This is a genomic window from Corallincola holothuriorum (assembly GCF_003336225.1).
In the GTDB taxonomy this organism is placed as follows: Bacteria; Pseudomonadota; Gammaproteobacteria; order Enterobacterales; family Neiellaceae; genus Corallincola; species Corallincola holothuriorum.
Genome location: NZ_QPID01000003.1, coordinates 346,030 through 403,078, shown reverse-complemented (window position 1 = coordinate 403,078; position 57,049 = coordinate 346,030). Strand labels below are relative to the sequence as shown.

Sequence of the window (57,049 nt, the reverse complement as noted above, 5' to 3'; positions counted from 1 at the left end):
CATCTAACTTCCGTTATCACCTTCTTGACGGCGCCTTGTCGTCAAGTGTTAACCATTGCCGCTCTCTCCGTAATTATCGGTATGTCATCCGTCGCCCACTCGGCCGATAGCTGTAAGCTGGTAAGAGATATCAATTTCAACAACCGTTCCGGTTCATTTAAATCGTACACGCAAGCAATGGCCACAGCAGATTTTGGTACGTTAGAAAAAAATGCTGCTGGCGATGTGCGAGGACTGGACCGCCCCGGAACCACATGGCGCGCCAGGAATGCCGTAGGTAACGGCGTACTGCGCACCAACTACCCTGCAAACATAGCAGGAGGCACCAACAGCGGCATCCTCTTTGATCAAAAATTCGCGGCTGCAGACGAAGCGGTCATGCAATACCGCATCAAGTTTGGTGAAAATTTCGAATGGGCTGCAGGGGGCAAACTTCCAGGACTGGCCGGTGGCACTGGGCGTATCCCAGTGGGATGCACGCAGAACCTAAATACCATTGAAAATGGCTTTTCGGCACGATTGATGTGGCGCAAACGAGGCGATTTAGTGGTGTATACCTATTTCCCTAATCGTTTAGAGCCAAGACAAGGCAACTGCGGTATCGACTACAAGTTTGCCGAAGTAGAAGACAACCGTTGGTACACCATTCGCCAATACATAAAACTGAATACACCCGGCCAGAAGAATGGCGTGCTTCGCATGGAAATTGACGGTGAAGTGGGCTTAGATATGCGCGATGTTGAATACCGCATCTCGGGCAAGAGCAGTGTCAAGATCAACGACTTCATCTTCCATACGTATCGGGGCGGCGGCGCAAACGACACACGCTTTCACTCCCCTAATAACGAATATATTTACATGGATGATTTCAAAGTATGGACTGGCTGCTCCAATCCTGACGCTGATATCCCCGATGAAACACCTGACAACCCGATTCCGGCAGAACCTGAGACATTCAGCTGTTTCGCAGCAGCAAAAGGGTTAGACGATGCTAAAGACAATTTTGCTAGCCAGTGCAGCAACTTCGCACGCAAAGACTGCGATCAGCTCTCTGCCAATGGTCAACAATGGTGGGTTTGCAGCAGCCAAACCATCGACGATGAGTTTGACCAGCCAATCGCAAATAGCGCTGGCGTAGTAGATATCGAAGCAGAACAGTACGCCCGGGCAATCGACAGCACCGCTGGCAACAAAGGAAATGCTTATCGCACCGGCAATGTCGATATTCAAGCCACCGAAGACTCAGGGGGCGGCTTTAACATCGGCTGGATGGCCGCGGGCGAGACCCTTAGCTATGACCTTCTGCTGACCAAAGCAAGAGATTACGTCCTTGAACTGCGCACCGCGTCGGCCAGAGACAGCGGCCTTATCTCTGTGCTGGTTGATGGCGAAACACGGTTGTCCAATGAAACCATCGACTACACCGGAGATTTCCAAGCCTATAAAACGCTAACTTTCAACATAGGTGAGCTATCCGCTGGGCGACATGACCTGACTATCGAGATACATAATGGGCCCTTTAATCTGAATTGGCTGCGTTTAACTCCAGCAACCGATGAAGCCCCTTCCGATCAACCTCCTGAAGAATCAAGTAACTGCCACCAATACACCGGCAGCGAACGCACTGAGCTCGATTTACGCAGCACCACCTGTGTTGATTTGCCTGCTAACTTGGCAGATAAAACCCTGCAGGTTTGGGATAGCGACACCCATAAACAGTGCAATTTCCGCGGCGCAGTAGAGTCACTTAATGGCAACGGCATGCACCAAATAGATAGCAACTACGAATCCACCACAGGGCTAAGCGGTACGCGCATTAACTTTAATGCCAGCAATGGCTGTGAGTTCGTAAAAATGCGCTTGTTCTGATCCTTCATCGACTAGCCACCCCGGCGCATACATCCATGCGCCGGTATGCACTGATTAATAAATTGAAAAAGGCAACGTTTACGCTGCCTTTAAGGGAGTCATTATGAAAATTGGCATCATACGCCCCATTCTTGCGCTCATTTTGGCGTCATCGGCTGGCTACGCTAGCGCCGAGGTAGAGTGCTCGATTGGTATCGTTAAAAACTGGAGCGGTGAACGCTTCATGCTCAAAGATATTGAAGTCACCAACACCGGCAATAGTAATAGCCTGTGGCATGTAAACATCGTCTTCGATAGCGACGTAGCACTGACCAGTGCATGGAGCGCTAAAGTTGAAGACACAGGCCAAGTCTTTACTGCGTCAGGTAATGATTTTAATCGGCAGCTTAGCCCAGGAGAAAGTACCGACTTTGGCATCAAAGGAGTCGGCAGCTTCAACCAGGTGAGTTGTCAGGTCGGAGAGGCGGTTATCCCAGACGAGCCCGACCTACCCGAGGGAAACCTTGTCTATAACGAAGATTTCGAGTCTTACTCGCTAGACGATGAATGGAAAAGTGTCGACGACACAAACATAGTTAAAGAGTGTGGCGATGGACGGGAGCAATGTTTACGCGTTAGCTATGCCCCAACCAGTCGCGGCTCTGACCGTCTGCAAACCAAGGTCGCGATCCCTGGTGGGGATCACTACAGCCTGGTCTATGACATCCTTTTTGAAGATGGTTTTGAATTTGTCCGCGGTGGCAAGCTACCCGGCTTGTCACCAACCGTGCATACCACCGGCTGCTCACCAGCGATCGCAAATGGCTGGAGTGTTCGCCCAATGTGGCGCCCAAACGGTTCAGCACAAGCCTACTACTACGGCCAAGAGCGTATTGAGCGCTGTGGCGACGGCGAGCGCAGTTTCGAAGGCGCATTTGTCACTGGCCGCTGGCAACAACTGGCTCTGGAAGTGAAGCTCAACTCCACCCCAGATGCCTATGACGGCAAAGTCGTACTGCGTGTTGATGGCGAAGTCGTTTCTAAAGCCGAAGGGATTAATCTGCGCGGCACAATTAACAGCGACACGCTGATTAATCAGTTCTTTTTCAGTACCTTTTATGGCGGTGCGGATTCGAGCTGGGCACCCAGTAAAACCACCTATATTCGTTACGACAATATTCATGTCATCGACCTTTCTCAAGACGCAGATCCATCGATCCCCTCTGAGCCGGACGAACCCACAGAACCAAATGAGCCAGAACAGCCAAATGAACCAAACGAGCCAGAACAGCCTGCCGAGCCCGGCGATGTCGTTGCTTACTACACCATGGATGATCTCGCTTCAGGGTTTCCAACCAAAAAAGAGTGGGTAACCGCATGGTCGCCAACCAAGTGGGTCAATGGCGCAACGGAGCAACGTCTGTTCGTCGATGAAAATGTGCATTACGGCCCAAGTGGTAAGTCTGTTCGTACGCTCTACCCTCAGGGCAAACGCACCTCCTCCGATAGTGGTGCCCAGTGGCACATGGATATCAACGGTGAGTACGAAGATATGTACTTATCCTATTGGGTGAAGTTTGATGACAATTTTGACTTCGTACTCGGTGGTAAACTGCCCGGCCTGTCAGGCTCGGTCTCCTTCACTGATCGTACCCATGAGTGGAAAGGTCGGCTGATGTGGCGTGAACAGGGTAAGGTCGAGTTTTACACCCATTTTGCCCACGATCGGGAGCGCTGGTGGTGGAATACTGAAGGGTTCCAGGCACAATTTATCCCCAACCAATGGCACCATGTGGAGATGCACTTCCGGATGAACAGCGCAGGCGAATATGACGGCTTGATGGAAGGTTGGTTTGATGGCAAAAAGGCCGCCTACTATGACGGCGTTAAGTTCCGTGACGCAGATGAGCCTAACAATAAGATCACTAAAGTCTTCTTCAGCACCTTTTTCGGTGGGAGTAGTGGCGACCGTTGGAATGCGACTAAAGATGAGTTTGCCTGGTTTGATGAATTCATCATCTCACCCAAGCGTATTGGCTACCCAGGTCCTTGGGTAGAGTAGTCAGCGACACCATAGAGCAATAATCAAGCCCGCGTATGCGGGCTTTTTACTTCTCGCGACGCAGCTAACGCGGCGCCCAGGAAAATGGCACCCGCTGAGAACGCCAGCCTTTTAGCAGCATAACGGCCAGCGTGACACCCCTCGCCGCCATAAACAGTAACATGGCGCTCCACAATGCATGATTGCCAGCCCCTTGCAACAACCACCAGGTAGGGAAAAACACGCCTAATGTTGAAAGCAGCATGCTGTTGCGCATCGCTTTACCCAGTGTCGCACCGATAAAGATACCGTCCAGCCAAAAGCACCAACAAGCAACGATAGGCAACACAATCAGATAGGGAAGATAGAGCAAGGCCGTTTCACGTACGGCGGTAATATCAGTCAGCCTGGCGATAATCTGCTCGCCTCCTAGCCAGAACACTAGGGCAAAGCCAAGCCCCAGCATCAAACTCCAAAAGCCGGAGATCCACAGCACCCAGATCGCACTTGCTCTACGCTGTTGTCCAAGTGCTCGGCCAAACAATGCTTCAGCGGCATAAGCAAATCCATCCAGTCCATAGGACGCCAACATCAGAAAATTAAGCAGCACCGCATTGCCAGCAATGATCTCATCGCCTAAGCGAGCCCCCTGCAAGGTGATAAACGCAAAACAGAGTTGCAACATCAGGGCACGAATAAAGATATCGCGATTCAGAGCCAGCAGGCCTTTGATCATTGGCCAGTCCATCACCCCCTGCCATGGCAACGGCACGGAGAGCCGCCTCAACTTCCGTTGAAACAGCCATAGTGCCAAAAGCAATCCGGCATAATCGGCAAGCACGCTGGCAGCTGCGGCTCCGGCAACACCCCATTGCAAGACTGGCACAAACAGAATATCAAATACGATGTTCACTAGGTTCGTCAGGAGCAGTACCCACATCGGAGCCTTCGCATCCTGCATACCAAGAAACCAACCCAGCAGTACGAGGTTCAATAGTGCTGCTGGCGCACTCCAGATACGAATATCGAAATAGACACCGGCATAATGGGTCACCTGTTCACTGCCACCAGCAACAGTTAACGCCAGCTGTTTAATCGGCAGCTGCAATATCAGCAGCGTAAAGGCCAGGGTCAGCGCCAATATTGCTGCTTGCCCCAAGCGTTGCAGAGAAAGTGAATAATCCTTTGCACCGTGTGCTTGTGCCACCAACCCGGTGGTGGACATACGCAGGAAGCCCAGTAGCCAAAAGAGTAACGAGATCAGCATTGCGCCCATAGCCACGCCACCAAGATAGTAACTGGCGTCCATATGACCTATGACAAAGGTATCAACAAGCCCCAGCAAAGGAACTGAGATATTCGACGCCACCATCGGCAGCGCCAAGGCCAACACCCGCCGATGTCCGGCCCGCAGCGCGAGGGGATGTACCATCAAGGTTAACCGTTAGGCAAAGCGACGATGACGGGGATCTCGTCAATTAATTGGGCAGTACTGACCGTTGGCACACTGCCAGGGGTAGACTCGGGTCGAAATCGAGCGCGCATCTGGCCATTAGGATCCAGTAGCACCATGCTGGCGCTATGATCGACGGTGTAACTGTCACTGTCTGTCGCATCCACCATGGCGTACACCAGTCCCATCCGCTGAGTCAGGGGGAACAACTCTTTATGCTCACCAGAAACACCGATAAATTCAGGATTAAAGTAGGTAACGTATTCAGCCAGCCGCTCAGCACTGTCGCGCTTGGGGTCAGCACTGATCATCACCATCTGTAACTCTGGGATCTGCTGCTTTAATTGCGGATATACCTGAGTCATCTTTGCCATGGTGGTTGGACAAATATCTGGGCAGAAGGTGTAGCCTAGAAACAGCAATGTCCAATGGCCTTTTAGTGAAGCATTAGTGAACATGCTCCCTTGCTGGTCTCGCAAGGTAAACGCTGGCAGGCTACGGGATGGCGAAAACAGATCCGCGGTAACCGCAACCTCTGGCACCTTGCTGATCTGCTGATAGCTGAACCAGCCCCCAATCGCCGCTGCCGCCAGCAGCACAACAACGCCAATCCGCATATACCAAGTCATGAGTTACGCCAATAAATAGTGATCTGTCAGTAGGATAATAAACAGTAACATCAGATGCACGATCGAAAACTTAAAAGTGGCCATGGCATCACCACTATTTGCTTTAAATTTCAAACGCCAAGCGTAATAGAGAAAGGCCCCATTCAATAAACTACTACCGAGCAAATACAGCTCATGGCTCATGCCCGTCAGATAGGGGAGCAAACAAACCAAGCCTAACAGCACGGTATAAAGCAAAATACAGGTTTTAGTAAATGCCACGCCGTGGGTGACTGGCAACATAGGCATGTTTACCTTGGCATAGTCATCTCGACGATGGATAGCTAGTGCCCAGAAATGTGGTGGTGTCCAAGTAAAAACTATCAGTACCAGCAACAGGCTGTGTGGATCAACATTGCCTGTCATCGCCGTCCAGCCAAGCAGCGGTGGCGCAGCTCCTGCCAGTCCACCAATGACAATATTCTGTGGTGTTGCACGTTTCAGGTAGAGAGTATAGATCAGCGCATAACCCACTAAGCTAAAGGCAGTAAGCCAGGCAGTCAGCATATTCACCCACAGCGCCAGTACAGCAAACCCCAATACAGAAATTAATGTAGCGAAGCTAAAACAGCGCATCGCGGTCAGCTGGCCGCGCACTAACGGTCGTCCCCGCGTGCGCATCATGCGCGCGTCAATTTCCCGATCCAGCAGGTGGTTATAGGCCGCCGCTCCAGACGACATCAAGCCAATACCAATCATCGCCGCCAGCAATAGTCCGGCAGGCGGTAAGCCATTTACCGCCAAACATGCGCCAACCAATGCCGTTAGAAGTAATAGCATCACCACTTTCGGCTTTGTCACCTGATAGTAATCACGCCAGCCCGCATCGCCCATCAAGGCGCTCAAAACGCCTCGACTACTCACCTGGGTCATGGTTTTACTCATTGTCTTTCTCCTATCAGGCCTTGCGTAGCAACGCGTAATTCGTAATAACCAATAAGCCAAGTAAGCACGCAGCGACCACATTGTGAGCCACGGCCACTGGCAGAGGTAAACTCAACACCACGTTACTGATCCCCAAGCCCACCTGGAGCAGCAACAGACCAACTAACGCCAGTGCCGTACGTCGAAAAAAACGGCTGCTAGCACAGTTAAACAAACGCCAGCTGAACCAAAGCAACATTCCGAGCACCACTATCGCCCAGAGACGATGCACCACATGGATAGTCATACGACCAGCATAATCCAACACGCCAAACTCGTAGTTCTCATGTCCCGGCTGCCACAACTGAAAAGCGCTAAAGTCTAATCGAGCGAGCCAGCCGTTTTCACAAAACGGCAGCTCAGTGCAAGCAAGCGCCGCGTAGTTTGTCGACGTCCAGCCACCGAGTACGATCTGCAGCACCAAGGCCAATAACACAGCGAGACTCAAACCGCTGAAGCGACGTAGTTCAGCATCTCCACCAGGTATACGCAGGGGTAACAAACGCACCACCAGCAGCAATAACAAACAGAAGGTCGCAAAGCCTCCCAGCAGATGAGCGAGCACCACCACAGGCATCAGGTTCATGGTTACCGTCCACATCCCTAATGCCGCCTGAAATATCACCAGCAATAGCAGTAAACTTGGCAAACCAACCGGCCCATCACGCTGTTTCCACGCCAGAATGGCCATGGCCAGCACCAATAAGCCCAACCCGCCGGCGACGTAACGATGGATCATCTCATTCCACGCTTTTTCCGGCTCCAGTGGGCGTTCCGGAAACGCTATTTGTAACTGTTCGGCCTGCTCTTGTGCCGGCACAGTCAAGTGACCGTAGCAACCGGGCCAATCCGGGCAACCCAAGCCCGCGTCAGTCAAGCGGGTATAGGCACCGAGCGAGATCACTACCAGCGCTAACAGGGTTGAGACGATCGCGAGGGCTTTCATTTATTAGCCTATCTTGGAGTTTTTCATCAGCTTACGCAGATCTTTCAGTAGCGCCTGACTCTGCAAGGTCAAGCTCTCGCCATCTTCATAGGGGTAGCGCAATACCAAATTGCCAAGCGGGTCCACCAGATAAAAGGCGTCGGAGAAGTAGCTTTTACCCATCGCGGTGACCTGCTCAAACTGCAGTGGTACGCCTACCGGCAGTTGCCAATTGCTGGGTTGGCCAGTACCCAAGGCGCGCAGCTGCGCCCGCTGCTGTTCCCGCCCCAACGCCAGCCATACATTTTGCAGCGTATCGATCGCTTGTTGGCAGTTTTCGCGGCAAGGGCGGTCAACAGTAAATACAACCAACCATGCCCCGGTTGCATCACCCCCGCCTTTTTCATCGATGGTTTCACCGCTGGCGATCAGCTCGCCTTTGTTCAGCACGGCACCTTGATACCAACCTTGATTGAGCACCAGATAGGCGATGGCCACCGGAAAAATAAACGCGGCAACGATGGCAATTAACGGCTTGCGATTTGGTTTTTTATCGACATTTTTAGTACTACGACTCATGGCTCTCTCTTGCTGTCTTTGTTACTCCGACGCTCAACATGATGGCGATAAACACTAACGCCATGCTGAACCATTGAAACGCGTAAGCCTGATGCTTTTCCACCGAGACCGTGGTAACCGGCCACTCTCGTGGATAGCCGATAGGTAACTGCTGATCCAACAGCAACAGGTCGCTACGCAATGGGTTGGTAAATAGTGGCTGCAGCGCAGCAATATCGAGGGTTTGCAGGCGCAACGGCCAATTTGGATGTTGCGCGATGGTTTGTTGACTCAACACCATGACCTGCTGTTGCAGCGATTTGATCCGACCTTGGATGCTCTGCTCACCGTGCAAACCAACAGCGGCCAGATCAAGCTCCGGTAACTCCGCCCGTTGCAACGACGCGGGGACAAAGCCAATATTCACCAACTGGATCTGCGAACTATGGGCTAGCTGGAGGGGCAGCACCACCTGATACCCTACCCGCTTCTGCCATATTTGATTGTCTAACAAGATTACCTGATCGAGGAGAAATCGCCCTGAGATCTTTACTGTCTGTCCGACCATGTCGGCGTCATTTGCAAAACTATCCAACGGGCGCGCTCCCGCCTCGACACTTTTCTCTGCGGTAGCAATGAGTGATTGTTTAAATTCGGCACGGGATAGCTGCCAAAAACCAAGTCGCAATAACAACGCGGCCAGCAAGATGGCGAGTAGCAGCACCCACCAGGATAACTGCAGTTGATACCCTCCGCCGGGCAGGTCAAACTGCATCATCTACCCATCTCCACGAAGGTCGCTCAGTCATGTTATTGCTCACCAAAGGCATCATCCTATTACTGCTTGGCATCATCCTGTTTAACCTGTTTAGCGGCCTATTCTCTATGTTGCGACAAAACAACGATAAACCCATGTCCCATTATCTCGGTCGGCGCGTACTTTACTCAGCCGTGGTGCTGGTGCTACTCCTACTGCTGATGGCAACAGGTATTCTTCCCCATAACCCTCGCCCCTATTAGGCGGCAAAAAGTCCCTGCGCTACAAAATGTAGACAAATACAAATAGGCAAAGCCAAACCACATCAACAAAGTGCCAATACCAAGCACCAGCTTGAAAACCAAAATGTTGCTTTGGCGTAAAGTGCCCCTTAAGAATGCGCAGCAACAAAATAAACAGAATTAAGGTGCCCAGCGTCACATGCATGCCATGGAAACCGGTAAGCAAGAAGAAGGTGTTGCCATAAACACCAGCATCCAATGTCAGCCCCATCTCTTGATAGGCATGGATATACTCTTCAACCTGTAAGAACAGAAAGCCGATCCCCAACAACACGGTTAACGCGAGCAGGCCAATCAATTGCTTACGTTTGTTCTGCTCCAAACCCACATGGGCAAAATGCAAAGTGACCGATGAGACCAGAAGGATAATGGTATTGTACAGGGGCAGACCGCCCCACCCCATCGCCTCGGTGGTTGTGCCGTCCGGTGTACTGACCAACGGCCAGTGAGCAACGAATTCCGGCCACAAGATGGCATTGGTCATGGCGTTATTGCTGTCACCGCCGAGCCATGGCACAGCAAAGATACGGGCATAAAACAGCGCACCGAAGAAGGCACAAAAGAACATCACTTCAGAAAAAATAAACCAGCTCATGCCTTGGCGAAACGAGCGATCCATTTGCGCACTGTACAGCCCCGACATCGACTCGTTAATGACATTACCAAACCAGCCAAACAACATGATCACCAGCAACAACAAGCCGCTAAAAAGGACCCATTGCCCCCAGCCGCCACCAGCTTCCATCTGTTGCACGCTGGTGCCAGCGCCCACGGCGATCAGACAAAGTGCTATCGCTCCAATGATCGGCCATGGACTTTGCTCTGGGACGTAGTAACTGGGTGTTTCTGTGTGCGTGGTTTCTGAAGCCATAGCTCCCCCCTGCTCAGCGGCTGGTCGATGCTGATGCACCGCCAGCTAGTGATTCGGTGATGTCAAATAAGGTATAGGACAGCGTGAGCGTTGTGACATCGTCGGGAATGTCGTTGTCGATAAAGAAACGCAGTGGCAATGCCTTCGTTTCTCCCGCTGCTAACGGCTGCTGGTTAAAGCAAAAACACTCTGTTTTATTAAGATAGGTGGCCAGTGTCCCTGGCGACACTGAGGGTACGGCCTGCCCCACCATCTGTGTTGATGTCAGGTTCTGCACCTCAAATTCAGCGATGTGCAGCTCACCCGGATGCACTGCCATACGGCGCACAACGGGTTCAAAACGCCAAGGCATACTTCCTTGAGTACGGGCAATAAACTCGATCGTTACTAAGCGACTGGTATCGACGATTGGCCCGTCATAGACGGCGACCTCACCCGAGGTACGGCCATTGAGTCCGGTCAAGTCGCAAAACACGTCATATAACGGCACCAAAGCGAAGGCGAAACCGAACATCCCCAGCACGGCAAATCCTAGACGCCAAAGCAGAGGTTTATGAGATACAGCCGCTTTCTGTTCGCTCATCATCGCTCCCGCGCCAGCTGCGCTACTTGATCTCAGGTGGCGTAGTAAAGGTGTGATAAGGCGCGGGCGATGGAATGGTCCACTCTAGCCCCTCCGCACCTTCCCAAACTTTCGCTGGTGCTTTTTCACCGCCTTTAACGCACTTAATCACCAGATAGAGAAATATCAGTTGCGACAGGCCAAAAGCGAAGCCACCAATTGATACGATCTGATTGATGTCAGCAAATTGCAGTGCGTAATCGGGAATGCGTCGCGGCATCCCGGCAAGGCCTAAGAAGTGCATTGGGAAAAACAGCACGTTGACAGAGATCAGCGAGCACCAAAAATGCGCTTTACCTAACCCTTCGTCATACATATGGCCGGTCCATTTCGGTAGCCAGTAGTACGCCGCCGCCATAATTGAGAACACGGCACCCGTTACCAGCACGTAGTGGAAATGCGCCACCACAAAGTAGGTGTCATGGTATTGAAAATCCACCGGCGTGATCGCCAGCATCAAACCGCTGAAGCCACCGATAGTAAATAGGATCACAAACGCGATAGAGAACAGCATCGGCACTTCAAAGGTCAACGCACCGCGCCACATGGTTGCCACCCAATTAAACACTTTCACCCCGGTTGGCACGGCGATCAACATCGTGCAATACATAAAGAACAGCTCGCCAAACAGCGGCATACCCGTGGTAAACATATGGTGGGCCCACACCAAAAAGCTCAAAACAGCGATCGAAGCAGTGGCATAAACCATGGAGGCATAACCAAATAATGGCTTGCGGCTAAAGGCAGGGATAATCGATGACACCACGCCAAAGGCGGGCAAGATCATGATGTAAACTTCGGGGTGACCGAAGAACCAGAAAATATGTTGGAACATGACCGGGTCACCACCGCCTGCGGCATCAAAAAAGCTGGTGCCAAAATACTTGTCTGTCAGCACCATGGTCACAGCACCTGCCAGCACCGGCATCACAGCAATTAATAGAAAAGCGGTGATCAGCCAGGTCCAAACAAACAGTGGCAGCTTCATCCAGGTCATCCCCGGCGCCCGCATATTCACAATAGTCACAATGACATTGATTGCCCCCATGATTGAGCTGATCCCCATGATGTGTACTGCAAACACAAACAGGGCGGTGCTCTCTGGGCTATAAGTGGTTGATAAAGGGGCGTAGAATGTCCAACCAAAATTGGGGCCGCCACCTTCAGTGAACAGCGAAAACAGCAGCATGCTGAACGCAAAGGGCAGGATCCAAAAGCTCCAGTTATTCATGCGGGGTAACGCCATATCTGGTGCGCCAATCATCATCGGGATGAGCCAATTAGCTAACCCGGTAAATGCCGGCATAACGGCACCAAATACCATGATCAGTCCATGTACTGTGGTCATCTGATTAAAGAAGTTGGGCTCCACCAACTGTAAACCGGGCTGGAACAGTTCCGCACGGATAACCATCGCCATGGCGCCGCCGATCAAAAACATGGCAAAACTGAACCATAGATAGAGGCTACCTATGTCTTTGTGGTTAGTGGTAAAGATCCAACGCTTCAGACCTGAGGGGGCGTGATGCGCGTGGTGTTCGTCATGCAGTGACTCAGCTACGCTGCTCATTTTTCAGCTCTCCTCTGGCTAGATTGCGCTTTTGATGCGGGCATCCACATCAGCGGGTTGAACGAGTTGACCGGTGTTGTTACCCCAAGCGTTACGCTCGTAGGTGATCACCGCGGCCAACTGTTTGAGTGTTAACTGTTTGGCAAAGGCCTGCATTGCCGTACCTTTTTTACCGTGGATAACAATGTCTATATGGGCACCGACATCACCGATGGTTAGAGGACTGCCCTTCAAGCCAGGAAATACACCAGCAAGACCTTCACCATTCGGTTGATGGCAAGCCGCACAAGAGGTCATATACACTTGCTCGCCTTCAGCCATTAACTCTTCCATGCTCATACTCATCGCCAGCAGTTTTTGCTCTTCCGCTTTCGCTTCGGCTTGGGTGGTTTTCAATGTGGCCAACCAAGTGTTGTATTCTGCTTCCGACTTGGCGACCACAACGATCGGCATAAAGCCATGGTCTTTCCCGCACAGTTCCGCGCACTGCCCTCGGTATGTGCCGGCTTCGTCAATTCTGGTCCACGCTTCATTAATGAAACCTGGATTAGCGTCTTTTTTCACCGCAAAAGCGGGCACCCACCAACTGTGAATAACGTCGTCGGAAGTCATTAAGAAACGCACTTTCTTACCGATAGGCAGGACTAGGGGGCGGTCCACCTCAAGTAGATAGTTTTCAGTTTTGGCGAGTTTGTTTTCGATCTCGGCACGGGGTGTCGCCAACAGGCTATAGAACTCAACGTCATCATCCAGATACTTGTAGTGCCACTTCCATTGCGAGCCCGTCACCAAAATGGTGACATCCGCTTCCGTGGTATCTTCCATATTGATCAACACTTGCGTTGCTGGCACCGCCATCCCAACCAAAATAAGCAGTGGTAGTGCAGTCCAAAGGATCTCGACCTTGGTACTTTCATGAAACTGCGCCGGTTTCACTCCCTTGGACTTGCGATGATGAATGATTGACCAAAACATCACACCGAAGACAAGCACGCCAATGACGCAGCAGATGTAGAAGATGGTCATGTGGAGCTGGTAGACGTCCTGACTAATGGCTGTCACACCCTGAGTCATATTTAGCGGCATCTCCTCGGCGGAGATAAATGACGGCAATAGGGCGCCAGCCCCCGCCGCGACGCGTGTGGCTATCCGTATCAAGAGGCTTCTCCTCGCACTTACAAAAAACACCTGTTCGACAGGCGCTTACCCCAAAACCCCAGTAGCCACTACAGACCGCATATTTAAATTTTTATAGGCGCGGTCGCAGCTATCAGGCCTTGATTAAGAATCGTTCACGATTAGCGATACGTCTAAAAATTAATCAAAAAACTTGAGCAAGTTAGCAAACTGCCCAACTGTTTGCGGGTTAAATCACATCCAAATGGTGATATTTAGCCTGACGAGTGATTAAGTCTGTGCAACTAGAGTTAGCAGCTAATGTGTTAGGAGGTTTTTCAAAGGTACAAAAAAAGCCGCCTTGCGGCGGCTTCGGAAAGTACATTGAAACTGTGGGGGATCAATGGACCAACACACTGGCGATCATCTCACTTGATGATGTTGCTGACGGCCATGCTCGTGCCGTCCGGCAATGATTATGTTGTCGATGAAACAACACACTATTCGTTTCATAACATGCTGCTTCGGCCGTTAGTGCCTGCCACTGCGCTTCGGAAAGTAGATCAGTCCAGCCGATAACCAAGCCACAAGTGGTAGAGCCTAAGCCTTGAGTCACGGCACACATCACACCTTGCTCATCTTTGGGGTGGACTTGCAACAGTCGCTCGGCGCACACACCATTTTCCACCAACCAACGCGTCACCTGCTTATCAGGGGCAGCCACCAATACAACCCATTTATTGGCTTGTTGACTACGTTTGATTGTCTCTAACAGTGCTGATTGCTGGCCTTCAACCGGCACAATCTGCGCTCGCGATTGCCACTTATTTTGCGGGCGGCGGTTGCCCGTTAGCTTTGGCTGCGGTGCAGCTACCAATGAGCCAGTCATTTGGCGAGTATGCAAATTCATTGTCTCAAATGGGTTCATAACCACTCTCCATTACGAATGATACCAACAGCCAACCCTTCAATGGCCAGGTTCTCTACACCCAGATCGACTTTAATCGGGCTGTAGGCTTCATTTTCAGCATGCAACAGCACATCTTTGCCATTTTTTTCAAAACGCTTAACTGTCACCTCATCATCACCCACCCGAGCGACTACCACCTGCCCATTCTGCGCCGTCGCAGTCTTGTGCACTGCCAGCAGGTCGCCTTCGAGGATCCCAATATCCTTCATACTGTCACCGTGTACTCGCAGTAAGAAGTCTGCAGATGGCCGAAACATGGCTGGATCGACTTTGTAATGCGCCTCAACATGTTCTTGCGCCAAGATAGGCGTACCGGCAGCCACTTGACCAATCAGAGGTAAGCCATCATCGTTTGCAGCCGCTTCATCATCCGCCTGTGGGATCACGCGAATACCCCGTGATGTTCCCGCCAAGATCTCTATTAAACCTTTTTTGGCCAGTGCTTTGAGGTGCTCTTCCGCGGCATTAGCAGACTTAAATCCCAATCGGCGTGCAATTTCCGCACGAGTTGGCGGCATGCCTGTCGCTTCAATATTGTCTTTAATCAACGCAAGAATTTCAGCTTGCCGTGGTGTTAATGGGCGCATAAAGATACCTGTGATTGCATACAGTATACTGTGAGTATATACAGGTATTTATTCATGACAAGTATCACTGCTGTTTTTTTGATCACTGTTTTATGTGACATTAATAACTTGATTCGCTTTGAATTTTGCAGAAATAGTGGATCTGCGGCAGACTCAAGGACATTACGTAGGGCTTTTCAAGGTGAAAGTGACGTGCATGAGCTGAACATCAGGCGAACTGATGACGGTACTGGCTGGCTGTTAGAGTTGACAGGTGACTGGGTATTACGCCGTGGCGATCATCGGGTTGACGATCTACTACAAGCCCTAAAATCAAAAGTCACTCCAGATGAAACGCTCATATTCGTCGACGCCGACATTGGCCGCTGGAACAGTGCGCTGGTGGTGCTTATTCGCCGTGTAAGTGAATATGCAAAAGCGCATCGACTGCATGTAGATGTCAGCCGCCTACCTCAAGGCGCACAGCAGCTTCTGGCGCTGGCAGAGTCACAATCTAATGCGGCCAATAGACCAAACCAAACAACTTACCAGCCGACCTTTGCTGAGCGCATAGGTAACTCGGTCTTGGCGAGCTGGGAAAATATCTTAGTCAGTTTCAGTTTCATCGGCGCGCTGATCAGCGCCGTTGGCAAACTCTGCGTCGGCAAAGCCGAGATACGTGCCAAGGACGTGTACGACTGTATGCATGACGCTGGTCCCGCTGCCTTTGGCATTGTCGCCTTAATCAGCATCCTGATCGGCATGATCTTAGCCTTCGTTGGCGCCGTGCAGTTACAACAGTTCGGCGCATCTATCTTCGTCGCCTCTCTTGTTGCGCTGGGTATGGCACGTGAAATGGGCGCGATGATGACAGCGATTATTATGGCGGGCCGCACAGGCGCGAGTTACGCCGCGCAGTTGGGCAGCATGCAGGTGAATGAAGAGATCGACGCACTCACAACCATGGGTCTTAGACCCATCGAATTTTTGGTGCTCCCCCGCTTTATCGCGCTGTTAATCATGCTGCCGTTGCTTACCGTTTTTTCCATGGCGCTAGGTATTCTTGGTGGCGCGCTAGTATCTCAGTTAATGCTCGATATCTCATTCACCCAATTTGTGGAACAGATGACCACCACGGTGCCGTTACGCCACTTCGCTATTGGCTTACTTAAAAGTGTGCTATTCGCACTGGTAATCGCTGTTGCAGGCTGTATGAATGGCATTAATTGCGGACGTAATGCAATGGCCGTCGGGCAAGCAACTACCCGCTCTGTGGTATCGGCCATCGTGTTTATTATTGTGGTGGACGCCATCGTCACCATTACAACAACATTGATCGGTATATGAAGCAAAAGCATATTGAAATACGCGATCTCACCATGGCCTACGGCGATCGCCTGATCCAACAAGATCTCAACTTCACCATTGAAGGTGGCGATATATTTATCATCATGGGGGGGAGCGGCTGCGGCAAAAGCACACTCATGAAACATATGATCGGTCTACTAACCCCAGCCAAAGGTGAAGTCTTATTCAATGACCAGGCGATGTGGAGTTGTAATGAGCAGCAACGCCAAGCGATGACCCAAAAATTTGGGGTAACCTATCAATCTGGGGCATTGATCAGTTCAATGACCTTAGAAGAGAACATCGCATTACCATTAGAGACCTATACCAACCTCACCCACAAAGATATTCGCGATCTTATTTCACTAAAGTTAACTCTGGTTGGCTTAGAGGGATATGAAAAATACTATCCTTCAGAGATCAGCGGAGGGATGGCAAAGCGCGCAGCACTGGCTCGCGCCATTGCATTAGACCCAGAGGTGCTATTTTTTGATGAGCCTTCAGCCGGACTCGACCCGATCAGTGCCCGCCTGCTGGATGATTTAATCTTACAGTTACGAGACAGTTTAGGCGCAACCGTCGTAATGGTGACCCATGAGCTGGCCAGCATTTTTGCCATCGGCACCAACTCAGTGTTTCTCGATCCAGAAACCAAAACGATGATTGCTCAAGGGGATCCCAATGAACTACTGGCAAATTGCGATGACCGTCGAGTACAAATGTTTCTGCGCCGGGGCGATTTAAAGGAGAGCAACTAAGATGGGACACAATGCGACAGCAGCACGCATAGGGATATTTGTAATTTTTGCCGCCACACTGATGGTCATCGGCATCATCATGTTCAGCTCCGACCAATTTTTCTCAAAACATGACCGCTATGTCACGGTATTCCGCGGCTCTGTACAAGGGCTGGCTAAAGGCTCACCGGTCTCATTTCAAGGGGTGAAAATCGGCGAGGTAGTTGATGTTCGTATCCATTATTCAGCCAAGAACAGTGAGTTGTTGGTACCAGTCGTGATGGATGTCAGTGCCGAGCTGTTGGATAACTTCTTTGAAGGTGTAGCACCTAAAGATATGGAGCGCGCCAATCGCGGCATCCGTGCCAAACTGGTCACCCAAAGTATGGTGACCGGCCGACTGATGGTGCAGATCGACTACGAGCCGGAACAACAAGGAGAGTTGCACCCGACCGACCTAAATTACCCTCAAATCCCAACAGTGCCGTCAGATCTGGAACTGGTTCGACAGGCACTGTCGTCCACCTTGAGCAAAGTAGCCAAAATGCCTTTGGATGAGATCGCAAATAATCTCAATGAGTTGCTGGGACAAGTGAAGAGAATCACTGAAAGCCCGAAGTTTAATCGTGGGGTCGACAGTTTGGAAGAGGCCAGTGTGCAGCTGAACGCTCTGTTAACCCGCTTGAACCAGGACTTACCGGCGTTGAGCCAGCAGATGCAAGTCACCTTGGGGGATTTCCAACAAACAGCCAAGAATGTTTCCCATCTCAGCCAAAGCGCAGAAGCCTTAGTAGATACCAGCGCGCAAACCATCGCTCAAGGCAATGAAACATTAGCCAAGATTGATCAGACATTGGCGCAAGCCGAAGCCACACTGCTGACCTATCAACAACTAGCCGATCATGATTCGCAACTCAAGGTCAGCGCCGAACAAAGCTTGAACAATCTCAATGCGACGCTAAAAAGTGCCCGCAGCTTGTTAGACACCCTGCAACGTCGCCCCGAAGCCGTAGTATTTGGAAAATAAAACAGGGTCAATGCACCCCGGAGTCATTATGCGCAATCGTTTGTCTTGGATAACGGCCTTAATCATTTTCGCTGGCACCAGCCTCACTGGGTGCAGCAGCTCAGGTCCGACCGATTACTATCTATTATCAGCCGATGCTAAAAGTGCAACTGTACCGGCACCTGATCTGGCTTTGACCGTTGGCCCTGTCTACCTCGCTGACTATCTGCAACGTCAAGGGATGGTTGCTCGAAGCACAGCAGTAAACTACCAGATCAGTGACCATGATCTCTGGGCCAGTCAGTTAGATAACGACATCAATATCGTGCTGCTCAAAAACCTGCAAACTATCACTGGCAGCTCTCAGTTGCGCCCTTTCGGTGTCATCGGCGTGGCTCCACAGCCGTCCCTGCGAATAAAAATAGACAGGCTCGACAGTGATAGCCAAGGTATCGCCCGGTTAGAAGGTAGTTGGCAACTGCTGTCCAGCGACCATAAAGAGTTACGCTACGAGACCTTCGCCCTGAACACATCAGCAGAATCGACAACAGAGAGCCAAGTGAATGCCATTAGCCAGCTTATCAGTGAACTAAGTGAAGCCATTGCAAAGGCATTAACAACGGACCAGTCATGATCCAGATGCAAGCTATCTGGACGATTTTCTGCTATCTTCCGCCCAATAGTCTGGAATAAATAACTCGTTGAAATATCACTATGGCCGAGCGAAAGCGTTGGTTCCACTCCCTGCTTGAACTGCCTGTCCGCCTGTTGGTGAAAGGCACTCCTATCCCTGAAAGACCGGTAGAAGAGCATCTGCTCGATCCGGAAAAGCCAATCGTCTATCTACTAAAAGATGACAGCCACACCGACAAAGTGGCGTTGGCGAGGCGCTGTAAGGCTTTGGGCCTGCCAGACCCATTTGAACCGCTGCAAATTGATGGCCGCGAACAATCTCGGGTCATCTCCGTGGAGAAGGCCAGCCGTTGGCTAAACAGTGACGATGCAGGCTTACCGTTCCGTACTCAGGTACTGGGTATTTTGGAAGCGCACCGGCGTAGCGACGAGCTCGATGTACAGATCGTGCCAACCGGGGTTTACTGGGGCCGTGCGCCCGGTAAAGAGAAACCATCATTACTCGCGGGGCTTGGCGACAAAAGCTCACCCAACTGGTTCCGTAAAATGATGCTGGTACTGTTGCTAGGGCGCGATAGCTTTATCCGCTTCAGCAAACCGGTATCACTGCGGCAGATGGCCGATGACTTTGGCATCAATGACCGCACCGCACACCGTATCGTCCGAGTAGCACGGGTGCATTTCTACCGTCAGCGACTGATGGTTACCGGCCCTCGACTCGCCGATCGCCAAGCGATGTTTGAGCAGATAGTTGCCACGCCAGCAATGCGCAAAGCGATCGCAGAAGAGGTGCAAGCCAAAAGCAAGAGTGAAGAGGACGCCCGCGCCGAAGCGATCAAATACCTTGATGAGATCGCCGCAAACTACTCCAGTAACATGATCCGCGTGGTTGATCGCATCATGACTTGGCTGTGGAACCGTATTTATCGCGGTATCAAAGTCAGTAATGCTGAACAGGTACGCAGCCTCGCACAATCCGGGCATGAGCTGGTCTATGTTCCCTGCCACCGCAGTCACATGGACTACTTGCTACTCAGTTATGTGCTCTATTACGAAGGCTTGGTACCTCCCCATATCGCCGCTGGCGTTAATTTGAATTTCTGGCCTGCCGGTCCGCTATTCCGCCGGGGCGGCGCTTTCTTTATGCGGCGCTCATTCCGTGGCAACAAGCTATATAGTGCTGTGTTTCGGGAATACCTGGCCCTGCTGTTTCAAAAAGGCTACTCAGTGGAATATTTCACTGAAGGTGGCCGTAGCCGCACCGGCCGCTTGTTACCCCCCAAAACCGGCATGCTGGCGATGACAGTACAAACCCTGTTGCGAGGTGGCTGCGATCGCCCTATCACTTTGGTGCCCGTCTATTTGGGCTATGAACATGTGATGGAAATCGGCACCTACATGAAGGAGCTGAAAGGCAAGCGCAAAGAGAAAGAGAGCGCATGGCAGGTGCTAAGTGCGGTGAGAAAACTTCGCAATTTTGGCCTTGGGTATGTCAACTTTGGCAAGCCGATCTCGCTAACCAACTTTATGAATGATAAAGCACCGGAATGGCGTGACTCGATCAATGAACTAGAAGTACAGAAGCCCAGTTGGTTAACGCCAACCGTTAACCAACTCAGTCAGCAAGTGATGCGTGAAATTAATAATGCCGGGGCACTGAATCCGATCAACCTGTGCGCCCTGTCGCTACTTTGTGCTGAGCAACGCTCGTTAAGCCGCAAAGCGCTGGAAGCCCAGATCGCACTCTATCTAGAGCTGATCCGCCAGGTACCGTACCACAGCCAAACCACGGTACCGGAAGAGGACGCGAAGGCATTGGTAAGCCATGCGATTGAACTGGACAAATTCAGTGTAGTGGAAGACGGTATTGGCGAGATCATCAGTCTCGAAGGTAAAAACGCAGTGCTGATGACCTATTACCGCAATAACATTATTCATATGTTTGCCCTGCCCAGCCTCATCGCCAGTTGCGTGCTGAGACACCGGCAGTTAAGTGAAGAGTCCCTCTATCGTACGGTCAGCGAAATCTACCCCATGCTCAAGGCCGAGCTATTTATGGATTGGGATGAAGAAGGGTTGAAGCAACAATTTGCAGGGCAGCTCAATGCGCTGGAAAACCTTGGCCTGATCACGCGTAAAGGCGAACTATTGCAGGTGCCTGAACATCGTTCAAGTAAGCGCAATCAACTTATTCTGCTGGCGAATATCATTCAGGAAACCCTGCAGCGCTACACCATCACTTTAGCGCAGCTCACCCACAATCCGGGTTTAGAGCGCGGGCAACTGGAGTCCAGTAGCCAGAAGATCGCTGAGCGCCTGGCTTCATTGCATGGCATCAGTGCGCCAGAGTTTTTTGATAAGAAAGTGTTCTCAATCTTTATCAGCTCGTTGCGAGAAGGCGGCTACATGGATGAGGCCGAAGGGCCAGCCAAGATAAAGAGCCTGCATCAGACCATCTCAATGTTGCTGGCGACAGAAGTACATCAAACCATTGATGAAGCCGTCGCTTAGCCTCAAAAACATGACCATTCAGATCAACAAGCGTTGCATCATGTTGATCTGAATGGCTTAAATAGGTATTGCTCTTAGTATACAATCAGCCCTCGATCTAAGGCACGCAGGAACCGCGTCGCCCGTTCAAATGAAAGGACGTTACATGAACAAAAAACAGAAACTGTCATTATTGGCCATGGCTGCAGGTTTGATTTCAGCCACATCATCCGCCATAGCAGAGCCTTGCACGGCACAACAAACCTCAACTGTCCACTTGACCTATATAGAAAAAATAGACTCTGTTGATGCCGGAACGTTGGTTAAACAATATACCGATCGTCTCAGAGACATCACCAAAAGCTCAGCATTCACGAATACCTCGCCTATTGCTGAGTACGTCTCTTTGCAGAAACCAGCTGACGGTGAACAGCAAGACATAGTCATATCGCTAAGTCTTAATTTTACTCATTCGTACGATGCAATTAGTCAGCTAGTGACCAGTAAAGACTACCTTTCGCTGGATATTTCCACAGAAAACTCTCTCTGCCCCTAAAGACAGAAAAAGTAAAAAGCATAATGGTGTATCGGCCTTAGATAAGGCCTACATCAGATAGCTGGTCAACAATCCTAAAGAAAGTACCCATCCGACCCGGTTGTTAGCGAGGAATGCTTGAAAGCAAGCATTCCTCTCTCGCGCTTTGACCTGTACTTGTTGAGAAATAAACAAGAGTGCGGCAATTAGTAGACTTAACCAGGCAGCCCAACCTAAATCCAGCTCTGTGAATAGCAAGGCTAGCAAGAGTAAAGTCATACTTTGCAATACACCGATCGCCAGCAAATCGTAATGCCCAAACAGTCGCGCAGTCGACTTGATCCCGACCTTCTCATCATCATCCCGATCAACCATGGCGTATAGGGTGTCATAAGCCACCGTCCAGCTCAGATTGGCGGCAAACAACCACCAAGCATAGCGCGGGACTTCTCCGAGAACGGCTGCAAATGCCATGGGTATCGCCCAGCTAAAGGCGGCACCTAACACCACCTGCGGAAGGTTAGTAAAGCGCTTAGTAAAGGGGTAACAAGCAGCAAGTACCAGACCACCGACACTTAATACGATGGTAAAAGTATTCAGTGTCAGCACTAATAAGAAAGCAAAAAACGACAGCACAAAGAACAGTCCCAACGCCTCTTTTGCGCTGGCTTCGCCCGTTACCAACGGCCGTTGTTGGGTGCGCGTCACATACCCATCAAAGTTTCTGTCGGCAAAATCGTTAATTACACATCCAGCCGAGCGCATCAAGAACACACCCAAGCCAAATACCACCAGTAGGTGCCACTCTGGCACACCTTGAGCCGCAATCAGTAAAGCCCACAACGTCGGCCAAAGCAGTAATAAAGTGCCAATAGGACGATCCACTCGCATCAGACGTCCATAGGCCGATAGCTTCTGCGCAATCTCCACCTTACTTACTCCTCAACATAGGCAGCACAGTCGGGTAAAAACATTTCGCTGACCAGCAAAGCACCTGCAGGCAACAAAAAACGGGAGCGTCGTCCCCACAGATCCCTTTGCTTATCTGCGCCCCACAGCAGGGCCGATTTAGACAGCGGATGATCTGCCGCTAAATGAGTCACCTCAACGGCATCTCGCACCATACCCGGCGTGGCAAACAATAAGGCACCCAACGGCCGCTCACCAAGTTGCTGTAGCTCTTGTCCCTGAGACAGGGTAGCTAACGGCACCACCGTGCGAGCAAAGACCCAAGGTTTATCATCACAAAACAGGATAACTTCACGGACAAACCCTTCGCTGTCAGCGGTTGCTAGTTGTGACTGTTCATCCGCGCTCAAAGCCAGATAAGACTCCCCTAACACACGGACAGAGAAATCCTGACAATGTCGCTTCAAACGGGCCGTTAATGAGGTGCTATCCAACAACCAGTCAGCCATCCGCACGGAGTGCAGATCTTGTTGTTTTATGGGGCTCCATTGGGTCGTAAGACCGAAAGGAAAATGGCGAGATAACTCTTGCTTGCTCACAATCACTAAATAACTGGTAATAATCGCCGATATAGTAACAGGAACCCGTTGAAAAGCTGAATAATGGACAATAATAGTGTCAGAGTTTGATACGGAAGCTTGGCGTAAGCCATCAACCCCTTTAGACTTCCCTCAAAGAGATTAGAACCGCCGTGATTGGCAGCAGGAGAAACGTGGTGAAATGTCGGCAACTACTTATGGCCATCTGTATCAGCTTAGTGATGAGCCTGTCGTCAAAAGTGGCGTTGGCAGATGACAGTACTTTTATGTATTACGGCTTCGAGCCTGACATCATTACCAACTACCTGAGCACAGGAAAGAAAGTTGGCTTTGTTCGAGTAACCATCGAGTTGATGGCTCAAGGCGAAACCAATCTGAAGATCATTGAGCATCACGCTCCCTTACTGCGTGCCGCTCTGGTTGATGTATTGGGTCGCCAGCCTGAAGACAGGGTTAAATCGTTAGCCGGACGCGAAGAGATCCGTAAGCTGTGCTTTAACACCGTCAATCAACTGCTGAAAAAGGAAACCGGTCAAGAGCTGGCAACCGAATTACTGTTTACCAAATATATTTATCACTAAAAACACGGCCTCATAGCGCCATGGGGTGACATCGAAGGCTTGGCTGGTCAGCTTATTCCGCCAAGCCTTTTTTATTGATACTACGAGTCGCCGCATAGCCAGCGCCCACCAGCAAGCCACCGAAATGCGCCATATTAGCCATCGGCGGACCAAACCAACCGAGAAAACCGATCACCAACCATATCAACATAAACCCCGTGAGCCCGGGGGTCAGTGACAATCCCACTGTTGGTGCCATCATTCCGCGTACCCAAACATAACCAAACAAACCATAAACCACCCCTGACAAACCACCAAAGTTGGGGCCACTCAATAGAAATTGAGCGAAGTTTGGCAGCGCGGCAGTTAATAGAAACAGTATCAACAGCGGCCGGCTTCCCTCTTTCTGTTCCAGCTGTCCTCCCAGATACCACCACCACAGCGCATTCATAATCAGGTGCATAAAACTGAAATGGATAAACGCCGGCGTTAACCAGCGCCATTGCTGCCACCCTGTCAATGCGTCGATGGAAGGAAAGAACTGCAGCCAATACCGGACATAGCCCAGCATACCTAAGAAAGAGAACAGGAAAACAACAGCGCAGATAGCCAAAACAATCAGGTTGACCGGCCCAGCATGGAGCAGAAAATTACGCATCAAACCGGTGCCGGGTGCACCGTAATCAAACCGCACGCCAGCGTTATCACTGCGCTCCCACGACGCTGCCATATAGCGCGGATGACTCGGGTTTTCGACAAATTTCTGTAGCTCACTACGAACATGGGATTCTTGCCCCGGATCGTGCAACAACAGCATTACCCCCTGCCCTTCCGGTCGCAACTGGCAAGCAATGCTTTGGGTAGCTAGATAATCAACGAAGGCTTGGGCAGCACGGGGAGAAGATAACGTGGCGATTTCTATCACAGCGACACCTAGGGTAATGAGATAACGCCATTATGCCTCACTCTGAGCGGGAACTCATACTCTGGCCGTTGCGGCCAACTAAGGAGCGATTGGCGCGTCATCAGGATCGGGCGCCACATAGGGCAACTGGCGACGCCACGCTTCAAAACCACCATCCATGCTATACACCTGCTCGAAACCCTGCTGTGCCATATACTGCGCAGCCCCTTGGCTACTGATACCGTGATAGCAAACCACAATCAGTGGACGGTCAAAATCAGCGTCGGCCATAAAGTTCGACAATGAACCGTTGGTAAGATGAACAGATCCTTGAATATGGCCCGCAGCGAAGCTGTTTTCATCACGGATATCAACCACGGTCGCCTCATCGGCATCCAGCAGTTGTTGGGTTTGCATAACATCGATATGTTGAAACTCGCTCATGACGACTCCTTCTTGGCGAAGGGAGATTCTACGTGAGCTAAGCACAGATAAACACCCAAGGAGTCTAGGGGGTTAATCTAGCCCGTCTATTCGACCAGGTTAATTTTCGACTCTGGCGCCGATGACCAGCGTGATACCAGTTTCAGCATACCCGCTTCAACCCCGGAGCCTTGGCAGCCGGGGCAATCGATCAGCTCACGATACAAGCCCTCGATACCGCGGTGGCTAATTAAGGTAAAGATACCTGTACCTTCACATTCGGCACACACTCGAGTCTGGCTTAGCATAGTCATTGTTCCTCTGTCGCCACAGACAAATGGGTACCGATTCAATGTCAGCACCGCAATTGCTGTGCACTCTAGCAACCAACTACTGCAGATTTATGACCGTACGCTAAAGCAAATGCTGCTGTCAGTCGCTCCAATCCAGGATCACCTTGCCACATTGACCAGAGACCATGGCATCGAAGCCAAGCTGAAAATCATTGATATCAAAACGATGGGTGATCACCGGCGAAATATCCAAACCAGACTGCAACAGGCTAGCCATTTTGTACCAGGTCTCGAACATCTCTCGACCATAAATACCTTTGATTTCAAGCCCTTTGAAGATCACCTGATTCCAATCGATAGCCATGTCCGATGGCGGGATCCCCAACAACGCAATTTTGCCGCCATGGTTCATCTTGTCCAGCATCGCGGAAAAGGCACTTGGCACACCCGACATCTCCATACCGACATCAAAACCTTCGGTCATACCCAGCTCAACCATCACATCAGACAATGATTCTTTCGCCACATTGACTACCCGACTCGCCCCCATCTGCGCCGCCAGATTCAGACGATAATCATTCACATCGGTGATCACCACATGACGAGCACCACAATGGCGGGCTATCGCCACCGCCATGATGCCGATCGGGCCTGCGCCGGTAATAAGTACATCTTCGCCAACTAAATCGAAACTTAGCGCGGTATGCACGGCGTTACCGAATGGGTCGAAGATAGACGCCAATTCATCACTGATCCCTGTAGGGATCTTGAATGCGTTATAAGCAGGGATCACCAGATAATCAGCGAATGCCCCCTGCCTATTCACGCCGACACCTACGGTATTTCGGCATAAGTGACGACGGCCGGCGCGGCAATTTCGACAGTGACCACAAGTAATATGTCCCTCTCCCGAAACACGATCGCCCTCGCTAAAGCCACGTACCTCTTGGCCCATAGCAACGACTTCACCAACATACTCATGGCCAACAATCATTGGCACAGGGATGGTGTTCTGCGACCACTCATCCCACTTATAGATATGCAGATCGGTACCGCAAATCGCTGTTTTCCGGATCTTAATCAGCAGGTCGTTATGTCCCAATTCAGGTAACGGTGCCTCGGTCATCCAGATCCCAGGTGCCGCTTTGAGCTTGGCTAATCCTCGCATCATGGTCATGGGATCACCTTCAACTCTTTACCCACTTCAATAAATGCCGCGATCGCCTGATCAAGTTGTTGCTGGGTATGCGCCGCCGACATTTGCGTTCGAATGCGCGCCTTGTTCTGAGGCACCACCGGGAATGAAAAACCAATCACATAGACGCCGCGCTCCAGCATCTTGTCAGCCATAGTGCTCGCCAACTTGGCATCCCCTAGCATCACCGGCACGATGGCATGATCAGCGCCAGCTAAGGTAAAGCCCGCAGCGGCCATTTTTTCACGGAAATACGCTGCATTCTGCTTTACCTGCTGACGCAGTTCGGCACTCTCTTTTAGTAGTTGCAGTACTTCCAATGAAGCGCCGACAATGGCGGGCGCTAGGGAGTTAGAAAATAGGTAGGGACGTGAACGCTGACGCAGCCAATCGATCACCTCTTTACGCGCGGCCGTATAACCGCCAGAAGCACCGCCCATCGCTTTACCCAGAGTGCCGGTAATAATGTCGACACGCGCCATCACATCACAATACTCATGACTGCCGCGTCCCTGCTCACCGACAAAACCAACGGCATGGGAGTCATCCACCATCACCAGCGCATTGTACTTGTCTGCCAAATCACAAATGCTCGCCAGATCAGCGATCACACCGTCCATGGAAAAGACGCCATCGGTGGCGATCAGTTTGGTTTCAACACCCGCGGCATCCGCCTGCTGTAGGCACTGCTCCAGCTCCGCCATATCATTGTTGCTATAACGGAAGCGTTTAGCCTTACACAGTCGCACCCCATCAATGATCGATGCATGGTTCAGGGCATCAGAAATAATGGCGTCGTTTGGCCCCAACAGGGTTTCAAACAAGCCGCCGTTGGCATCGAAACAGGAGCTATACAGGATCGCATCTTCCATCCCCAGAAAAGCGGCAAGTTCGGTTTCTAACTGCTTATGCAGATCTTGCGTACCACAAATGAAACGCACCGAAGCCATACCAAAACCATGGCTATCAAGCGCGGATTTCGCCGCACCAATCAACCGAGGATGATTGGCCAAGCCGAGGTAGTTATTGGCGCAGAAGTTAATCACCTCTTGTCCACCAGCCACCGCCATCGACGGCTGTTGCGCACTGGTGATCACCCGCTCATGCTTGTATAAGCCCTGCTCGGTGACGTCTTTTAGTTGTTGCTGAAGTCGATCGTAAAATGGTTGATTCATGCAGCGAGCCTCGTGGTAAAGAGCAGAAGTTAATCTACTGACTATTGTATGAGGCTAGCAGGGGTTAAGAGGATAGCGACCTAGGGTTTATTTAGGGGCGTTTTAAAGCGTGATTGTAAAGGGTGAGATACAGTGACCGATAACAAAGCAAAGAACGCGCAAGTTACTGCTCTCAACCTACATTTTTTGTTTGCCAAACTTCGTCTTCAAGTAGTTGTAGGCTGACTCAAGCAATTCATACAGCAGCACAAAAACCCACAATCCAGAAGCCAAAAAAAACAACGCTCTTAAGTGAAGAAGAATACGCTGAAAACGGCTAGATTGCTGAGGGACCGGGCTGTTTAAAGCCTCTTTACCAAACAAGCCAAGGGCACAAACATGGCAATAATGTTGTGCGCTGATGATCAGCAGCTCACGACTTGTGGTTTTTTTATCGCAACAGAAACACTTCATAACGGTCATGACTTCCAGACAATAACGCGTGCAAGAGACTGTCATCCACAATGAGCACTCCCTAAACGAACATTCGAGCCACAACTATACCCGCCAAAGTTTCTGGCGACGAGTTAGTCACCGCAAACACGGCATTAGACTGAAAATTGGCGGAAAAGATTAAGCCGTCGACGCTTTAACGATTGGCGAGCGACTCAACCAACTGCTCTAGGCTGTCTTCAGTGAGATGCAGGTGCTCCGCCACAGGTTCGGCGACCTTCTCCCAGTCATGCTCGGTCACCAATGTTTCACTGGTACGCATCACCACTTGTCGTGCCACTTTCAGCACACACACCATGTCAGTGACTTTCTCGGGGGTAACCTCATCGTTAAACAGCTGTTCAGGTGTGTATTGCAGATAGATCGCTTCAGCGACCACTTCCGGTAGGTGCCATTTTTCAGCTAGACGAGCACCGATGGCAATATGACTGGTGCCATAACTGGCAATCTCTTCATCTACAACCACATCCCAGCCACTGCAATCAGCGGTGGCTTTAACCCGGCCATAGTCGTCGAAATTATGCATCATGACCGGCACGCCAGCCATATGAAACAAACCAAGCAGATAAGCATGGTCGAGGTCATCGTGCATTTCCAAGGTAGAGGCAACCGCCATGCAGGTATGTGCCACATCCGACGCGGTTTCCCAAAACGCCTCGAGCTGATAGCTATCTGCGACCATATTGCGCAGTGCAACCGACCTAACCACAGCGTAGACACGATGCAAACCCAGCAGCATGACGGCTTGATGAATTGATTCGATGGTTTTTTCGCGCTTGTAGGCGGCAGAGTTGACGATCTGTAGCACGCCAGCAGCAATGCTGACATCTTTGGCAATGGCATCACCGATCACCCGAACATCAGGATCAGTTTGCTTCAGCTCGTTGCTGACCTGAATTAATACTTCTGGTCGCGGCGGTATCACCACATTTTCCAAGACTTTGCTTTCAGACTGGCCGGTTACAATCGCCATCAACAACTCCACAAAAATAGCTACAGTAGCCAGATTAGAGCAGAGCTAAGCAGTTGAAAAGTTATAGCTCACAAACTCGACAATTTGTCGGCAATTAATCGACACACAGACAACCGCCACAACACAGGTTAAAATAGGCGGATAATCGCTCGAGCCGTTTGACTAAGGCGGCCAATTTTATTGCAACCAAGGAGTAGCGCGTGGCAGATACGCTAACAATCACCCGACCAGATGACTGGCATATTCATTTACGTGATGAGGCGATGTTGGCAACCGCCGTTCCAGCCACCGCCAGAGTTTTTGCCAGAGCCATCGCGATGCCTAATCTGCAGCCTCCGGTAGTGACACCTGCAGATGCGCAAGCCTATTACCAGCGAATCCAAGCTGCTACGCCAGTAGACAGTGGCTTTACACCGCTGATGACCCTTTACCTGACCGACAACACAACGCCAGAGATGGTGCGAGAGGCTGCGGCGCAAGGAATTGTGAAGGCTTGTAAGCTGTACCCAGCCAATGCCACCACCAACTCCGCTCACGGCGTGACCGATCTCGATGGGCTTGATGCCACTTTCGAAGCGATGGCTGAGGTTGGCTTATTGCTGTTGGTTCACGGTGAGGTCACCGCCGATGAAGTGGATGTATTTGATCGCGAAAAAGTTTTTATTGATGCCCATTTAAGCGGGATCGTCGCTAAATATCCGCAACTGAAGGTCGTATTCGAACACATCACCACTGGCGATGCTGCAGAATTCGTACTGGCCAGCGGTAACAACGTGGCAGCCACGATCACGCCACAACATCTCATGTACAACCGCAACCATCTTTTGGTTGGCGGGATTAAGCCACACAACTACTGCTTACCAGTACTGAAACGTAATACTCATCAGCAAGCACTGCAAGCGGCGGTTGCCAGTGGTTCCAGTAAGTTCTTCCTCGGTACAGATTCCGCCCCACATCTGCAACACGCCAAAGAAAACGCCTGTGGCTGTGCCGGGTGTTACAGTGCGCCAGCAGCACTGGAACTGTACGCTGAGATCTTCGAGCAAATCGGTGCATTGGATAAACTGGAAGCCTTTGCCAGTTTCAATGGCCCAGATTTCTACGGTCTACCGCGCAATACGGATACCGTCACGTTGGTGCGTGACCCGTGGCAGATCCCTGCGACAGTAGACGTTGCTGGCAAGCCGATGGTGCCATTCTATGCCGGTGAAACATTGCAGTGGCAGGTGCGCTAAGCGTCGCCTCTGAACTGTAAAACCATCAAAAGCCCGCGACTAACGCGGGCTTTTTTGTTGCCGTTGATCGCGACAGTGAATTACATCGTAAGCTGTTCTATTAAACGGCAATCATCTATCTTGGATGACTCATCCTCTTTATACGGAAATGCACAATGAGATCTATTTGGCTGGGTTTACTTTCTATCTGCTTTAGTTATTCGGCGCTGGCCGATGATCGCTTCGCCGATGTTGAGATAGAAAAAACTGCACTACGTAACGGCGTGTATATGCTCACCGGTTCCGGGGGCAATATTGGCGCTTCAGCCGGCACCGATGGGTTGCTCATCGTTGACGATCAATACGCGCCGTTAGCAGACAAAATCTCTGCGGTATTACAAGAGCTATCACCGCAACCGCTGAAATACGTAGTGAATACCCACATGCATGGGGATCATACCGGTGGCAATGCCGAGTTTGGTAAATCCGCTACCATCTTCGCTCACCACCATGTGCTTGAGCGCTTGTCGCAAGATGACAGCTTGCCTCGCAGTGCGATGCCAGTCGTCACCTATGCCGACGGCGTGACTTTTCATTTCAATGACCTCACCATCGAAGTTCAGCACTACGCCAAAGGTCATACCGATGGCGATAGCGTAGTGTGGTTTAAGCAGGCCAACGTGTTGCACATGGGCGATCTGTTTTTTAACGGCAAATTTCCCTTTATCGATCTTAAACGCGGCGGTTCAGTGATGGGGTATCTAAATAGCGTTAAAGCGCTTTCTAGCCAAGTAAATAACGAAACTCAGATCATTCCCGGCCATGGCCCCCTCGCGGACAAAGCCGCCTTAGCGGTCAACATCGAGATGTTGGAAACCCACATTAGTTGGGTGAAAACAGCCAAAGCCGAAGGCAAGACACTACAACAGCTACTCGATGAAGGTGTGCCCGAGCAGTGGAAAAGCTGGTCATGGCGCTTTATCGATGAGAAGCGTTGGATAGAGACGTTATTTCAAGGGTTGTAACGATTCAGCTGAAGAGAACTTGGCACCACGCCAAATTCTCTTCGCTTGTCCGTCTAGATAGTAAAACAGCATCAGTCACAAACCGCGCGAATGACACGTCTGGCTTCGACCACAATAACCGCGACCGAAACGACATTACGCGTTTCACCTTTATGCTGCTAGGCATGCGGAATTTAAACCAAGGCCAAGCACGCCTGCATGGCCAATATTTCCGATAGATGCAACATCAGCGATCTTACCGGCATCATTGAAGTAATTGATAATCATTTTAATTAAGTATAATCATAGAGTTATTGGCAAAAAATCAAGATAGTATGTGTCCAATTTTGTCTTTATAATCCGATTCCGTCCTACGCAAAAGACCTCTACTTGAGTCCACCCAGTAAAAGGAAGTTATTGTGGAAATTAAGAACATCGTCTGTGCATGTGCACTGTTAATCTCCTTCACTGTCCATGCCGATAATGAATGGCGAAGCTATGCTCAAGAAAATGACAGTGTCAAAATTGACAACATATTTGCCAACATTGATTTCGCTAATACGCAAAAATTCAGTGAGTTCATGCAAGAGTATGACGAGCTAGCTCGCATAAAAACCTTACTTTCACAGCCGAACCTCCCCATTAACGCTGAAGGACTACTTGGCGACTGGCGTTGCCGCTCAATTCAGGTCGATAACTCAGGCATATACAGTTATCGCTACTTCAATTGCAAAATAAGCCAGACCGAACAAAACCAACTCTTATTCGAAAAGCTCAGTGGCTCACAAAAGAAGACGGGTTATTTGTTTCAGGACAGCAGCACTGACTGGGTTTTTCTCGGTGGTGCCAGTGTTAATGATGAACCCCAACTCCACTACAGTGGTATATCTAGCGAAAGTAATCGCGAATACGACGTCATTGGTAAGCTTGTCCAAAAGAAAGACAAGCTTGTCATCGCTTTCGATGCTGACAACTCAAGTTACGAACTCTACGAGCTGATTCGTTAATCGGGCAGACCGCGAAGTAAGTTACGTAGTGCAGCGGCGCACACTTGTGAGCCGCTGCTACACATTCCGATAAAGTGAAACGCTAGCCACGTTCCCATACTCTATCAAAAACCCACCTTTCGACGAAATTAGCCGCACAAAAGCCGAAGATGTCCGCACATTTTTGATCTCTCATTGTTGAGACTCTTTTTCAATCTTGATCCAAGTCAATTTTCATATATAATTTTCAGAAATTTCTGAAAATTGAGAAACCCCAGTATGAAGATGAGCCCGATGATCGAATCTCTGGTACTGCACTTCGGCGAGATGGGCAGTCGCTGGGGCTTCAACCGCACCGTAGGGCAGATGCTGGCACTGATTGTTCTTAGCGAAAGTCCGCTCAACGCAGATCAGATGCGCGAGGCGCTCAATGTCTCCCGAGGTAATGTCAGCATGGGATTAAAGGAGTTGGTGTCCTGGCGTCTCATTTTGCTTCGCCATATCCCCGGTGACCGCAAAGAGTATTACTGCGCCGCAGGCTCCATCTGGGATATGGCAAATACCGTGTTCGAAGAGCGCCGTAAACGCGAAATAGACCCGACACTGTCACTGCTGCGCAATAACATCATGGATGACACCAGCAAAGAGGCGCCGGAACTGTTTGCCCAACAGCGTGTTTCCGAGATCCATGATCTGCTTGAAACCATTACGCAGTGGAGCAGCGAACTGCAGCGACTCAGCCCTGAAAAACTCAACACGCTGATGCGCTTAGGTGTCGGCGTGAGCAAAGTACTCGATATTTCAGACAAATTTAAACGCACTAAAACCGACTAACTCTAGGGTTACTGTTTTTACTTTATCCAAGCCATTTTAGGCTTTCTAACCATGATGGGGCACTCTTATGATTGAGACGCTGATGCTTTCACGGATCCAATTTGCGGCCAATATCAGCTTTCATATTCTCTTTCCCAGCATCACCATTGCGTTGTGCTGGCTACTGATGTATTTCAAAATCCGCTTCGACTTCTCACAAGATCCCGTATGGATGCGCGCCTATCGCTTTTGGGTCAAGGTATTTGCCCTGAGCTTTGCTCTTGGTGTGGTCAGCGGCATCACCATGAGCTTCCAGTTCGGTACCAACTGGCCCGGGTTTATGGAGAAAGTAGGCAATATTGCTGGGCCACTACTGGGTTACGAAGTGCTTACTGCTTTTTTCCTTGAAGCCACTTTCCTCGGCATCATGCTATTTGGCATCAACCGAGTGCCGCCTTGGCTACATACCACGGCAACCGCACTGGTCGCCTTAGGTACCACCATGTCAGCCTTCTGGATCATCGCATTGAATTCATGGATGCAAACACCGGTTGGCTTTGAGATGCGAGATGGCGTTGCCCATGCCGTCGATTGGTGGGCCATCATCTTTAACCCCTCATTCCCCTACCGGTTGGTTCACGTGTTACTGGCTTCAGGCCTAACTGCCTCGTTCTTAATGGCAGGAATATCGGCATATCGCATCCTCAAAGGCGATGACAAGCGCGGCCCAAGGCTAACCCTCAAAACCAGTCTGATTTTTGCAGCGATACTCGCGCCAACACAAGCGTTGGTCGGTGACTTTCACGGCTTAAACACCCTTGAACATCAACCGCAAAAGATCGCTGCCATGGAAGGGGTATGGCACACAGAAAAAGGCGCGCCGTTATTGTTGTTTGCGATCCCAGATGAAGAAAACAGAACCAACCACTTTGAGATCGGTATTCCGAAGATGGCGAGCTTCATTCTTACCCACGATCTGGAGGGTGAAATCAAAGGCTTGAATGAGTTTCCAGGAGAGCACCCGCCCGTCGCGCCCGTATTCTACTCGTTTAGGATCATGGTTGGCGTCGGTATGTTAATGATTGCAGCAGCATGGCTAGGCGTTTGGCAATTAGCGCGTAAAAAAGAGCTGTCACCTTGGCTGCTGAAAGGCCTGGTATTAATGACCTTTGCTGGCTGGGTGGCCACGTTAGCGGGCTGGTATGTCACTGAGATTGGCCGCCAACCTTACTTGGTCAGTGGCGTTCTCACCACAGCCGAAGCGGTTACAACGGTACCGCCATCAAAAGTATGGTTCAGTTTCACCCTATATATGATCACCTACGTAGTACTACTGGTGGCCTATATCCGAACCCTATTCCTGATGGCGCGCCGCGCCGTTGAAATCGAAGAGATCACCCCAGAAGAAAACCCGAATTTCCACCAGCTAGACGAAAATCTGGCAACGTCAGGAGAAAAAGCATGATCCCTGCAGATTGGTTACCCGTCATCTTCGTTGGCCTGATGGGGCTTGCGGTACTTATCTATGCCATGTTGGATGGTTACGACCTTGGTGTCGGCATCATGCTGCCGTTGGATAACGAAACTCAGGCGGACAGCATGATCGCTTCCATTGGGCCATTTTGGGATGCTAATGAAACCTGGCTGGTACTGGCTATCGGCCTACTCTTGATCGCATTTCCACAAGCCCATTCGGTGGTACTAAGGGAGTTATATATTCCAGCAGCCATTATGTTGATCGGCCTGATCATGCGCGGTGTGGCTTTTGACTTTAGAGCCAAGGTCGCCGTTGCCAATAAACCTATATGGGATAAGAGCTTTAAACTAGGTTCACTGATCACTGCGCTGGCACAAGGCTATATGCTGGGTATGTATGTGATGGGCTTTGAACAGAGCATCACCGCCTACCTGTTTAGTGGCCTTGCCGCATTTGGTGTGGCCGCCGCCTACTGCTATATCGGCGCGGCTTGGCTGGTGATGAAAACCAGTGACGACTTACAACTCAGAGCCGCTCGCTGGGCACGACGCGCCGGATGGATCTGCTTCGCGGGTGTTGCCGCCGTGTGCGCCATGAATCCTCTGGTGAACCCTGAGATATTAGCCCGCTGGCTAAGCTTCCCCAATGCGCTATTTGTTTGGGCAATACCGGTGGTTTGCTTTGCCCTGTTCGCCATTATCGATCAGGTGCTAAAACGCTTCCCGCTGCCGGATGACAAAGGTTGTTGGCTGCCGTTTGTTGGCGCCATGTTTATCTTCCTGTTCTGTTTTAGTGGCCTTGGGTACAGTTTCTTCCCCTATATTGTGCCGGGACAAATGACGATTTGGGAATCGGCAAGTGCACCAGAATCACTGCAATTCATTCTTTGGGGAGCCATTGTCGTTGTTCCTGTCATTTTGCTTTACACGATATTTTCCTACCGCGTGTTTTGGGGCAAGGTGCAAGATCTCAAGTACTACTAGTTAATCTACCCATACAGCCCGCTGGCCGCGGGCTGTTACGTATCATATAGAGATCCGAACAAACTATTTCGAACTCACATATTTAGCTAATTCCTGCCATAACTCACATAATAGCCCCTGTCGGATCTGTCTATTTTTTTAACAAATACATAAAATTAAAACTAACAAGTTCATAAAATAGCCAAAAGAACCCACTGAATACATGGGTTTTATCTAACAGGCACAGTTCTTGCTGATACCGCTACCAATAATAAAATATTTAATCTTTAATTTTAAGGAAGCACTCAGTATGAAAAAGCTCTTGATAGCCACTGCGCTATTTGCAGCTAGCAGTCTGCAAAACGCATTTGCATTCCCCATCGCCGACACGGGCGACGGTTTAAAAGTCATTGTTGGCGAAACCGGCTCTGTGGTCGCCACTTACCTCGGTAACTCAGCCGATTACAGCAACGATCTGTATCTGATGTTGGATGATTTCGGTAATCCAGGCGATGACGGCGACCTGAGCAACGATATGTTTATTTTCAATAATCATACATCGCCAGTTAACTCTACCGTCGACTTGGGTATCTTTAACGCGGGTGCAGAGCTGATCTTCCGTCTGTTTGTCAATGACACCGGCTTTAACTACTTCACCGGTCCCGAAGATCGTAACCCAGACAATCGTTTCCATGCGCGAGTTGAACAGGATTGGCAGCCAGATGAAACCTTAGTCAGTTTTGAAGATCTGTACGGCGGTCCGTTCGATTTCAATGACCTCAGCTTTGCATTTACCAACACCCGAACTGAAGTACCTGCACCAGCGACGCTGGCACTGGTAGGTTTGGGCTTACTGGGTTTTGCAGGTGCTCGTCGCCGTAAATAACCAGACTCAAGCTGCGTAATCAAAGCCCCGTATTCGCCGGGGCTTTTTCATCTCAGACTAACTCTCATACCAACGAGCAGTATTCACTTACGACGAGCAGCCTGTTTACCTGCGATTTGCCACACAAATAATGCCCCGTCTCGCGCATCTTCGATATGATCCACGGTGACGTGACAAAAACCCAACGGCTGCAAAGTCTCTTTATTTCGCCCTATCGCGGCAGAAACCCGGTAAACAGGAAAGTCATCCCCGCTACGCACAGCAATAATAAGGCCCTCTTTTCGCTTAATAATAAGCGGCGTACCTTCGGCCCGTTCAAAGTTGGGGCCAGTAATGTGTTTGATGCGTTCAACGAGCAATGGCGGAACCTAGCTAACAAAAGGAGATGTTCTTAGCATAGTTTAATGAACTGAGGCCAACAGAGAAGTGTTCGCCCGCAATTTTGATTTAAATGAACAGAGGAAAATGACAAAACACCCAGTCTGGAACCAAGACGGTTCCATCTATAACCAATAAGTGCTCAGTCTGACACCACTGGCAACTCCGCACTTGCGCCCCATTCACTCCAAGAACCATCGTAAATAGAGAGGTTCTGATAGCCAAGAACCTCCGCCACCAGCGCCAGAATGCACGCGGTCACCCCAGAGCCACAACTAAAGATATACCGTTCAGCATTCCCCACCTGCTTGGCAAACGACGCTGCTAACTCTGCTTGCGGCTTTAAACAACCGTCGGTATCCAACAGCGACGCATACGGCAGATTCACGGCATTGGGCATATGACCACTGCGCATGCCTGCTCGTGGTTCGGGCGCAGTACCAGAGAAGCGTTCAGCCCCTCGGGCATCCACCACTTTTATCCCTGATTGTTGTAACGCGGCCAACACCTCATTGGCAGCGCAAAATAGCTTGGGTTGCGGTTTGGCAGTGAAATCCCCAGGGCAAATTGTTGCCTTTAATGGATAGTGCTCCGTCGGTAACCCCGCGCGCTTCCAAGCCGGTAAACCGCCGTCTAAAACAGAAACATGCTTATGCCCCATGGCGCGGAACATCCACCAGGCGCGTGCAGCAGAAAACAGCCCGAGGGTGTCGTAGACGACGATATGACTGTCATCATTAACCCCCAGCGCGCGCACTTGCGCCTGAAACTGTTCAGCACTGGGCATCATATGGGGTAATGGATTTGAGCTATCACAGATCTCGGTATCAAAATTGAAGTAACGGGCATTAGCGATACGCTCTGTCGGTTGATACACAGCCCTTCCCTGAGGCGTAGGCATCAACATGGTGGCGTCCAACAGAATAAGGCTAGCTTCGGAGATCCGCTTGGCTAATCCAGCCGCGCTAATCAATGGGGATCTATCGCTCATGGTTAGACTAGACATCGGACACTCCTTGGCAAAGCTAATAGATTAAGGGAACACCACTTTTTCCGCTTCCTGCCGGATGTCGGCCAACTTGCGATAGTGTTTTTGCAAGCGCTCCAGGGATGGCAGGTACTCTTCTGCAAAATAGGGTTTGAGAATAAACAGCACCTTTAAAACGCCATGATAAATAGTGGCTTTGGTGATCTGTTCCTCTGGGGCTTGCGTGGTTTGGTAGCTGATCCAGAAGGTGACGACGATCTTTACCGTATGTGCCAAGTCTTCAAGATCTTGCTCTTCGACATTCAGTGCCCCCGCCTGCTTCAGCATCGACAAAATCGCGATCACCCGCTGCGCCAATTTTTCCTGTAACGGCAGGTATTGGATCTGCAATTCAGGATCACGACTCAGCAGCTCAGGCAGATTGCTATAGAAGAAGCGAAAACGCCACATGCTCTCGAAGATCTCATCGAGGTAGGTCATCATCACTTCAAGCGAAACATTACCATCATCACGGGGCTGAAAACTACGACCTATATGTGCGACATATTCTTTAAATATGCGGCGAATGATGTCTTCTTTATTCCTAAAATGGTAATAAAGGTTGCCAGGGCTAATACCTAAATGCGCTGCTATATGATTGGTAGTCATGGCGCGCTCGCCATGCTTATTGAACAATTCAAGACTGGCTTGAATGATACGGTCTTTAGTTTTCATTCTTTTGGATCGCCGTTAGCGTGTTTACATCCCTGAACATCGTCCGTTCGGCTAAACTACCGACGGCAGACTTATTTTCCTCTGGAGCGGCACTTGAGGCAAAATAGATAGTCATAATCCTGATTTAGTTAACAGTTTGGCGGAACAACAGATGATTATTGTCACAGGTGGCGCAGGTTTTATCGGTAGTAACCTGGTAAAAAGCCTCAATCAAGCAGGTTACCAAGATATTCTCGTGGTCGACGATCTGGAAGATGGCACCAAGTTTACCAACTTGGTGGACTGCGAGATCGCTGATTATATGGATAAAGATGAGTTCCTCGGCATGATCGTCTCCGGCGAGAACTTCGGTGATGTGGAAGCGGTTTTCCATGAGGGTGCGTGCTCAGCCACCACCGAGTGGAATGGTAAATTCATGATGGATGTGAACTACCAGTATTCTAAAGATCTACTGCATTACTGCCTTGAGCGACGTATCCCGTTCCTCTATGCCTCGTCGGCATCAGTCTATGGTATGGGGCCGGTCTTCAAAGAGGACCGCGCCAATGAGAAGCCGCTCAATGTTTACGGCTACTCCAAGTTTCTGTTTGACCAATACGTGCGCCAGTTGTTGCCGGAGATTGATAGCCAGGTAATTGGCTTCCGCTATTTCAATGTCTATGGCCCGAGAGAGCAGCACAAAGCCAGTATGGCCAGTGTGGCCTTCCACCTGAACAATCAGGTGCTCGCTGGCGAGAATCCGAAACTGTTTGAAGGCTGTGATGGCTATGGTGACGGTGGGCAAACCCGTGATTTCGTTTATGTCAGCGATGTCTGCGACGTCAATTTATGGTGCTGGAAAGAACAAGCGCCCTCTGGCATCTACAACTTGGGTACCGGTGCCGCAGAGCCATTTCAGGCGGTTGCCGAAGCGGTCATCAATTACCATGGTCAAGGCAAAGTGGAATACATCCCTTTCCCCGCACACCTCAAAGGTCGCTATCAAAGCTTTACCGAAGCCGATATGGGACTGTTACGCTCCATCGGTTATAACAAACCATTTAAAACCGTCGCCCAAGGCGTAGCTGAATACCTGGCCTGGTTGAATAAATAAGTTCGCGGAGAACGCAGAAAAACATGAAATATCTTGTAGTTGGCCCCGCGTGGGTCGGTGACATGGTGATGGCCCAAAGCTTGTTTAAGCAGCTGCAACAGGATGATGCCGAAGCCATCATTGATGTGGTCGCCCCGACGTTTTCTTTGCCTATTTTGCAACGAATGCCAGAGGTCAACGACACCATAGATCTGCCATTTGGTCATGGCGAATTCGCGTTCTCGGGACGACGTGCTCTGGGTAAAAGCCTGAGGGAACGCAACTATGATAAAGCGATTATTTTGCCCCGTTCATTCAAATCGGCTCTGGTTCCCTATTACGCAGAGATCCCTGTCCGGGTAGGTTTCGGTGGCGAGCTGAGAAGCTGGCTTCTCACCGATGTCAGAAAGCGCAAGCCGACAGTGGTTGATGGCAAAATCAATGATATGACAGTGAAACGCTTCTTATCATTGGGGCTGACTCCGGAACAAGCCGCAACAGAGAACTATCAGATACTACCACCAGCGTTGGAGACCAACACTGAGAATCGCTTTGCATTAATGAACCAACATGAGCTGTCCACCGAACGGCCGATAGTTTGTATCTGCCCAGGCGCAGAATATGGCCCGGCCAAGCAGTGGCCAGTGGAATATCACGCCGAACTGGCACAGCAATTGGTCGCCAAAGGCTACCAGGTTTGGGTATTAGGCTCGCCCAAAGAGATGGCCGCAGCCGAACAGATAGCCCCGGCCGGCCTGCCACATCTATACAATTTTTGTGGCAAAACTAAACTGGCCGATACCATTGATCTATTCAGCATGGCTGATGCTGTGGTCAGCCACGATTCAGGCTTAATGCATGTGGCTGCAGCGACAGGGGTTTTTACTGTCGCCATTTATGGCTCCTCTAGCCCGGAATTCACACCACCGCTAAGTGAGAACAAACAGATAATCTATCTGGGGATCGATTGCTCACCCTGCTTCAAAAAAACCTGCCCACTGGGGCATTACAACTGCCTAAAAGATATCTCAGTTGAACAGGTTCTCAATACAATCTGCCATTCCGAGCCGCAGCCTTCAGAAATCGAATCGACACATGGTAAGACTGAACAATGAGTGAGCGAGCAACGCTAGCTGTCGCGATGATCACCAAAAATGCTGGCCCTCGCTTTGCAGAAGCTCTAGCAAGTGTTAGTTGGGCCGATCAGGTTGTGATCCTAGATAGCGGCAGCACCGATGACACGCTTGAAATAGCGAAAGCTGCTGGCGCAGTCGTCCACGCCAGTAAGGCATGGCCTGGGTTTGGACCACAACGACAAGCAGCCCAAAAATTGGTAACCTGCGATTGGCTGTTATGGTTGGATAGTGATGAAGTTGTGACAAAAGAACTTCAACACTCAATCAATCATCTATTGACCAATGCAGATCCAAATTACGCATACAGCATCAATCGTCTAACCGATTTTTTTGGACGCTTCATTCGTCATAGCGGCTGGTATCCAGATCGTGTTGTGCGACTCTACGCCACCAACCGTTTTCACTACGATGACGCGTTGGTGCATGAAAAGGTATTGGTAAGTAAAGATAAAGTCCGCCCACTATCGGGGGATCTACTGCACTATACCGCTGATGACTTTCATGACTATATGGCCAAATCGCTGCGGTACTCGAATGACTGGGCCAAGCAAAAACATGCTAAAGGAAAGCGAACCACTGTGGTGGGCATACTGGGCCATAGTCTAGCGAGTTTTCTAAAGAAGTATCTGATCCAACGCGGCTTTCTCGATGGCAAACACGGCCTACTACTCGCATTTCAATCCAGTCACTATGTGTTCAATAAGTACTTGGCTCTGTGGATATTAAATCGTCAAGATTAATAACTTGTTGCTCTCTAGCAGATTGATGCCCAGCGACTATTGGTGTTAAAGAATCCTCGAGACACGACAGCAACATGAGTTGTTGAAAGAGGGGTTTAATGGCACGCCACTGAGCAGGATCTGAGACCTTATCTTCTCGCCAACAAAGGCATGTACAGCCGGTGATGGCGTTAGCTATGGTCACGACTGCCACCCCCTGCTCCAATCTGGCATCGATATGAAACATACCCACCTCACCCAAACGCAAATGATTCCCATTTACATTTAAGCGTTGGTTTTATGCTTTGTCAATCAGCTTTTCGAAATACTCTTTGGTCTGAAGAGCGGCCAGATCGGTATGAAAATGTTCAGTAATACGCTGCTTGGCGCGGATCCCCATCTGCTTACAGAACGTTGGATCATGCCATAACTTTGCGATGGCATCAGCCAATGCTTGACTATCACCGGGGGGCACAACTAATCCACTATCACCATCAACAACCAGCTCCGCACTACCGCCAGTATCGGCGACGACAGGCGCTACTTCATAAACCATGGCCTCAATCACTGTCTTCGGTAGCCCTTCCCTTTTAGTCGAAGGCAATGCCGATACATTACATGCTGCAATTATCGCAGGAGCGTCTCTGCGAAAACCCGCCAGATGTATCCGGTCAGCCATCGGACTAGCATCAATCAGCTGTCTTACTTCCGGCGTATCCATCCCCCCACCCACCAACAGAATATGAATATCACTGTTTTCTGGTAGCTTATGTGTCGCCTCAATTAGCACAGGCAACCCTTTACGCGGACGAGCATTAGCCACACAGCCCACCACAAAAGCATCTGCCGGGATGTTGAATTCCGCCAGATCTACCGGCTCGTCCTGATACCAGTCCAAGCTGTGTCCTTTATAAACAGTAACCACGTTATCATCAGCGACATACGCATACTGACGAAGGTCGTCGCGCACCGCATTGGCCACACAAATAATGCCGTCCAAACGAGGATGAAGATGAGTTAAGTAACAAGTGGGATCATAGCGATAAATGTTACCGGTCTGGCCTCGGTAACTTACCATTTTGGCGGGTAAGCCAATAGCAGCAAACAATGCGTTGGTGATCGCCTTGTTGTTAAACATATACACAGCATCGTAACCACCAAGTTTGAGCTCCGAACGAATGCGTTTAATCGCGCTCCACTGAAATTTCTTGGTCGGGTGGTAGTCGATAATCTTAACGCCATGCTCTCTAAAGCGCGGTACGTATTCAGCATCACCTTGCGTCATCAAAGTCACATCAACACCAAGTTTAGCCATACCAATGAAGATCTCGGCTTCAGGCCGCACACTGTTCCAAGTGTCTTTATAAGAACTGATAATGAGCAGCTTTAATGCCATAGTGAGGAGCCCTTTTGATGCGTTTTATCATACCTTGGCAACGCCAAGTTGTGGCATTATAACGCTTTCTAAACGTCAACTAGGCATTTTTAACTTAGACTTTAGCTAACGCTGGGATCATTGGTTTGCCCTGGCTGTCTAATATGAGGATTGTATGAAGCGTATCGTTATTGATTTAGATGGCACCATCACTTCTGCTGAAACCAGTGACTATAAAAATGTCTCACCGAACGCGGCAGTAGTAAACAAGCTAAAGCAGTATCGAGAACAAGGCTTCGAAATTGTCATCCATACCGCACGCAACATGCGTACTTACGAAGGCAACGTCGGCAAAATTAACGTGCACACCCTGCCCATCATTCTGGAATGGTTAGAACGACATAACGTGCCTTACGACGAAGTCATTGTAGGTAAGCCCTGGTGTGGCTTTGACGGTTTCTATGTTGACGATAAATCGATTCGCCCATCGGAGTTTGCCAAGCTGACTGAGCAAGAGATCCATCAACTGCTGGAAGAAGAAAAGAACGCATGTTCCTAATCACCTCCGCAGCCTACATAGGGCAAGAGTTTTCATCTGAATTTGGCCGTTTGCCTCCCGCATTCTTGCCTGTAGGCAATCGTCGACTCTACCGCTATCAACGCGAAGTACTGCCGGCCAATGAACGTATTGTCCTTTCTCTACCGGAAGCGTTTGAACTACCCGAGTATGACCGCCGGATCCTAGAACAACTGAATATTGAACCGCTGTTTTTACCCGAGGGATTAAGCCTCGGCGAGTCGGTAATATGCGCGTTGAACTTACTAGGCCATGCCAACGGCCCAATTCGTATTCTTCATGGTGATACGCTGATATATGATCTCCCCACCGAAGCTGAGGATATCATCACCCTAAGCCCAGTTGATGATAATTATGCGTGGGCTATTTATGACAGTGAGCAAACGCCTCCGCTCAGTCAGTTACAAGAAAGCGATCTAGTCACTAGGCGGGCGGAGTCTGTCGTCAATGGCTACTTCTCATTCTCGGATGCCCGCTTATTGATTCAATCCATCACCCGTGCGCGTGGCAATTTTATTGATGGCATTAACCGCTATGCGGCTGCCAAACCATTAAAGCCACTTGAATGCCAAGAATGGTTTGATTTTGGCCACTTACATACCTACTACCGCTCGAAAACACACGTATCCACCACCCGCGTGTTTAACCAGATGGCGATCGAGAACGGAGTGGTACAAAAACGCAGTCATAAACGTCAAAAGATGCGTGCCGAAGCCCATTGGTTTGCCAGTTTACCGACCGAATTGAAACGCTTTACCCCCAATTACCTTGGCGCTTTAGACGATGATGAGCAGCCAGGGTACGCCATTGAATATCTGTACCTCACCAGCCTTAACGAGATGTGGGTATTTGGCAATCTGCCCGCCTTTGTTTGGCGGCGTATCGGCACAGCCTGCTTAGACTTTTTTATGCAGTGCCGTCAGCATGTCGCTCCTGAAGACACAGAAATAGCGCCAGCAAAGCTCTTTGGTGACAAAACGACCGAGCGCTTAGCTTTGTTTGCTAAAGAAAACAGAATCGATCTTAACCACCCTTGGCATTTAAACGGCAAACCGCTCCCTAACTTAAATCAGATAGCAGCAAACGCCCTTGACGCTATCCCAGCTGCTAGCAGTGGCACTATCGTTCACGGCGACCTCTGCTTTAGCAATATCTTATATGACTTCCGTAGCCAGCAAATCAAAGTGATCGACCCTCGAGGGCTAGATAACAAAGACAACCTAACCGTTTACGGCAATCCCGATTATGACCTGGCCAAATTTGCCCATTCTGTGGTGGGTCGTTACGACTTTATTATCGCTGGCTACTACCAGCTGACACAGGATGGTTACTCGCTTGAGTTCAACCTGCCCACGACAGAGACCCATGACCAAGTAGAAGCGTTGTTCTTAACCCGCAGTGCACAAGGACTAGGTCGCAACGAGCAGCAATTATTGGCGATGCAAGTACACCTGTTTCTTTCGATGTTGCCACTCCACAATGATGATGAACGGCGACAGATGGCTTTGCTGGCGAATGCCCTGCGCCTTTATCAACGCTTACAAGCACTATCGCTTGCGGAGACAAAATAGATGATTGTGATACCGATGGCGGGGCTGAGCTCCCGCTTTTTTAAAGCCGGTTATACGCAGCCCAAATACATGCTGCCAGGCCACGGAAAGCCGTTATTTGATCATGCCGTTGAAAGCTTTAATCACTATTTTCAGCAACAGCCTTTTCTATTCATTTGCCGCAGTGATTACGATACGCCCGCATTTATCGCTGACCGCTGTAACGCACTTGGTATTGCGGATTGGCGATGTATTGTTTTGGACAGAGAAACCCGTGGCCAAGCAGAAACCGTTGCTTTGGGCCTGAAAGAGGCAGGAATATCATCAGGCGAAATCACCATCTTTAATATTGACACATTCCGTCCTGACTTCCGCTTTCCCGACTTCATTGGAGAAGTGGATGGCTATCTCGAGGTTTTTCAAGGCGACGGCGACAACTGGTCCTACGCTCGCCCTGCTGCGCCAGATAGTTTAAAAGTCGTTGAGACAGCGGAGAAAAAGCCGATCTCGGACCTATGCAGCGATGGGCTTTATTATTTCGCCAACGCAGCAGACTTTCTGTCAGCGTTTACAGCCGAAGCAACTAGCCCCGCATCCTCGTTAAAGAATGGCGAGCTATATGTCGCACCGTTATATAACCGATTGATCACCCAGAATAAACTGATCCAATATCAGCTCATTGAACGTCAACAAGTGATCTTTTGCGGTGTACCTGCGGAATACGATGAGTTTTTGGCCAAATAACAAGTGATAACTAAATGACCATCGCAAACCAAGATATCACAGTGGTTGTTCAGGGGCCGGTACAAGCCTCTCCTGACCGTAATATGGACGAAGGGATCACCGTACGTTCTCTAGCTAGCGTGCGTAAGCATCTACCTGGCGCGCACATCCTGTTATCCACTTGGAAAGGACAGCCCACAGAAGGTCTGGATTTTGATGAGTTACTATTGAATGACGATCCGGGGCCAAACATCAATCGTTATCGTGCCGATGGCAGTGCTGATAAAACCAATAACAATCGCCAACTTGTTTCCACCCTTAATGGCTTAAAGCAGGTGAAAACCCGTTACGCGATGAAGTTACGTTCAGATAACTTTCTCACCAGCGATGCTTGCAAGAAGCTACAGCAGAAATTTCCGAAGCGCGCTGATGAATGCTGTTTCTTGAAAGAGCGCGTCGTAGTGAACAATACTTTTACCCGAGATTACGCAAAAGGGTTACCGGTCGTGTTCCATGCCTGCGACTTCTTTTACTTTGGTCTGACCGAAGACTTGCTAGCGCTCTGGGATATACCTTGGTTTGATGATTTGCCCTACGACGAATCACGCAAAGGCCAAGAGCAACATGACGGCTACCCCTATTTTATGCCTGATTGCACACAAAAGTTTTGGCTCAAAGCATTGCAGCGATTTGACCCATCAATCCAAATTAAACACCTGCATGACTACAGCCCCAAATCAAAGCGCCAATCAGATCTGTGTTACGCCAACAACCTCATCATCGGCGAGCCGGAAGTGGTTGGTTTAGGATTGAATACAAAATTTAGCGGCAGTGAACGAGCGAACCGCATTGGTAGCATCATCACCTACATACATCATTTGGCTTGGCAACGCCTGTACAAGAAATATTGTGATCCTAGCCACCACATTCCCGGTAATGCTGCGGACTGGCTAAGAACAAAATGCTTACGAGGCGCACTCTTATCCAGCAAATGGTTGGAAGGTAAATGGCGATTAAAAAAGAAGCTCAATAATGCTAAATGATAACGGTCTGGATCAACCTCATGCTGCCGGCCCGCATATCTGCCACGTCAATTTAGCCCGAGGCTTTAGCGGCGGCGAGCAGCAAACGTTTAATTTAGTGCAAGCACTAAAGCAACATGGCATACAGCAATCCGTTGTACTATTAAAAGGGTCTCCATTACTTCCGATGTTTGAAGCCATCGGTATTCCGGTTCACGAAGTCAGACATCATCTTTTCTCTTGTATCCCACCCCGTGGCATAAGACCTACGCTCTTTCATGCCCATGATGGCAAGGCCGCCTACTGGTGTGCGATACAAGCCAGATTACTTAACCTTCCCTATATCATTACTCGGCGAGTCGACAATCCAGTAAAGAAACAATGGATAGCCAAAAAAATATACAAAAAAGCAGCTGTCGTTGCTTGTTTGAGTCGTGCGATCGCTAAGCAGGTAAAGATCCTTGATAAGAGCATACATACCACTATCATTCCCAGCGGTTATTCTGGTTTTGCTGCGCAACCTGATGCCGTTCAACAGATCAAAAATAGATACCCAAACAAAATTCTGATCGCCCAAATCGGCAAATTACTTCACCACAAGGGCTATCACGTCACGATTGAAGTGGCGCGCCAATGCGAAGCCTCTCACCCTCAGTATCAGTTTTTATTTCTTGGCAGTGGCCCAGATGAATTGATGTTAAAAAAGCAAGCTGAAGGGCTGACCAACGTCGACTTTCTTGGTCATCAAACAGACATCGGCAGTTATCTGTCCGCGGTTGATATCCTGCTTTTCCCTTCGCTATCTGAAGGACTGGGGTCAACCATCCTTGAAGCATGGCAGCATGGTACTCCAGTTATCGGCAGTGACGCAGGAGGCATTCCGGATCTGATTACTGATGAAGAGACAGGCAAATTAGTCGCCCCCGGTGATGCCTTACAACTTCAACAGGCATTAATCACACTGATCGAAGACGAGCAGAAGCGCAATCAGTATTGCGAAAACGCATTAGAACGTCTTGCTGAATATTCTCCCGAAAGCATTGCAGCGCGTTATTACACTCTTTATAAGGAATTGTAATACCTATATACCAAATAATATCTGTCCTACGCCGGAACTTTAATCACTCACAAGACCCTATGAACTATATGTGATTTAGCGCACAAAAATGGTCCGGTGTAATAGATATGTTTTTCCTAAGAAGTATTGCTTATTTTGCTTTAAGCGAGTGGATTGCAGCGTCTAAGAAGTTAGTTGTTGCCAAGCCTGTTCTGAGCCCAACAATTCATCCGAACTCCCCCATGTTAAGCAACATATGCGGGACTTACGACGAAAAGGTGGCCACAAAATGAGCACACATGCAGCAATTCACCAAGCTAAAGTTATCGGTTTCGTTAACACATGCACCAGCTGGGGCGGGGGCGAAAAGTGGCACTTTGAGACAGCGCAGTTCTGCCACAATCAGGGATACTCGGTCATCTTTTTCTGTCGCCCGGGGAGTGAGATCGAATCACGACTGATAAAGGCCAACATACCGACGCGCCCTTTAACCATCAGCAATCTTAGCTTTCTAAACCTGACAAAGATGGTACTTCTTGCCCGTCAGTTTAAGCATTTAGGCATCACAACCCTGCTACTAAACACGCCGGCAGATACCAAGTTAGCAGCCCCTGCTGCAGTGATAGCGGGTGTTAACAATATAATTTTCCGCCGGGGAATGCCCCATCGCATAAAACGCAATTGGCTAAACTGCTACCTGTTTGAACGTTGCATTCATCGCGTTATCGCTAACTCAGAAGCGGTAAGAACAAGTCTCAGTGACCGCTGTGGTGGCATTGTTCCTGACCGAAACATCACAGTGGTTGAAAACGGTGTCAAACTAGATGCTACGATGATTGATGCGCCGCCAATTTACGCAAAGCAAGCCCGCGAAATTGTACTCAGTACCGCTGGGCGGATGGTCAAACAAAAAAATCAGCTGGCGCTCTTAGCCATGGCCGAAAAACTAAAAATGAAAGGCATCAATTTTGTTCTGCTAATCGCTGGAGCCGGCGAGTTAAAACAAAAACTAACAGAGGAAGTACTTCAACGAGGCTTAAATGACTGTGTGCGGTTTACCGGTTTTGTTACGCAGATGCCGTTACTGTTTAAGAGTACCGATATCTTTGTCTTCCCCTCTCTCTACGAAGGTTGTCCGAATACCCTGATTGAAGCCGCGGCAGCGAGCAAAGCCATCGTCGCTTACGATATCCCTCCCCACAGAGAGCTCTTACCTGACGATGAATATGGTCGACTAGTGCCTCTAAATGACATTGATGGCTTAGTCTCAGCAGTCAGTGAATTGGCAAGCTCTGCCGAGATACGTGAAAAAATGGGATGGATGGCAAAGTTAAGGGTTTCAACTCACTACAATCTCGATAAAGCGCGAAAGAAACTACTGGCATTGATTTGATTCATTCTCCAGCAAAGCTATCATTGCCTCATTCTCGTTTTCTGGAACTAACTGAATGACAACTCGCGTTATTTATCCGGGTACCTTCGATCCGATTACTAACGGCCACACCGATCTGATTGAGCGCGCGGCTAAGCTGTTTGACGAGATTATCGTTGGCATTGCAGAAAGCCCCAGTAAAAGCCCATGGTTTTCGCTGGGTGAGCGGATAAAAATGGCAGAGCAAGCCACCCAACATCTGCAGAATAAAGTACGAGTGGTTGGCTTTTCAGGCTTGCTGGTCAACTTCGCCAAAGATCACGATGCCACAGTGATGATCCGAGGCTTACGTGCCGTGTCCGATTTTGAATATGAATTTCAGCTCGCCAATATGAACCGCCGACTGATGCCAGGGTTAGAAAGCGTCTTTCTTACACCATCAGAATCCAACTCATTTATCTCATCGACTCTCGTACGCGAGGTGGCTCTGCATGGCGGAGACGTAGAGCAATTTGTTCACCCAGAGGTGGGACAGGCACTAATGCGCCTAGTCTCTGAAAAGCAGTCATAACTCCGTCTTTGAAAACACAGAAAGAAGATTAACATTGAGTAACCCGACTTCTCAGCTCGACTTTAAGCAGTTTTATCAGCGCATCAAACAAGGTGAGGCAACGATATTAGTTGATCAGCCCTTTCTCAGCGGTCGGCGCTTCACAATGAAACTTGATGATGCCGAACGAAGCTATGTGGCGAAGCTTTTTACCTACGACAAAGATATGGAGTTGACCGAAAGTCGCCCGTGGGAGCATGAGGAAAATATTCTGCGAGCAATGAGCGGCGTTATCGCCCCCAAAACCTTTGGCTTTGAAAGCTGGCAAGAGGGGGACCAAACGGTCTTTTTATACCTTAGAGAATACCTTGAGGGTGATGAGCTAACATCGGTAGGCACCGACCAAATACCCGCCATGGCTAAATATTTGGCAAGTTTACATCAACAAGGTATCACCAGTAACGACCCCTATATCTATAATTTCATCACCATCGATGGCACGCCGCTGATCATTGATTTCGGTAAAGCAACTCAGCAAGCAGTAAACTCCAGCAAACATCATTACCTCGTAGGACGTGAACTGTTTAAGCTGTACCGAGGAACGCTGGGTTACGACGCCAAGTTAATGGAACAGTTTTGGCAGAGTTACTTCGCTCAATTTGAAAAGCAAAGCTGGTACCGGCAGGCACTGCTAAAATTCTCCGTCAGCCTGCACTCTTTGCGGCAGATGATTCGAAATATTGGCCGCAAACGCCCTGCTCGCTCATAACCCAAATTAGAGGTGAAATCTGCAGTGTGAGGTAACCATTCACTAACGCTGACATATAGCGCAGTACACAGTGCTGCGCTGCCCCAATTTAATCTCTTTCAGCTCAGCACCACAATTGGGGCAAGACTGCCCCCCTTTGCCATACACTTTCAGTTCCTGAACAAAATAGCCCGGTTTGCCATCACTTTGAGCAAAATCCTTTAGCGTTGTACCGCCCTGCTGAATGGCGTGCGCCAGTACCGATTTGATCTCCTCGGTCAATAGTAGGTAGCGGGCAAGCGAGATCTTACCGGCTGCAGTCTTGGGGTTTATCCTGGCGGCAAACAAGGCTTCATTGGCGTAGATATTCCCCACGCCCACCACATTGTGATTATCCATGATAAATGTCTTCACAGCGCTCTTACGGCCACGACTCCGACCATAGAGCACATTGGCATCAAATTGTTCAGTTAATGGCTCAGGGCCCAATTTAGACAGCAATGGATGCGCTAAGGGTGTAGTGCCTCCCCACAGGAAAGCACCAAAGCGCCGGGGATCAGTCAGCCGTAACATTTTACCGCTACAGAGGTGGATCTGGATATGGTCGTGCTTATCAGCCACAGTAGTTGAATCAATCACCCGTAACCGCCCAGACATGCCCAGATGGAGTATCGCGCTGCCGATCGCGGTATCAATAAGAAGATACTTTGCACGACGGCGAACCGCTATGATTGTCTGCCCCTCCAGCTGATTAACTTCATCTGGCACCGGCCAACGCAAGCGCTTGTCACGCACCTCCACGCGCGTGATCTGCTTTCCCGTAAGAAAAGGGGTTATCCCCTGTCGACTCACCTCAACTTCAGGTAACTCAGGCATCATTTGCTCTCATTTGGCGTAGAGGCATGGGGGCAATAAACCGTATCGTCAGATCTGACAGCTCCCCCACTTGCTCACCTAAACGGACAAACCAGCGCTGCTTAAATTGACGCAGCAAAATAACTCGAGGGACAGCTTCCCCTGCCAAAGTAATACGAACCACCATATCGGGTTCAGTAAGGAGCTCACTGGCAGATGGCATCTCTTCTTCACTCAAAGGTAATGCCGTCAATCCCAACCACTGCTGCGCCAGACGCCCCGCCTCTTGTTCTGGCATCAAGTTCGCAGGAGAAACACGCCAGCCTTGACCAATCAGCTCCAGCTGGCCTGCTGGATAATCCAAAGTCAGGATAATAGCCTCAGCTGGAATAAGTTCTAAACGGGTATTGGCGTCACCAGATAACCACCGTTTGTGAGTGACATTAAACAGCAGGATCATTGCCAAACAGGCAAAGATCAAAATGTTGTTCCACTGCCTTCTGGTTAAGGCCATATCCAGTGTCCATTTTTGGCTAATACACAAATCAATATGCTAACACTAACCTTAGATAAGAGCATTGCAAGAGAGTCTGGAATTGAAGAGCCTAGGGAGTGAAGAACAAGGTAAAAGAAAAACGCTCAAGCCCCAACGGTAACAAGGCCGTAGTTCCTGTACATCGACGCTCCTGTGCATTAGCACACCCCACGCAGTGCCTTGGGTGCCATGCACCCGCGTCATACCGTACTTCCTGTACATAACAAAAAGCCCGGCACTAGGCCGGGCTTTTCACTAAGCAAAACAAGTAAGATCTATTTGATCTTAGCTTCTTTATACATCACGTGCTGACGTACAACAGGATCAAATTTCTTGATCTCCATCTTTTCAGGCATGGTGCGCTTATTTTTAGTGGTCGTGTAGAAGTGACCGGTACCGGCTGATGAGTTCAGACGGATTTTCTCACGAACGCCTTTCTTCGCCATGATTTATCCCCTTAAACCTTTTCGCCGCGGGTACGAAGTTCAGTCAGAACTGAATCGATACCCTTCTTGTCGATGATTCGCATACCCTTGGTAGAAACACGAAGCTTCACAAACCGCTTTTCACTCTCAACCCAAAAACGGTGAGATTGCAAATTTGGCAGAAAGCGGCGCTTGGTCGCGTTTTTCGCATGAGAGCGATTATTACCGACAACCGGACGCTTGCCAGTTACTTGGCATACTTTAGACATGTCAGTCGTCTCCGATATAAAACTTTTTAGCTCGAGCGTACCGCGCCCCATATTCGGCCGTCGCCCAAGGCGCAGGAGGGCGCATTTTATACAGGAGACGCACTAGCAGATCAAGAAAAAATGTTATTTCAATAAAAACTATATCCAGCCGCGCGCAGCAAATGAGGTTGATTCAGTTCGACCAACTACCAAGTGATCAAGTACACGCACATCAATAAAAGCCAATGTTGCCATGATCTTATCGGTAATATGTCGGTCTGCCTCACTCGGCTCACAGACACCGGACGGGTGATTATGACAGAGAATCACCGCCGCGGCATGTTCTTCTATCACCAAGCGTAAAACTTCTCGCGGATAAACCGCCGCCTGGTTAATCGTGCCATGGCTTAACTCTTTGTAAGCCAGCACCCGATTCTGGCTGTCCAACAACAAGAGTGCAAAGCGCTCTATCGGCGAATCACCCATTTTAACCCGTAGGTAACGCTCTACCGCAGCGGGATGATTCAACACATCAGACTGATGTAACTCTGCCTGAAAAACACGACGACTCAGCTCGACCACCGCCTGCAATTGGGCATACTTGGCTTGTCCCAGCCCTTTGGCGGCGCAAAATTGCTGTTGGTTGGCACGCATTAAGCGGGATAGACCATCGAATTGCCCGAGTAGTTGCCTGGCTAAGGTAACCGCATCCATGCCAGTCACACCGGTACGTAGAAAAATCGCGAGTAACTCAGCATCGGAAAGCGCTTCAGCCCCCTGCCGTAAAAGCTTTTCACGGGGGCGCTCTGCCGCTGGCCAATCAATAATTGCCATCAATCTATTCCTCCTTGAAGTGATCTACCTGTTTACGCTTCCTGCGCACGCAATCAGTGTAGTGCAAAAATCCAGCAGTAAGTGTTCACTGTAACCAAGACAGCTGTGAGCGCTCGCTTAAGAGACACAGCTTTCCAAAAAAACTGCGTGGTGTGAGAGCAAAAAGCAGCTAGGGAAACACTGTTCAGCGATTTAGGCTGTGGTAAAGTAACGGAAATTTTTTACCCCGATAAAGAGCTATGTCGTTACAAGGTAAAAAGATACTGCTAGGCATCAGTGCCGGTATCGCGGCTTACAAATGTGTAGAACTCACCCGTCGGCTGAAGGATAAAGGCGCAGATGTACGCATCGTCATGACCAAAGGGGCGCAAGCCTTTATTACTCCTCTGACCTTGCAAGCGGTTTCTGGGTATCCCATTTGTGACGACCTGCTGGATCCATCAGCAGAAGCAGCCATGGGCCACATTGAGTTAGGAAAGTGGGCAGATCTCTTGGTTATTGCCCCTGCCACCGCAGATCTCATTGCTCGCATCGCTGCCGGTATGGCGAACGACCTGCTCTCTACCGTTTGTTTAGCAACACCAGCACCTATCGCTATTGCACCAGCAATGAACCAACAGATGTATCTCGCCGTGCCGACCCAAGAAAATCTGGCATTACTGGCCAAGCGACAACATCTAATCTGGGGGCCTGGGCAGGGAGAACAAGCCTGCGGCGACGTTGGGCCAGGCAGAATGCTGGAGCCAGCAGAGCTTCTGGCACTGATCGAACAACAGTTTCAACCCCACCAACCGCTTGCTGGCGTGAAGATGATGATCACCGCAGGCCCAACTCGGGAAGCACTCGATCCAGTCCGTTACCTCAGTAATCACAGCTCTGGCAAAATGGGGTACGCCATCGCCGCCAGTGCTGCGCAGATGGGCGCAGAAGTCACCTTGGTTAGCGGCCCTGTTGCACTACAAGCCCCCACTGGCGTGCAACTTTTGCGTGTGGAAAGCGCGGCGGAGATGCATCACGCCGTAATGACCACGGCGGTACAGCAGGATATTTTTGTCGCCTGCGCAGCCGTTGCTGATTATCGTCCAGAAGCAGTGGCGGATTGCAAAATAAAGAAAGACAACAGTGAAATGAGCATTCGGCTGGTGCGCAACCCAGACATTCTCGCCGATGTTGCCGCGCTCAACAGTGGCCCTTTTACCGTCGGCTTTGCAGCTGAAACCCATGATGTAGAGACTTACGCCATTGGCAAGCTGCAACGAAAAGGTCTTGATATGATTGCCGCTAATGACGTTAGTGACAGCAGTATCGGCTTTAACAGCGACGATAATGCCCTCACCCTCTATTGGGCTGATGGCAAAACAGAGCTACCTGCCACCAGCAAGCAACAACTTGCTGCGCAACTCTTAGAACAGATCAACCATCGTTATCGGATCAAACAATGAAACAGATTGAAGTTAAAATTTTAGATCAACGTATTGGTGAAGAATTTCCACTTCCAGAATATGCCACCCCCGGCTCTGCAGGTATGGATCTGCGCGCTTGCTTAGATAGCGAACTAACGCTAGATCCTGGCGAAACCCAGCTGATCCCTACCGGCTTGGCCATCCACGTCGCCGATCCGCAACTTGCTGCTGTGATCCTGCCGCGCTCCGGTCTAGGTCACAAACATGGCATCGTATTGGGTAATCTGGTCGGGCTTATCGACTCTGATTACCAAGGACAGCTGATGGTTTCATGCTGGAACCGCAGTAATCGTAGCTTCACCATCGTTCCCGGTGACCGCATCGCTCAACTGGTATTTGTGCCTGTTGTACAGGCTGAGCTAAGTATCGTTGACGAATTCCACGCCAGTGAACGTGGTGAAGGTGGTTTTGGTTCCTCCGGTCACAAATAATTTCATTTTCCGCTGATAAGAAGTAAGTAGTACAGGGGATAGTTTATGGCTGCAACGCAGCGCAAAAATCGCCGCCAAGAGATACTGCAATCTCTGGCTGGCATGTTAGAAACCGCACCTGGCGAACGGATCACCACCGCCAAATTGGCAACGGAAGTCGGCGTATCAGAAGCGGCGCTTTATCGCCACTTTCCATCTAAAGCCAAGATGTTTGAGGGACTCATCGAGTTCATTGAAGAATCTCTGTTATCACGGATTAACTTAATCCTCGATGATGAGAAAGACACTCTGGCCCGCGTGCATCATATTTTGCAACTGATCCTGGTATTCGCTGAACGCAATCCAGGTCTTTGCCGGATCCTTAATGGGGATGCGCTATTAGGTGAAAATATTCGCTTGAGGGGCCGAGTGCAGTCGTTAATGGAAAAGATCGAAGTGCAGATAAAACAAGTACTGCGTGAGCGCGCACTGCGTGAAGGGCAAGGGTTTCAGGTGAGTGAGACTATTCTTGCCAACATGCTGCTCGCCTATGCCGAAGGCCGTATCTGTCAATATGTGCGCAGTGATTTCAAACGCAAACCTAGCAGCGATTTTGAAACCCTGTGGTCAATGTTGCGACATCAACTACTCACCGCTTAAAACAAAAAAAAGCCCGCTTCCTAGAGGAAACGGGCAACTTACCTGAGAGATTTCCACTTACGTGGCGCTGCCTTGACGAAAGTTCGCAGAGGCGCTTGTTGTTCTTATTCGGAACTCATTCACCAATGCATTACTCATTGGTAAATTAGTAATTGTCCTTGCTGCCCTCCACCATAATTTTTCTACCTCTCGCTGGCAATAGAAGTCGGTAATTGTCACCGCAGAGTGTGACTGACATAGCACAAACGCTTGCCATCGCCTTCAGAGATATGCCTTGAGCCGTGTGCGAGATATCGCACAAGAACGTGAGAGATACAGCTTTCATGATGTAGATACATACCCCAGAAGAACACGCAACCCATTGTTTATGCTTGCTTATAAGGTTAATCACCAAAAAAGGAAATGATTAAATAATTTCACAACACGGGTTAATGCATTGTTAAAGATGGGTTAGAGAGTATTCTTATAGGTGTCAGCAGGATGTTGGCACCTCAGGAAGAAAGTAGGGATACCGTTAGGCCGACAAGGAGTTGCGCCTTTGCAGGATGCAGAATGGACCCACTCAGGACGAGTTAAGGACACCTTCAGGATGAAGCGTTATGGCATAGGATATGTCATAAGTTAGGATGACACTAGGACCTCCAACGGATTGGTTAGGAAGTGGAACGGATCCACATTGACATGGATGCCTGCAGGGAAAGCACAGTTGAAACGGGATTGTTTCGAGACCGATTGTCGGGCACAGCGAAAGCTGTGCCCGCTTCGTTTATGGGTCAAACCACTGCATCACTACCCCAACCCAAAAGCCACCATCAGCACAGAACATCAGCGCCA

At 49.8% G+C, this 57,049-nt stretch carries 61 protein-coding genes (1 of these 61 cut by a window edge); 31 read left to right on the top strand and 30 right to left on the bottom strand.

Annotated features, from left to right (window positions below):
• Positions 1 to 1,869 carry the 3' portion of a polysaccharide lyase gene (locus tag DU002_RS07360; RefSeq protein ID WP_114337718.1) on the top strand. It extends 39 nt beyond the left edge of the window, so 1,869 of the gene's 1,908 nt are visible here — the last part of the coding sequence; its start codon lies off the left edge, out of view; the stop codon is at positions 1,867 to 1,869.
• A gap of 103 nt (positions 1,870 to 1,972) precedes the next feature.
• Positions 1,973 to 3,910, top strand: a complete 1,938-nt coding sequence (locus DU002_RS07355; protein ID WP_114337717.1) for a polysaccharide lyase — start codon at positions 1,973 to 1,975, stop codon at positions 3,908 to 3,910.
• Positions 3,911 to 3,974: 64 nt separating this feature from the next.
• Here DU002_RS07355 and dinF read toward each other — a convergent pair whose 3' ends face one another.
• From dinF to DU002_RS07325, 6 genes are read right to left on the bottom strand one after another with little or no spacing between them, the layout of a single operon-like run.
• Positions 3,975 to 5,321, bottom strand: a complete 1,347-nt coding sequence (gene dinF, locus DU002_RS07350; protein WP_114337716.1) for an MATE family efflux transporter DinF — start codon at positions 5,319 to 5,321, stop codon at positions 3,975 to 3,977.
• Positions 5,322 to 5,326: 5 nt separating this feature from the next.
• Entirely contained in the window at positions 5,327 to 5,971 is a 645-nt protein-coding gene (locus DU002_RS07345) for an SCO family protein (protein ID WP_114337715.1), read from the bottom strand.
• A gap of 3 nt (positions 5,972 to 5,974) precedes the next feature.
• A complete protein-coding gene (cyoE, locus tag DU002_RS07340; protein WP_407642920.1) occupies positions 5,975 to 6,883 on the bottom strand; it encodes a heme o synthase in 909 nt (302 codons plus the stop codon).
• Positions 6,884 to 6,908: 25 nt separating this feature from the next.
• Positions 6,909 to 7,880 carry a COX15/CtaA family protein gene (locus DU002_RS07335; RefSeq protein ID WP_114337713.1) on the bottom strand — a complete coding sequence of 324 codons (972 nt, stop codon included), beginning with the start codon at positions 7,878 to 7,880 and terminating at the stop codon, positions 6,909 to 6,911.
• 3 nt (positions 7,881 to 7,883) lie between these two features.
• Positions 7,884 to 8,438 (bottom strand): hypothetical protein, encoded by a 555-nt coding sequence (locus tag DU002_RS07330; RefSeq protein WP_114337712.1) that lies wholly within the window; start codon positions 8,436 to 8,438, stop codon positions 7,884 to 7,886.
• Complete coding sequence (locus tag DU002_RS07325) at positions 8,428 to 9,195, bottom strand: SURF1 family protein (protein ID WP_114337711.1); 768 nt, start codon at positions 9,193 to 9,195, stop codon at positions 8,428 to 8,430. Before DU002_RS07325 ends, DU002_RS07330 begins: the two co-directional genes overlap by 11 nt.
• Positions 9,196 to 9,224: 29 nt before the next feature.
• Between DU002_RS07325 and DU002_RS07320 the strand changes: the two genes are divergently transcribed.
• Positions 9,225 to 9,437: a DUF2909 family protein gene (locus DU002_RS07320; RefSeq protein ID WP_199405189.1), complete on the top strand. Its 213-nt coding sequence runs from the start codon at positions 9,225 to 9,227 to the stop codon at positions 9,435 to 9,437.
• A 19-nt stretch (positions 9,438 to 9,456) separates the two neighbouring features.
• Here DU002_RS07320 and DU002_RS07315 read toward each other — a convergent pair whose 3' ends face one another.
• The 6 genes from DU002_RS07315 to lexA form a co-directional block, all read right to left on the bottom strand.
• On the bottom strand, positions 9,457 to 10,347 hold the full coding sequence (locus DU002_RS07315) for a cytochrome c oxidase subunit 3 (RefSeq protein ID WP_114337710.1): 891 nt from the start codon (positions 10,345 to 10,347) through the stop codon (positions 9,457 to 9,459).
• Between the two features lie 13 nt (positions 10,348 to 10,360).
• Complete coding sequence (locus DU002_RS07310) at positions 10,361 to 10,930, bottom strand: cytochrome c oxidase assembly protein (RefSeq protein ID WP_114337709.1); 570 nt, start codon at positions 10,928 to 10,930, stop codon at positions 10,361 to 10,363.
• A gap of 22 nt (positions 10,931 to 10,952) precedes the next feature.
• Positions 10,953 to 12,539 carry a cytochrome c oxidase subunit I gene (gene ctaD / locus DU002_RS07305; protein WP_114337708.1) on the bottom strand — a complete coding sequence of 529 codons (1,587 nt, stop codon included), beginning with the start codon at positions 12,537 to 12,539 and terminating at the stop codon, positions 10,953 to 10,955.
• Between the two features lie 18 nt (positions 12,540 to 12,557).
• Complete coding sequence (coxB, locus tag DU002_RS07300) at positions 12,558 to 13,652, bottom strand: cytochrome c oxidase subunit II (protein ID WP_233496446.1); 1,095 nt, start codon at positions 13,650 to 13,652, stop codon at positions 12,558 to 12,560.
• 403 nt (positions 13,653 to 14,055) lie between these two features.
• The gene (locus DU002_RS07295; RefSeq protein ID WP_114337707.1) at positions 14,056 to 14,583 is read right to left on the bottom strand and encodes a hypothetical protein; all 528 of its coding nucleotides are present in this window, start codon (positions 14,581 to 14,583) and stop codon (positions 14,056 to 14,058) included.
• Positions 14,580 to 15,212 (bottom strand): transcriptional repressor LexA, encoded by a 633-nt coding sequence (gene lexA, locus DU002_RS07290; RefSeq protein WP_114337706.1) that lies wholly within the window; start codon positions 15,210 to 15,212, stop codon positions 14,580 to 14,582. Before lexA ends, DU002_RS07295 begins: the two co-directional genes overlap by 4 nt.
• A 192-nt stretch (positions 15,213 to 15,404) precedes the next feature.
• Between lexA and DU002_RS07285 the strand changes: the two genes are divergently transcribed.
• From DU002_RS07285 to DU002_RS07260, 6 genes are all read left to right on the top strand, one after another.
• Positions 15,405 to 16,538 carry an MlaE family ABC transporter permease gene (locus DU002_RS07285; RefSeq protein WP_158537994.1) on the top strand — a complete coding sequence of 378 codons (1,134 nt, stop codon included), beginning with the start codon at positions 15,405 to 15,407 and terminating at the stop codon, positions 16,536 to 16,538.
• Entirely contained in the window at positions 16,535 to 17,296 is a 762-nt protein-coding gene (locus DU002_RS07280; RefSeq protein WP_114337704.1) for an ABC transporter ATP-binding protein, read from the top strand. The genes DU002_RS07285 and DU002_RS07280 overlap by 4 nt, the downstream gene beginning before the upstream one ends.
• A 1-nt stretch (position 17,297) precedes the next feature.
• Entirely contained in the window at positions 17,298 to 18,302 is a 1,005-nt protein-coding gene (locus tag DU002_RS07275; RefSeq protein WP_114337703.1) for an MlaD family protein, read from the top strand.
• A gap of 28 nt (positions 18,303 to 18,330) precedes the next feature.
• Positions 18,331 to 18,915 carry a PqiC family protein gene (locus tag DU002_RS07270; RefSeq protein WP_158537993.1) on the top strand — a complete coding sequence of 195 codons (585 nt, stop codon included), beginning with the start codon at positions 18,331 to 18,333 and terminating at the stop codon, positions 18,913 to 18,915.
• Positions 18,916 to 18,995: 80 nt separating this feature from the next.
• Positions 18,996 to 21,425 carry a glycerol-3-phosphate 1-O-acyltransferase PlsB gene (gene plsB, locus DU002_RS07265; RefSeq protein WP_114337701.1) on the top strand — a complete coding sequence of 810 codons (2,430 nt, stop codon included), beginning with the start codon at positions 18,996 to 18,998 and terminating at the stop codon, positions 21,423 to 21,425.
• 145 nt (positions 21,426 to 21,570) lie between these two features.
• Complete coding sequence (locus DU002_RS07260; RefSeq protein WP_114337700.1) at positions 21,571 to 21,960, top strand: hypothetical protein; 390 nt, start codon at positions 21,571 to 21,573, stop codon at positions 21,958 to 21,960.
• Positions 21,961 to 22,008: 48 nt separating this feature from the next.
• On the opposite strand, the gene ubiA is transcribed toward DU002_RS07260, so the two are convergent.
• Positions 22,009 to 22,869 carry a 4-hydroxybenzoate octaprenyltransferase gene (ubiA, locus tag DU002_RS07255; protein WP_114337699.1) on the bottom strand — a complete coding sequence of 287 codons (861 nt, stop codon included), beginning with the start codon at positions 22,867 to 22,869 and terminating at the stop codon, positions 22,009 to 22,011.
• 5 nt (positions 22,870 to 22,874) lie between these two features.
• On the bottom strand, positions 22,875 to 23,447 hold the full coding sequence (locus tag DU002_RS07250; RefSeq protein ID WP_147271800.1) for a chorismate--pyruvate lyase family protein: 573 nt from the start codon (positions 23,445 to 23,447) through the stop codon (positions 22,875 to 22,877).
• A 176-nt stretch (positions 23,448 to 23,623) separates the two neighbouring features.
• On the opposite strand from DU002_RS07250, the gene DU002_RS07245 reads away from it, so the two are divergent.
• A complete protein-coding gene (locus tag DU002_RS07245) occupies positions 23,624 to 24,028 on the top strand; it encodes a flagellar basal body-associated protein FliL (RefSeq protein ID WP_233496442.1) in 405 nt (134 codons plus the stop codon).
• Positions 24,029 to 24,080: 52 nt separating this feature from the next.
• Here the strand turns inward: DU002_RS07245 and glpG are convergent, their stop codons facing one another.
• From glpG to DU002_RS07210, 7 genes are all read right to left on the bottom strand, one after another.
• Positions 24,081 to 24,932, bottom strand: a complete 852-nt coding sequence (gene glpG / locus DU002_RS07240) for a rhomboid family intramembrane serine protease GlpG (protein WP_158537992.1) — start codon at positions 24,930 to 24,932, stop codon at positions 24,081 to 24,083.
• Positions 24,933 to 25,010: 78 nt separating this feature from the next.
• Positions 25,011 to 25,355: a thiosulfate sulfurtransferase GlpE gene (gene glpE, locus DU002_RS07235; protein ID WP_114337695.1), complete on the bottom strand. Its 345-nt coding sequence runs from the start codon at positions 25,353 to 25,355 to the stop codon at positions 25,011 to 25,013.
• Positions 25,356 to 25,441: 86 nt separating this feature from the next.
• Positions 25,442 to 25,642, bottom strand: a complete 201-nt coding sequence (locus DU002_RS07230) for a hypothetical protein (protein WP_114337694.1) — start codon at positions 25,640 to 25,642, stop codon at positions 25,442 to 25,444.
• A gap of 124 nt (positions 25,643 to 25,766) precedes the next feature.
• Entirely contained in the window at positions 25,767 to 26,795 is a 1,029-nt protein-coding gene (gene tdh, locus DU002_RS07225) for an L-threonine 3-dehydrogenase (RefSeq protein ID WP_114337775.1), read from the bottom strand.
• Between the two features lie 5 nt (positions 26,796 to 26,800).
• The gene (locus DU002_RS07220; RefSeq protein ID WP_114337693.1) at positions 26,801 to 27,997 is read right to left on the bottom strand and encodes a glycine C-acetyltransferase; all 1,197 of its coding nucleotides are present in this window, start codon (positions 27,995 to 27,997) and stop codon (positions 26,801 to 26,803) included.
• Positions 27,998 to 28,174: 177 nt separating this feature from the next.
• Positions 28,175 to 28,501 carry a hypothetical protein gene (locus DU002_RS07215; RefSeq protein ID WP_147271798.1) on the bottom strand — a complete coding sequence of 109 codons (327 nt, stop codon included), beginning with the start codon at positions 28,499 to 28,501 and terminating at the stop codon, positions 28,175 to 28,177.
• A 124-nt stretch (positions 28,502 to 28,625) separates the two neighbouring features.
• On the bottom strand, positions 28,626 to 29,462 hold the full coding sequence (locus DU002_RS07210) for an HDOD domain-containing protein (RefSeq protein WP_114337691.1): 837 nt from the start codon (positions 29,460 to 29,462) through the stop codon (positions 28,626 to 28,628).
• A 200-nt stretch (positions 29,463 to 29,662) separates the two neighbouring features.
• Between DU002_RS07210 and pyrC the strand changes: the two genes are divergently transcribed.
• The 7 genes from pyrC to DU002_RS07175 all read left to right on the top strand — a co-directional run bounded on the left by pyrC (position 29,663) and on the right by DU002_RS07175 (position 36,804).
• On the top strand, positions 29,663 to 30,697 hold the full coding sequence (gene pyrC / locus DU002_RS07205; RefSeq protein ID WP_114337690.1) for a dihydroorotase: 1,035 nt from the start codon (positions 29,663 to 29,665) through the stop codon (positions 30,695 to 30,697).
• A 155-nt stretch (positions 30,698 to 30,852) separates the two neighbouring features.
• Positions 30,853 to 31,701: an MBL fold metallo-hydrolase gene (locus tag DU002_RS07200; RefSeq protein WP_114337689.1), complete on the top strand. Its 849-nt coding sequence runs from the start codon at positions 30,853 to 30,855 to the stop codon at positions 31,699 to 31,701.
• Positions 31,702 to 32,099: 398 nt separating this feature from the next.
• Positions 32,100 to 32,687, top strand: a complete 588-nt coding sequence (locus DU002_RS07195) for a DUF4893 domain-containing protein (protein ID WP_158537991.1) — start codon at positions 32,100 to 32,102, stop codon at positions 32,685 to 32,687.
• Between the two features lie 258 nt (positions 32,688 to 32,945).
• Positions 32,946 to 33,500: a GbsR/MarR family transcriptional regulator gene (locus tag DU002_RS07190; RefSeq protein WP_114337687.1), complete on the top strand. Its 555-nt coding sequence runs from the start codon at positions 32,946 to 32,948 to the stop codon at positions 33,498 to 33,500.
• 67 nt (positions 33,501 to 33,567) lie between these two features.
• Positions 33,568 to 34,944, top strand: a complete 1,377-nt coding sequence (locus DU002_RS07185; protein ID WP_114337686.1) for a cytochrome ubiquinol oxidase subunit I — start codon at positions 33,568 to 33,570, stop codon at positions 34,942 to 34,944.
• Entirely contained in the window at positions 34,941 to 35,939 is a 999-nt protein-coding gene (locus tag DU002_RS07180) for a cytochrome d ubiquinol oxidase subunit II (protein WP_114337685.1), read from the top strand. Before DU002_RS07185 ends, DU002_RS07180 begins: the two co-directional genes overlap by 4 nt.
• A gap of 289 nt (positions 35,940 to 36,228) precedes the next feature.
• Positions 36,229 to 36,804, top strand: a complete 576-nt coding sequence (locus DU002_RS07175; protein ID WP_114337684.1) for a PEP-CTERM sorting domain-containing protein — start codon at positions 36,229 to 36,231, stop codon at positions 36,802 to 36,804.
• A gap of 83 nt (positions 36,805 to 36,887) precedes the next feature.
• Here DU002_RS07175 and DU002_RS07170 read toward each other — a convergent pair whose 3' ends face one another.
• The 3 genes from DU002_RS07170 to DU002_RS07160 all read right to left on the bottom strand — a co-directional run bounded on the left by DU002_RS07170 (position 36,888) and on the right by DU002_RS07160 (position 38,884).
• Positions 36,888 to 37,163 carry a hypothetical protein gene (locus DU002_RS07170; protein WP_114337683.1) on the bottom strand — a complete coding sequence of 92 codons (276 nt, stop codon included), beginning with the start codon at positions 37,161 to 37,163 and terminating at the stop codon, positions 36,888 to 36,890.
• 161 nt (positions 37,164 to 37,324) lie between these two features.
• Positions 37,325 to 38,188 (bottom strand): sulfurtransferase, encoded by an 864-nt coding sequence (locus DU002_RS07165; RefSeq protein ID WP_114337682.1) that lies wholly within the window; start codon positions 38,186 to 38,188, stop codon positions 37,325 to 37,327.
• 27 nt (positions 38,189 to 38,215) lie between these two features.
• Positions 38,216 to 38,884 carry a TetR/AcrR family transcriptional regulator gene (locus DU002_RS07160; protein WP_114337681.1) on the bottom strand — a complete coding sequence of 223 codons (669 nt, stop codon included), beginning with the start codon at positions 38,882 to 38,884 and terminating at the stop codon, positions 38,216 to 38,218.
• Positions 38,885 to 39,035: 151 nt separating this feature from the next.
• Between DU002_RS07160 and rfaD the strand changes: the two genes are divergently transcribed.
• Genes rfaD through DU002_RS07145 form a run of 3 tightly spaced genes read left to right on the top strand, consistent with a single transcriptional unit; the run spans position 39,036 to position 41,832 of the window.
• On the top strand, positions 39,036 to 39,977 hold the full coding sequence (gene rfaD / locus DU002_RS07155; RefSeq protein ID WP_114337680.1) for an ADP-glyceromanno-heptose 6-epimerase: 942 nt from the start codon (positions 39,036 to 39,038) through the stop codon (positions 39,975 to 39,977).
• A 23-nt stretch (positions 39,978 to 40,000) separates the two neighbouring features.
• A complete protein-coding gene (gene waaF, locus DU002_RS07150) occupies positions 40,001 to 41,071 on the top strand; it encodes a lipopolysaccharide heptosyltransferase II (RefSeq protein WP_114337679.1) in 1,071 nt (356 codons plus the stop codon).
• Positions 41,068 to 41,832: a glycosyltransferase family 2 protein gene (locus DU002_RS07145; protein WP_114337678.1), complete on the top strand. Its 765-nt coding sequence runs from the start codon at positions 41,068 to 41,070 to the stop codon at positions 41,830 to 41,832. The genes waaF and DU002_RS07145 overlap by 4 nt, the downstream gene beginning before the upstream one ends.
• Before the next feature lie 277 nt (positions 41,833 to 42,109).
• Here the strand turns inward: DU002_RS07145 and DU002_RS07140 are convergent, their stop codons facing one another.
• Positions 42,110 to 43,207, bottom strand: a complete 1,098-nt coding sequence (locus DU002_RS07140) for a glycosyltransferase family 4 protein (RefSeq protein WP_114337677.1) — start codon at positions 43,205 to 43,207, stop codon at positions 42,110 to 42,112.
• 154 nt (positions 43,208 to 43,361) lie between these two features.
• On the opposite strand from DU002_RS07140, the gene DU002_RS07135 reads away from it, so the two are divergent.
• The 8 genes from DU002_RS07135 to DU002_RS07100 all read left to right on the top strand — a co-directional run bounded on the left by DU002_RS07135 (position 43,362) and on the right by DU002_RS07100 (position 50,806).
• A complete protein-coding gene (locus DU002_RS07135; RefSeq protein WP_114337676.1) occupies positions 43,362 to 43,745 on the top strand; it encodes an HAD hydrolase family protein in 384 nt (127 codons plus the stop codon).
• The gene (locus DU002_RS07130; RefSeq protein ID WP_114337675.1) at positions 43,736 to 45,334 is read left to right on the top strand and encodes a phosphotransferase; all 1,599 of its coding nucleotides are present in this window, start codon (positions 43,736 to 43,738) and stop codon (positions 45,332 to 45,334) included. Before DU002_RS07135 ends, DU002_RS07130 begins: the two co-directional genes overlap by 10 nt.
• A complete protein-coding gene (locus DU002_RS07125; protein ID WP_114337674.1) occupies positions 45,335 to 46,057 on the top strand; it encodes a glycosyltransferase family 2 protein in 723 nt (240 codons plus the stop codon).
• Between the two features lie 14 nt (positions 46,058 to 46,071).
• A complete protein-coding gene (locus DU002_RS07120; protein WP_114337673.1) occupies positions 46,072 to 47,079 on the top strand; it encodes a WavE lipopolysaccharide synthesis family protein in 1,008 nt (335 codons plus the stop codon).
• The gene (locus DU002_RS07115) at positions 47,069 to 48,136 is read left to right on the top strand and encodes a glycosyltransferase family 4 protein (RefSeq protein WP_114337672.1); all 1,068 of its coding nucleotides are present in this window, start codon (positions 47,069 to 47,071) and stop codon (positions 48,134 to 48,136) included. Before DU002_RS07120 ends, DU002_RS07115 begins: the two co-directional genes overlap by 11 nt.
• A 268-nt stretch (positions 48,137 to 48,404) precedes the next feature.
• Positions 48,405 to 49,508: a glycosyltransferase family 4 protein gene (locus tag DU002_RS07110; protein WP_158537990.1), complete on the top strand. Its 1,104-nt coding sequence runs from the start codon at positions 48,405 to 48,407 to the stop codon at positions 49,506 to 49,508.
• 55 nt (positions 49,509 to 49,563) lie between these two features.
• Positions 49,564 to 50,058, top strand: coding sequence for a pantetheine-phosphate adenylyltransferase (gene coaD / locus DU002_RS07105; protein WP_114337670.1), 495 nt, complete (start codon positions 49,564 to 49,566; stop codon positions 50,056 to 50,058).
• 34 nt (positions 50,059 to 50,092) lie between these two features.
• On the top strand, positions 50,093 to 50,806 hold the full coding sequence (locus DU002_RS07100) for a protein kinase family protein (protein ID WP_114337669.1): 714 nt from the start codon (positions 50,093 to 50,095) through the stop codon (positions 50,804 to 50,806).
• 42 nt (positions 50,807 to 50,848) lie between these two features.
• On the opposite strand, the gene mutM is transcribed toward DU002_RS07100, so the two are convergent.
• The 5 genes from mutM to radC all read right to left on the bottom strand — a co-directional run bounded on the left by mutM (position 50,849) and on the right by radC (position 53,682).
• The gene (mutM, locus tag DU002_RS07095; protein ID WP_114337774.1) at positions 50,849 to 51,661 is read right to left on the bottom strand and encodes a bifunctional DNA-formamidopyrimidine glycosylase/DNA-(apurinic or apyrimidinic site) lyase; all 813 of its coding nucleotides are present in this window, start codon (positions 51,659 to 51,661) and stop codon (positions 50,849 to 50,851) included.
• Positions 51,654 to 52,154 (bottom strand): hypothetical protein, encoded by a 501-nt coding sequence (locus DU002_RS07090; protein WP_114337668.1) that lies wholly within the window; start codon positions 52,152 to 52,154, stop codon positions 51,654 to 51,656. The genes mutM and DU002_RS07090 overlap by 8 nt, the downstream gene beginning before the upstream one ends.
• A 296-nt stretch (positions 52,155 to 52,450) precedes the next feature.
• On the bottom strand, positions 52,451 to 52,621 hold the full coding sequence (gene rpmG / locus DU002_RS07085; RefSeq protein WP_114337667.1) for a 50S ribosomal protein L33: 171 nt from the start codon (positions 52,619 to 52,621) through the stop codon (positions 52,451 to 52,453).
• A gap of 11 nt (positions 52,622 to 52,632) precedes the next feature.
• On the bottom strand, positions 52,633 to 52,869 hold the full coding sequence (gene rpmB, locus DU002_RS07080) for a 50S ribosomal protein L28 (RefSeq protein ID WP_114337666.1): 237 nt from the start codon (positions 52,867 to 52,869) through the stop codon (positions 52,633 to 52,635).
• Positions 52,870 to 53,007: 138 nt separating this feature from the next.
• Positions 53,008 to 53,682 carry a RadC family protein gene (gene radC, locus DU002_RS07075; RefSeq protein ID WP_114337665.1) on the bottom strand — a complete coding sequence of 225 codons (675 nt, stop codon included), beginning with the start codon at positions 53,680 to 53,682 and terminating at the stop codon, positions 53,008 to 53,010.
• A gap of 239 nt (positions 53,683 to 53,921) precedes the next feature.
• On the opposite strand from radC, the gene coaBC reads away from it, so the two are divergent.
• Genes coaBC through slmA form a run of 3 tightly spaced genes read left to right on the top strand, consistent with a single transcriptional unit; the run spans position 53,922 to position 56,215 of the window.
• Positions 53,922 to 55,124 (top strand): bifunctional phosphopantothenoylcysteine decarboxylase/phosphopantothenate--cysteine ligase CoaBC, encoded by a 1,203-nt coding sequence (gene coaBC, locus DU002_RS07070; protein WP_114337664.1) that lies wholly within the window; start codon positions 53,922 to 53,924, stop codon positions 55,122 to 55,124.
• Complete coding sequence (gene dut / locus DU002_RS07065; protein WP_114337663.1) at positions 55,121 to 55,576, top strand: dUTP diphosphatase; 456 nt, start codon at positions 55,121 to 55,123, stop codon at positions 55,574 to 55,576. Before coaBC ends, dut begins: the two co-directional genes overlap by 4 nt.
• Positions 55,577 to 55,621: 45 nt before the next feature.
• A complete protein-coding gene (gene slmA, locus DU002_RS07060; RefSeq protein WP_114337662.1) occupies positions 55,622 to 56,215 on the top strand; it encodes a nucleoid occlusion factor SlmA in 594 nt (197 codons plus the stop codon).
• Positions 56,216 to 57,049 lie beyond the last annotated feature (834 nt).

Bases quoted from the DNA above. Each gene is read 5' to 3' on its own strand.
- DU002_RS07355 (WP_114337717.1), top strand. From the start codon at position 1,973: ATGAAAATTGGCATCATACGCCCCATTCTTGCGCTCATTTTGGCGTCA.
- dinF (WP_114337716.1), bottom strand. From the start codon at position 5,321: ATGGTACATCCCCTCGCGCTGCGGGCCGGACATCGGCGGGTGTTGGCC.
- DU002_RS07345 (WP_114337715.1), bottom strand. From the start codon at position 5,971: ATGACTTGGTATATGCGGATTGGCGTTGTTGTGCTGCTGGCGGCAGCG.
- cyoE (WP_407642920.1), bottom strand. From the start codon at position 6,883: ATGACCCAGGTGAGTAGTCGAGGCGTTTTGAGCGCCTTGATGGGCGAT.
- DU002_RS07335 (WP_114337713.1), bottom strand. From the start codon at position 7,880: ATGAAAGCCCTCGCGATCGTCTCAACCCTGTTAGCGCTGGTAGTGATC.
- DU002_RS07330 (WP_114337712.1), bottom strand. From the start codon at position 8,438: ATGAGTCGTAGTACTAAAAATGTCGATAAAAAACCAAATCGCAAGCCG.
- DU002_RS07325 (WP_114337711.1), bottom strand. From the start codon at position 9,195: ATGATGCAGTTTGACCTGCCCGGCGGAGGGTATCAACTGCAGTTATCC.
- DU002_RS07320 (WP_199405189.1), top strand. From the start codon at position 9,225: ATGTTATTGCTCACCAAAGGCATCATCCTATTACTGCTTGGCATCATC.
- DU002_RS07315 (WP_114337710.1), bottom strand. From the start codon at position 10,347: ATGGCTTCAGAAACCACGCACACAGAAACACCCAGTTACTACGTCCCA.
- DU002_RS07310 (WP_114337709.1), bottom strand. From the start codon at position 10,930: ATGAGCGAACAGAAAGCGGCTGTATCTCATAAACCTCTGCTTTGGCGT.
- ctaD (WP_114337708.1), bottom strand. From the start codon at position 12,539: ATGAGCAGCGTAGCTGAGTCACTGCATGACGAACACCACGCGCATCAC.
- DU002_RS07295 (WP_114337707.1), bottom strand. From the start codon at position 14,583: ATGAACCCATTTGAGACAATGAATTTGCATACTCGCCAAATGACTGGC.
- lexA (WP_114337706.1), bottom strand. From the start codon at position 15,212: ATGCGCCCATTAACACCACGGCAAGCTGAAATTCTTGCGTTGATTAAA.
- DU002_RS07280 (WP_114337704.1), top strand. From the start codon at position 16,535: ATGAAGCAAAAGCATATTGAAATACGCGATCTCACCATGGCCTACGGC.
- DU002_RS07275 (WP_114337703.1), top strand. From the start codon at position 17,298: ATGGGACACAATGCGACAGCAGCACGCATAGGGATATTTGTAATTTTT.
- DU002_RS07270 (WP_158537993.1), top strand. From the start codon at position 18,331: ATGCGCAATCGTTTGTCTTGGATAACGGCCTTAATCATTTTCGCTGGC.
- plsB (WP_114337701.1), top strand. From the start codon at position 18,996: ATGGCCGAGCGAAAGCGTTGGTTCCACTCCCTGCTTGAACTGCCTGTC.
- DU002_RS07260 (WP_114337700.1), top strand. From the start codon at position 21,571: ATGAACAAAAAACAGAAACTGTCATTATTGGCCATGGCTGCAGGTTTG.
- glpE (WP_114337695.1), bottom strand. From the start codon at position 25,355: ATGAGCGAGTTTCAACATATCGATGTTATGCAAACCCAACAACTGCTG.
- DU002_RS07230 (WP_114337694.1), bottom strand. From the start codon at position 25,642: ATGCTAAGCCAGACTCGAGTGTGTGCCGAATGTGAAGGTACAGGTATC.
- tdh (WP_114337775.1), bottom strand. From the start codon at position 26,795: ATGCGAGGATTAGCCAAGCTCAAAGCGGCACCTGGGATCTGGATGACC.
- DU002_RS07220 (WP_114337693.1), bottom strand. From the start codon at position 27,997: ATGAATCAACCATTTTACGATCGACTTCAGCAACAACTAAAAGACGTC.
- DU002_RS07210 (WP_114337691.1), bottom strand. From the start codon at position 29,462: ATGGCGATTGTAACCGGCCAGTCTGAAAGCAAAGTCTTGGAAAATGTG.
- DU002_RS07200 (WP_114337689.1), top strand. From the start codon at position 30,853: ATGAGATCTATTTGGCTGGGTTTACTTTCTATCTGCTTTAGTTATTCG.
- DU002_RS07190 (WP_114337687.1), top strand. From the start codon at position 32,946: ATGAAGATGAGCCCGATGATCGAATCTCTGGTACTGCACTTCGGCGAG.
- DU002_RS07185 (WP_114337686.1), top strand. From the start codon at position 33,568: ATGATTGAGACGCTGATGCTTTCACGGATCCAATTTGCGGCCAATATC.
- DU002_RS07180 (WP_114337685.1), top strand. From the start codon at position 34,941: ATGATCCCTGCAGATTGGTTACCCGTCATCTTCGTTGGCCTGATGGGG.
- DU002_RS07175 (WP_114337684.1), top strand. From the start codon at position 36,229: ATGAAAAAGCTCTTGATAGCCACTGCGCTATTTGCAGCTAGCAGTCTG.
- DU002_RS07165 (WP_114337682.1), bottom strand. From the start codon at position 38,188: ATGTCTAGTCTAACCATGAGCGATAGATCCCCATTGATTAGCGCGGCT.
- DU002_RS07160 (WP_114337681.1), bottom strand. From the start codon at position 38,884: ATGAAAACTAAAGACCGTATCATTCAAGCCAGTCTTGAATTGTTCAAT.
- rfaD (WP_114337680.1), top strand. From the start codon at position 39,036: ATGATTATTGTCACAGGTGGCGCAGGTTTTATCGGTAGTAACCTGGTA.
- waaF (WP_114337679.1), top strand. From the start codon at position 40,001: ATGAAATATCTTGTAGTTGGCCCCGCGTGGGTCGGTGACATGGTGATG.
- DU002_RS07145 (WP_114337678.1), top strand. From the start codon at position 41,068: ATGAGTGAGCGAGCAACGCTAGCTGTCGCGATGATCACCAAAAATGCT.
- DU002_RS07140 (WP_114337677.1), bottom strand. From the start codon at position 43,207: ATGGCATTAAAGCTGCTCATTATCAGTTCTTATAAAGACACTTGGAAC.
- DU002_RS07135 (WP_114337676.1), top strand. From the start codon at position 43,362: ATGAAGCGTATCGTTATTGATTTAGATGGCACCATCACTTCTGCTGAA.
- DU002_RS07130 (WP_114337675.1), top strand. From the start codon at position 43,736: ATGTTCCTAATCACCTCCGCAGCCTACATAGGGCAAGAGTTTTCATCT.
- DU002_RS07125 (WP_114337674.1), top strand. From the start codon at position 45,335: ATGATTGTGATACCGATGGCGGGGCTGAGCTCCCGCTTTTTTAAAGCC.
- DU002_RS07120 (WP_114337673.1), top strand. From the start codon at position 46,072: ATGACCATCGCAAACCAAGATATCACAGTGGTTGTTCAGGGGCCGGTA.
- DU002_RS07115 (WP_114337672.1), top strand. From the start codon at position 47,069: ATGCTAAATGATAACGGTCTGGATCAACCTCATGCTGCCGGCCCGCAT.
- DU002_RS07110 (WP_158537990.1), top strand. From the start codon at position 48,405: ATGAGCACACATGCAGCAATTCACCAAGCTAAAGTTATCGGTTTCGTT.
- coaD (WP_114337670.1), top strand. From the start codon at position 49,564: ATGACAACTCGCGTTATTTATCCGGGTACCTTCGATCCGATTACTAAC.
- mutM (WP_114337774.1), bottom strand. From the start codon at position 51,661: ATGCCTGAGTTACCTGAAGTTGAGGTGAGTCGACAGGGGATAACCCCT.
- DU002_RS07090 (WP_114337668.1), bottom strand. From the start codon at position 52,154: ATGGCCTTAACCAGAAGGCAGTGGAACAACATTTTGATCTTTGCCTGT.
- rpmG (WP_114337667.1), bottom strand. From the start codon at position 52,621: ATGGCGAAGAAAGGCGTTCGTGAGAAAATCCGTCTGAACTCATCAGCC.
- rpmB (WP_114337666.1), bottom strand. From the start codon at position 52,869: ATGTCTAAAGTATGCCAAGTAACTGGCAAGCGTCCGGTTGTCGGTAAT.
- radC (WP_114337665.1), bottom strand. From the start codon at position 53,682: ATGGCAATTATTGATTGGCCAGCGGCAGAGCGCCCCCGTGAAAAGCTT.
- coaBC (WP_114337664.1), top strand. From the start codon at position 53,922: ATGTCGTTACAAGGTAAAAAGATACTGCTAGGCATCAGTGCCGGTATC.
- dut (WP_114337663.1), top strand. From the start codon at position 55,121: ATGAAACAGATTGAAGTTAAAATTTTAGATCAACGTATTGGTGAAGAA.
- slmA (WP_114337662.1), top strand. From the start codon at position 55,622: ATGGCTGCAACGCAGCGCAAAAATCGCCGCCAAGAGATACTGCAATCT.